Annotated in this window: 44 protein-coding genes, 1 tRNA gene and 1 pseudogene (1 of these 46 running past the window's edge); 15 read left to right on the top strand and 31 right to left on the bottom strand. The window is 70.3% G+C overall.

Annotation, left to right across the window (positions count from 1 at the left end):
- The 3 genes in view from ACFYOP_RS25575 to ACFYOP_RS25565 are tightly spaced (at most 22 nt apart) and all read right to left on the bottom strand, a layout consistent with a single transcriptional unit that may run on beyond the window.
- Positions 1 to 77, bottom strand: the 5' end (the start) of a protein-coding gene (locus ACFYOP_RS25575) for a cytochrome P450 (RefSeq protein ID WP_356894274.1). The gene continues 1,201 nt to the left of window position 1, outside the view; only the first 77 of its 1,278 coding nucleotides appear in the window; it begins with the start codon at positions 75 to 77; its stop codon lies off the left edge, out of view.
- Positions 74 to 1,060 (bottom strand): nucleoside triphosphate pyrophosphohydrolase, encoded by a 987-nt coding sequence (locus ACFYOP_RS25570; RefSeq protein WP_356894276.1) that lies wholly within the window; start codon positions 1,058 to 1,060, stop codon positions 74 to 76. Before ACFYOP_RS25570 ends, ACFYOP_RS25575 begins: the two co-directional genes overlap by 4 nt.
- Before the next feature lie 22 nt (positions 1,061 to 1,082).
- Entirely contained in the window at positions 1,083 to 1,733 is a 651-nt protein-coding gene (locus ACFYOP_RS25565; protein WP_356894278.1) for a SurA N-terminal domain-containing protein, read from the bottom strand.
- Positions 1,734 to 2,174: 441 nt separating this feature from the next.
- Here ACFYOP_RS25565 and ACFYOP_RS25560 point away from each other — a divergent pair, with 441 nt between their 5' ends.
- Positions 2,175 to 3,125 carry a glycosyltransferase family 2 protein gene (locus ACFYOP_RS25560; RefSeq protein ID WP_356894280.1) on the top strand — a complete coding sequence of 317 codons (951 nt, stop codon included), beginning with the start codon at positions 2,175 to 2,177 and terminating at the stop codon, positions 3,123 to 3,125.
- Entirely contained in the window at positions 3,122 to 4,432 is a 1,311-nt protein-coding gene (locus tag ACFYOP_RS25555; protein ID WP_356894282.1) for a polysialyltransferase family glycosyltransferase, read from the top strand. The genes ACFYOP_RS25560 and ACFYOP_RS25555 overlap by 4 nt, the downstream gene beginning before the upstream one ends.
- 34 nt (positions 4,433 to 4,466) lie before the next feature.
- Here the strand turns inward: ACFYOP_RS25555 and ACFYOP_RS25550 are convergent, their stop codons facing one another.
- Positions 4,467 to 4,895 carry a GtrA family protein gene (locus tag ACFYOP_RS25550; RefSeq protein WP_356894284.1) on the bottom strand — a complete coding sequence of 143 codons (429 nt, stop codon included), beginning with the start codon at positions 4,893 to 4,895 and terminating at the stop codon, positions 4,467 to 4,469.
- Positions 4,896 to 5,227: 332 nt separating this feature from the next.
- On the opposite strand from ACFYOP_RS25550, the pseudogene ACFYOP_RS25545 reads away from it, so the two are divergent.
- A pseudogene (locus ACFYOP_RS25545) lies at positions 5,228 to 5,716 on the top strand (class I SAM-dependent methyltransferase); the annotation flags it as partial.
- A 21-nt stretch (positions 5,717 to 5,737) separates the two neighbouring features.
- Here the strand turns inward: ACFYOP_RS25545 and ACFYOP_RS25540 are convergent.
- The 3 genes from ACFYOP_RS25540 to ACFYOP_RS25530 form a co-directional block, all read right to left on the bottom strand.
- Positions 5,738 to 7,249, bottom strand: coding sequence for a serine/threonine-protein kinase (locus tag ACFYOP_RS25540; RefSeq protein WP_356894288.1), 1,512 nt, complete (start codon positions 7,247 to 7,249; stop codon positions 5,738 to 5,740).
- A complete protein-coding gene (locus ACFYOP_RS25535; RefSeq protein ID WP_356894290.1) occupies positions 7,246 to 7,917 on the bottom strand; it encodes a hypothetical protein in 672 nt (223 codons plus the stop codon). The genes ACFYOP_RS25540 and ACFYOP_RS25535 overlap by 4 nt, the downstream gene beginning before the upstream one ends.
- A 171-nt stretch (positions 7,918 to 8,088) precedes the next feature.
- Positions 8,089 to 10,137 carry an N-6 DNA methylase gene (locus tag ACFYOP_RS25530; protein ID WP_356894292.1) on the bottom strand — a complete coding sequence of 683 codons (2,049 nt, stop codon included), beginning with the start codon at positions 10,135 to 10,137 and terminating at the stop codon, positions 8,089 to 8,091.
- A 187-nt stretch (positions 10,138 to 10,324) separates the two neighbouring features.
- Between ACFYOP_RS25530 and ACFYOP_RS25525 the strand changes: the two genes are divergently transcribed.
- Positions 10,325 to 11,152: a DUF4190 domain-containing protein gene (locus ACFYOP_RS25525; protein WP_356894294.1), complete on the top strand. Its 828-nt coding sequence runs from the start codon at positions 10,325 to 10,327 to the stop codon at positions 11,150 to 11,152.
- An 88-nt stretch (positions 11,153 to 11,240) separates the two neighbouring features.
- Here the strand turns inward: ACFYOP_RS25525 and ACFYOP_RS25520 are convergent, their stop codons facing one another.
- The 7 genes from ACFYOP_RS25520 to ACFYOP_RS25490 form a co-directional block, all read right to left on the bottom strand.
- Positions 11,241 to 11,987: an N-acetyltransferase gene (locus ACFYOP_RS25520; protein WP_356894296.1), complete on the bottom strand. Its 747-nt coding sequence runs from the start codon at positions 11,985 to 11,987 to the stop codon at positions 11,241 to 11,243.
- Between the two features lie 98 nt (positions 11,988 to 12,085).
- Positions 12,086 to 13,270: an acyltransferase gene (locus ACFYOP_RS25515; protein ID WP_356894298.1), complete on the bottom strand. Its 1,185-nt coding sequence runs from the start codon at positions 13,268 to 13,270 to the stop codon at positions 12,086 to 12,088.
- Positions 13,271 to 13,477: 207 nt separating this feature from the next.
- Positions 13,478 to 14,242, bottom strand: a complete 765-nt coding sequence (locus ACFYOP_RS25510) for an HNH endonuclease family protein (RefSeq protein WP_356894300.1) — start codon at positions 14,240 to 14,242, stop codon at positions 13,478 to 13,480.
- Between the two features lie 22 nt (positions 14,243 to 14,264).
- On the bottom strand, positions 14,265 to 14,408 hold the full coding sequence (locus tag ACFYOP_RS25505; RefSeq protein WP_356894373.1) for a hypothetical protein: 144 nt from the start codon (positions 14,406 to 14,408) through the stop codon (positions 14,265 to 14,267).
- Positions 14,369 to 17,902, bottom strand: coding sequence for a transcription-repair coupling factor (gene mfd, locus ACFYOP_RS25500; RefSeq protein WP_356894302.1), 3,534 nt, complete (start codon positions 17,900 to 17,902; stop codon positions 14,369 to 14,371). Before mfd ends, ACFYOP_RS25505 begins: the two co-directional genes overlap by 40 nt.
- A 319-nt stretch (positions 17,903 to 18,221) precedes the next feature.
- Entirely contained in the window at positions 18,222 to 20,798 is a 2,577-nt protein-coding gene (locus ACFYOP_RS25495) for an FtsX-like permease family protein (RefSeq protein ID WP_356894304.1), read from the bottom strand.
- Positions 20,795 to 21,613: an ABC transporter ATP-binding protein gene (locus tag ACFYOP_RS25490; RefSeq protein WP_356894306.1), complete on the bottom strand. Its 819-nt coding sequence runs from the start codon at positions 21,611 to 21,613 to the stop codon at positions 20,795 to 20,797. The genes ACFYOP_RS25495 and ACFYOP_RS25490 overlap by 4 nt, the downstream gene beginning before the upstream one ends.
- Before the next feature lie 434 nt (positions 21,614 to 22,047).
- On the opposite strand from ACFYOP_RS25490, the gene ACFYOP_RS25485 reads away from it, so the two are divergent.
- Positions 22,048 to 23,574, top strand: a complete 1,527-nt coding sequence (locus tag ACFYOP_RS25485; RefSeq protein ID WP_356894308.1) for an MFS transporter — start codon at positions 22,048 to 22,050, stop codon at positions 23,572 to 23,574.
- Positions 23,575 to 23,627: 53 nt separating this feature from the next.
- On the opposite strand, the gene ACFYOP_RS25480 is transcribed toward ACFYOP_RS25485, so the two are convergent.
- Positions 23,628 to 23,822 (bottom strand): DUF397 domain-containing protein, encoded by a 195-nt coding sequence (locus ACFYOP_RS25480; protein WP_356894310.1) that lies wholly within the window; start codon positions 23,820 to 23,822, stop codon positions 23,628 to 23,630.
- Between the two features lie 17 nt (positions 23,823 to 23,839).
- Positions 23,840 to 24,250, bottom strand: coding sequence for a RidA family protein (locus ACFYOP_RS25475; protein ID WP_356894312.1), 411 nt, complete (start codon positions 24,248 to 24,250; stop codon positions 23,840 to 23,842).
- A gap of 376 nt (positions 24,251 to 24,626) precedes the next feature.
- On the opposite strand from ACFYOP_RS25475, the gene ACFYOP_RS25470 reads away from it, so the two are divergent.
- A complete protein-coding gene (locus tag ACFYOP_RS25470; RefSeq protein WP_356894314.1) occupies positions 24,627 to 25,100 on the top strand; it encodes a DUF485 domain-containing protein in 474 nt (157 codons plus the stop codon).
- Positions 25,097 to 26,698: a cation acetate symporter gene (locus tag ACFYOP_RS25465; RefSeq protein WP_356894316.1), complete on the top strand. Its 1,602-nt coding sequence runs from the start codon at positions 25,097 to 25,099 to the stop codon at positions 26,696 to 26,698. Before ACFYOP_RS25470 ends, ACFYOP_RS25465 begins: the two co-directional genes overlap by 4 nt.
- 57 nt (positions 26,699 to 26,755) lie before the next feature.
- On the opposite strand, the gene ACFYOP_RS25460 is transcribed toward ACFYOP_RS25465, so the two are convergent.
- From ACFYOP_RS25460 to ACFYOP_RS25425, 8 genes are all read right to left on the bottom strand, one after another.
- On the bottom strand, positions 26,756 to 27,397 hold the full coding sequence (locus ACFYOP_RS25460; protein ID WP_356894318.1) for a contact-dependent growth inhibition system immunity protein: 642 nt from the start codon (positions 27,395 to 27,397) through the stop codon (positions 26,756 to 26,758).
- 11 nt (positions 27,398 to 27,408) lie between these two features.
- A complete protein-coding gene (locus ACFYOP_RS25455; RefSeq protein ID WP_356894320.1) occupies positions 27,409 to 27,723 on the bottom strand; it encodes an RNase A-like domain-containing protein in 315 nt (104 codons plus the stop codon).
- Positions 27,720 to 28,373, bottom strand: coding sequence for a hypothetical protein (locus ACFYOP_RS25450; RefSeq protein ID WP_356894322.1), 654 nt, complete (start codon positions 28,371 to 28,373; stop codon positions 27,720 to 27,722). The genes ACFYOP_RS25455 and ACFYOP_RS25450 overlap by 4 nt, the downstream gene beginning before the upstream one ends.
- 14 nt (positions 28,374 to 28,387) lie before the next feature.
- Positions 28,388 to 30,109: an RNase A-like domain-containing protein gene (locus tag ACFYOP_RS25445; protein ID WP_356894324.1), complete on the bottom strand. Its 1,722-nt coding sequence runs from the start codon at positions 30,107 to 30,109 to the stop codon at positions 28,388 to 28,390.
- Complete coding sequence (locus ACFYOP_RS25440; protein WP_356894326.1) at positions 30,109 to 30,408, bottom strand: WXG100 family type VII secretion target; 300 nt, start codon at positions 30,406 to 30,408, stop codon at positions 30,109 to 30,111. Before ACFYOP_RS25440 ends, ACFYOP_RS25445 begins: the two co-directional genes overlap by 1 nt.
- A 27-nt stretch (positions 30,409 to 30,435) precedes the next feature.
- Complete coding sequence (locus ACFYOP_RS25435) at positions 30,436 to 30,825, bottom strand: WXG100 family type VII secretion target (RefSeq protein ID WP_356894328.1); 390 nt, start codon at positions 30,823 to 30,825, stop codon at positions 30,436 to 30,438.
- A gap of 156 nt (positions 30,826 to 30,981) precedes the next feature.
- Positions 30,982 to 33,837: an SUKH-4 family immunity protein gene (locus ACFYOP_RS25430; protein ID WP_356894330.1), complete on the bottom strand. Its 2,856-nt coding sequence runs from the start codon at positions 33,835 to 33,837 to the stop codon at positions 30,982 to 30,984.
- A 7-nt stretch (positions 33,838 to 33,844) separates the two neighbouring features.
- Positions 33,845 to 34,858 carry an SMI1/KNR4 family protein gene (locus ACFYOP_RS25425; RefSeq protein WP_356894332.1) on the bottom strand — a complete coding sequence of 338 codons (1,014 nt, stop codon included), beginning with the start codon at positions 34,856 to 34,858 and terminating at the stop codon, positions 33,845 to 33,847.
- 230 nt (positions 34,859 to 35,088) lie between these two features.
- On the opposite strand from ACFYOP_RS25425, the gene ACFYOP_RS25420 reads away from it, so the two are divergent.
- Positions 35,089 to 35,589: a YwqJ-related putative deaminase gene (locus ACFYOP_RS25420; RefSeq protein ID WP_356894334.1), complete on the top strand. Its 501-nt coding sequence runs from the start codon at positions 35,089 to 35,091 to the stop codon at positions 35,587 to 35,589.
- 10 nt (positions 35,590 to 35,599) lie between these two features.
- Positions 35,600 to 36,094 carry an SUKH-3 domain-containing protein gene (locus tag ACFYOP_RS25415; protein WP_356894336.1) on the top strand — a complete coding sequence of 165 codons (495 nt, stop codon included), beginning with the start codon at positions 35,600 to 35,602 and terminating at the stop codon, positions 36,092 to 36,094.
- 153 nt (positions 36,095 to 36,247) lie between these two features.
- Here the strand turns inward: ACFYOP_RS25415 and ACFYOP_RS25410 are convergent, their stop codons facing one another.
- Positions 36,248 to 37,570 carry a histidine kinase gene (locus ACFYOP_RS25410; protein WP_356894338.1) on the bottom strand — a complete coding sequence of 441 codons (1,323 nt, stop codon included), beginning with the start codon at positions 37,568 to 37,570 and terminating at the stop codon, positions 36,248 to 36,250.
- A gap of 156 nt (positions 37,571 to 37,726) precedes the next feature.
- Here ACFYOP_RS25410 and ACFYOP_RS25405 point away from each other — a divergent pair, with 156 nt between their 5' ends.
- The 6 genes from ACFYOP_RS25405 (at position 37,727) to pth (ending at position 42,879) form a co-directional block, all read left to right on the top strand.
- Positions 37,727 to 38,575: a hypothetical protein gene (locus ACFYOP_RS25405; protein WP_356894339.1), complete on the top strand. Its 849-nt coding sequence runs from the start codon at positions 37,727 to 37,729 to the stop codon at positions 38,573 to 38,575.
- Between the two features lie 39 nt (positions 38,576 to 38,614).
- Positions 38,615 to 38,686, top strand: a tRNA-Gln gene (locus ACFYOP_RS25400).
- A 110-nt stretch (positions 38,687 to 38,796) separates the two neighbouring features.
- On the top strand, positions 38,797 to 40,245 hold the full coding sequence (gene glmU, locus ACFYOP_RS25395) for a bifunctional UDP-N-acetylglucosamine diphosphorylase/glucosamine-1-phosphate N-acetyltransferase GlmU (RefSeq protein WP_356894341.1): 1,449 nt from the start codon (positions 38,797 to 38,799) through the stop codon (positions 40,243 to 40,245).
- Positions 40,246 to 40,369: 124 nt separating this feature from the next.
- Entirely contained in the window at positions 40,370 to 41,347 is a 978-nt protein-coding gene (locus tag ACFYOP_RS25390; protein WP_356894343.1) for a ribose-phosphate diphosphokinase, read from the top strand.
- A 259-nt stretch (positions 41,348 to 41,606) separates the two neighbouring features.
- Positions 41,607 to 42,194, top strand: coding sequence for a 50S ribosomal protein L25/general stress protein Ctc (locus ACFYOP_RS25385; protein WP_356894345.1), 588 nt, complete (start codon positions 41,607 to 41,609; stop codon positions 42,192 to 42,194).
- A gap of 91 nt (positions 42,195 to 42,285) precedes the next feature.
- Complete coding sequence (gene pth, locus ACFYOP_RS25380; RefSeq protein ID WP_356894347.1) at positions 42,286 to 42,879, top strand: aminoacyl-tRNA hydrolase; 594 nt, start codon at positions 42,286 to 42,288, stop codon at positions 42,877 to 42,879.
- Positions 42,880 to 42,894: 15 nt separating this feature from the next.
- On the opposite strand, the gene ACFYOP_RS25375 is transcribed toward pth, so the two are convergent.
- The 6 genes from ACFYOP_RS25375 to ACFYOP_RS25350 all read right to left on the bottom strand — a co-directional run bounded on the left by ACFYOP_RS25375 (position 42,895) and on the right by ACFYOP_RS25350 (position 57,470).
- Positions 42,895 to 45,057, bottom strand: a complete 2,163-nt coding sequence (locus ACFYOP_RS25375; RefSeq protein WP_356894349.1) for a DEAD/DEAH box helicase — start codon at positions 45,055 to 45,057, stop codon at positions 42,895 to 42,897.
- Positions 45,054 to 46,367, bottom strand: a complete 1,314-nt coding sequence (gene brxD / locus ACFYOP_RS25370) for a BREX system ATP-binding protein BrxD (protein ID WP_356894351.1) — start codon at positions 46,365 to 46,367, stop codon at positions 45,054 to 45,056. Before brxD ends, ACFYOP_RS25375 begins: the two co-directional genes overlap by 4 nt.
- Entirely contained in the window at positions 46,364 to 49,324 is a 2,961-nt protein-coding gene (gene pglZ / locus ACFYOP_RS25365) for a BREX-2 system phosphatase PglZ (RefSeq protein WP_356894353.1), read from the bottom strand. The genes brxD and pglZ overlap by 4 nt, the downstream gene beginning before the upstream one ends.
- On the bottom strand, positions 49,321 to 53,217 hold the full coding sequence (locus ACFYOP_RS25360) for a phage resistance protein (RefSeq protein ID WP_356894355.1): 3,897 nt from the start codon (positions 53,215 to 53,217) through the stop codon (positions 49,321 to 49,323). The genes pglZ and ACFYOP_RS25360 overlap by 4 nt, the downstream gene beginning before the upstream one ends.
- A 225-nt stretch (positions 53,218 to 53,442) precedes the next feature.
- Positions 53,443 to 57,129 carry a BREX-2 system adenine-specific DNA-methyltransferase PglX gene (gene pglX, locus ACFYOP_RS25355; protein WP_356894357.1) on the bottom strand — a complete coding sequence of 1,229 codons (3,687 nt, stop codon included), beginning with the start codon at positions 57,127 to 57,129 and terminating at the stop codon, positions 53,443 to 53,445.
- A gap of 128 nt (positions 57,130 to 57,257) precedes the next feature.
- Positions 57,258 to 57,470: a DUF397 domain-containing protein gene (locus ACFYOP_RS25350; protein ID WP_356894359.1), complete on the bottom strand. Its 213-nt coding sequence runs from the start codon at positions 57,468 to 57,470 to the stop codon at positions 57,258 to 57,260.
- Positions 57,471 to 57,671 lie beyond the last annotated feature (201 nt).

Below are 57,671 nucleotides of genomic sequence, written 5' to 3'. Positions count from 1 at the left end.
AGCCAGGCGTAGGCGGGGTACGGGTCGGTGGCGAACTCCCAGGTGAAGAGCTCGGGCGCGGTGTTCGGGTCGTTCACCCCTCGACGTTACCGGGCCGGCCCTCCGCCGCCCGGATCGCGTCCCGGTAGGCCCGGGCCGCCGCCCGCAGCGCCGCCTCCGGGTCGACGCCGTCCGCCTCCGCGCGTACGGCCAGCGCCAGCAGCTCGTAGCCGATGCCCGCTCCGGCCGGGAGTTCCACGTCGAGGCCGGCCGTCCGGACCCGGGACGCGAGCTTCGCCGCCAGCGCGAGACCCGGCTGGCCGAGCGGCACGCCGTCGGTCACCGATTCGCGCTGCTTCTCGACCGCCTTGGTCCGCAACCAGTGCGCCTTGACCTCCTCGGGTGTCGAGGCGGTCTCCTCGCCGAAGACGTGCGGGTGCCGGTGGATCAGCTTCTCGACGATCGTGCCGGCGACGTCGTCCACCGAGAACGGCTCCTCCGCGTCCTCTTCCGCGATGCGCGCGTGGAAGACGACCTGGAGCAGTACGTCCCCCAGCTCCTCGCGCAGCTCGTCCCGGTCGCCTTCCTCGATGGCCTCGACGAGCTCGTACGCCTCCTCGATGCCGTACTTGGCCAGACCCTTGTGGGTCTGCTGCGAGGACCAGGGGCACTCGCGGCGGATCCGGTCCATGACCTCCACGAGATCCAGCAGCCGCGCGCCGGGCAGGTCGTACGCCCCGGGGAGCAGTTCCAGGTCCGGCATGGTCATCCGGCCGGAGCCGCCGAGGCGGGCCAGGCCGTCGGTCAGCGCGGTCTCGCCCTCGCCGGAGGCCAGCACGACGACGGTGCGGCCGCCGGCCGCGCAGTACTCCACCAGCTCCTCGGCGGCCGGCGCGGCGTGCTCGACGGTGACGCCGGCCTCCCGCAGATACGCCAGCTGCCGGTGCGCCGGGTCGGCGCACAGCACCCGGTCCGCGGCGTGCAGCGTCCGCCACGCCGGCCAGGACAGCAGCCCCGGCGCGACGCGGTGGCTGGCGGTGAGCAGGACGATACGGCCGGCGGTGGATGCTTCGGTGGTCACACCCCGAACCTACCGCCCGGCCCTACGCACCCGTCTCGACGGGCTCCTGGGCCCTGGACACCTCGGTGATCCAGGGCGCCCGGTACGTGCCGAGCTCGAGCTTCTTGTCGTCCCAGGTGCCGTAACGCGGGTTCACGTCGATGTCCAGGGACTTCGCCGCGGCGGAGAACGTCTCGTTCAGCTTCTGCTGGCCCTCGGGGCTGTTCGCCGCGCCGAGGGCCGTGGCGATCTTGCCGACGAGGACGTCGCGGCGCACGGCGTCGTCGACCTGGTCCGGGGCGACACCGCGCTGCTGCAGATACATGGCGACGAGCTGGTCCTCGCCCCCGGCCTGCCGTACGAGCGCCTCGCGCCCGTCCTGGATCTCCTTGCGGCTGACGCTCACCCCGGCGTCGTCGGCGGCGCGCTGCACGACCCGGTCGACGATCAGGTCGTACAGCTTGGCGCGGCCGAGCTGCCCCGTGTCCTTGATCATCTGCTCCGCCTGCGGCGAGTCCTGCTGCGCGTCGCGCACGTCCCGGACCTTCGCCTGGACTGCGGACACGTCGATCCGCTGCCCGCCGACCACGGCGGCGGCGCCGGGGTGTGACTGGTCGCCGCAGGCGGCGAGAAGCGGCACGCCGGCGACGAGCGCGGCGGAGAGAATGAGCGCGGTACGACGACGGCGGTGCAAAGGAGCCTCCCGTGGCGAGATTGTGCATCGGTGCACAAGCCTTGCGGTGATCGATGTTAGGCAGTCCACGTGGTGTGGGCCACTGATTCGCCAAACGATTCGCCAAGCGGTCGGGATGCGGCGCTCCGCCGGGGCGGCCCGGGACCCGGCCCCTGGCCTCATCCCGCTCTTCTCAGGTCCCTGACCAAACGGCACTTCTTCCAGAGAGTCGATCGCCATCGAGTCCAGCCGTGGCAACCAGGTCCAGCACGCTGCGGCGCTGAGCACCATGCGCGCCCAGGCGGAGGAACCCGCCTTCCGGGGGAAGCTCTGCCGAAGCCGGGCAAGCAGTCCCCTGCGGGGCGGTGGTGAGATCCACCGCCCCCGGCGCTCACCCCGCGTTCACCTTCCGCTCACGCCCACGTCCCGGAACGCTCCACCGGGCGCCCGTAGCCTCCCCCGGTGACCACGCTCTCTGTCATCGTCCCCTGCTACAACGTCTCGGCGTACATCGCCGACACCGTGGCAGGTCTGGCGAACAACGCAAGGGAGGACTTCGAGTTCGTCTTCGTCGAGGACCGCTCGACGGACGACACCTTCGAAGCCCTCACCGCACTCGGCGAACGCCTGCCCAACAGCGTCGTCGTACGCCACGAGGAGAACCGGGGCCTCGCCTCGGCGCGCAACACCGGCATCGACCGGGCCAAGGGGCGCTTCCTCACCTTTCTCGACGGCGACGACTGGCTCGGGCCGGGGCATCTCGCCGGGCTCGTCGACGCCGTCCAGCGGCTCGGCGTCGACTTCGTGCGGACCGACCACGTGCAGGTGACAGGGGTGCAGCGGACACTGCAGCGCGCGCCGGAAGGGCGCAGGGACGAACCGCTCGACCCCCGTTCGTCGATCCTGCCGGTCGGCGAGTCGAGCATGGTCGACTACCCGTACGCCTGGGCCGGCATCTACGACGCCACGCTCCTCGAGCGCGGCATGCTGCGGTTCACGGACGGGCTGCGGACGGCAGAGGACCGGCCGTGGATCTGGCAGCTGCACCGGGGCGCCGACTCGTACGCGGTCACCTCCCTGCACCGGATCTTCTACCGGCGGGGCCTGGCCGGCTCCCTCACCCAGATCGGAGACGCACGGCAGCTGGACTTCGTGAAGGCGTTCGACCAGGTCCTGGCCGAGCTCGCCGACGACCCGGAGCGCGACCGCCTGATGCCGAAGGCGATCCGCAGCTACTGCGTCGTCATCGCGCACCAGCTCCGCGACCGGCAGCGTTTCAGCCGCCCCGTCGCCCGGGAGCTCAGGTCCCTCACCACAGGGGCCCTGCGGCGGATGCCCGGCGCCGAACTGGAGGCGGTCCTCGCCGGCCTCGACACCGAACGGCGCACCATCATCCGAAAGGCCGCCGCATGACCACCCAGATCTTCTGCGCCGCCACCCAGTACGCGGCGGCCACGATCACCGCCGCGATCCGGGCCGGCCTGTTCGGACCGCGGTCGCAGCACCGCCGGATCCTGCTGGTCAGCGACACCTCCGCCGCCCCCGAGGTGCACGTGTCGCTGGACCGGATGTCCGGATTCGAGGCGCTGCGGGGGGAGTTCGACGAGGTCCGCTCCTGGAACGAGACGATCCGCCCGCACCACCCGGCCGGCTGGGCGCCCCGTGCACAGGACGTCGTGCTGTGGGAGAAGGCGCTCCGGCTCGCCTGGGACCTCGGCGACGAGAAGGTCGAGATCGCCTGCGAGTCGATCCAGGCCAACCCGTCCCGGGCCATCGCCGCGATCTTCGCCGACAGCCCGATCCATGTGTACGCCGACGGGCTGATGAGTTACGGGCCCACCCGCAATCACCTCGCGTTCCCGATGAGCAGCCGGATCCGCCGGCTGGTCCATCTCGACCTGGTGCCGGGCCTGCGGCCGATGCTGCTGTCCGAGCACGGGGTGGAACCGGTGGCCGTCCCGGACGACGAGTTCCGTGCCGTGCTCGGCGCGATCGGTGCGGCGGCCGACATCGGCGAGGAGCGCTCGACGGCGCTGCTGCTCGGCCAGTACCTCGCCGCCCTGGAGCTGATCAGCGGCGCCGAGGAGGAGGAGCTGCATCTGCGGATGCTGCGCGGAGCGGCGGCCCTCGGACACCGCGCGATCACCTTCAAGCCGCACCCGAGCGCCCCGGCGGACTCCACCCGCGCGCTGGAGGAGGAGGCCGCGGAGCTGGGGGTCGCGCTGCACGTACTGCGCGCGCCGGTACTGGCCGAGACGCTGTACGAGCGGGCGCGGCCGGAGCTGGTGGTCGGCTGCTTCTCCACGGCCATGATCACTGCGGCCGCGTTCTACGGGATCCCGGCCGCCCGGGTGGGCACCGAACTCCTGCTGGAGCGGATCACGCCCTACCAGAACAGCAACCGCATCCCGCTGACGGTCGTCGACGCGCTGGTGCCCGACGTGACCGACCAAGAACGTGCCGGCCGGCCGGCCGACCTGACGGCGGACATCGACGCCCTGGTGCGCGCGGTGGGCTACTGCATGCAGTCCGCGGCGCATCCGGAGCTGCGCGACCGTGCGGCGTCGCTGCTCGCCTCGATGCCTCAGGAGCGGCTCACGCGCTACTTCAAGCGGCGCAGGCTCGCCGGCCTCGGGCTGCCCGGCGCGCCCGCTCCGGCGCTCGGCCAGGCACTGCGGCGCAACCCGGTGGTGCGCGAGGTCGTCCGCCGGCTGCGCTGACGCGCGGCAGGAGACCGCCGGCCGGCACGGGCGGTCAGCGGACCGGTGTGCGCTCCGTCTCCGGAGCGCTCCCGGTCCGGTCGGGCCGCCGCCCGTCGGGGCGGAGCATGATCGTGCGGGAGACGACGAACGTGACCGGGATCGCGGCGGCCGCCGCGACGAGCGGTGCGTACGTGCTGTCGAAGCGGCCCACGCCCACCAGCAGATACACCCCGGCCGTGGTCACCACGAAGTTCGCCGCGTTGGTCAGCGGGAACAGCAGGAACTTCCGCAGCGTCGGCCGGGTCCGGTACGTGAAGTGCGAGGTCAGGAAGAACGATCCGACCATGCTCAGCAGAAAGGCGACCACGTGCGCCGCCACGTACGGCAGCAGGGTCAGCAACGCCAGGTAAAGGCCGTAGTACGTACCGGTGTTCACCACCCCGACCAGGGCGAATCTGAGGATCTGGCCGCGTACCGTCATCGCCCTGCCCGTCCCCCGCGCACCGGTTCCGCTCGTCGTCGTCCGCGACGACCGCCCGGAACAGGGTGACACACCCGGGGCCGTCCGCCCGTTCGGCAGGGCCACGAGGGCGGCAGAGCGGACACGGGGCCCGCAACGTCACGGTCACCGTTCCCGTCGCCGTCGCGACACCAGGACTTCATCTTCCCAGCGTTGTCGCTTGGTGGGCCGGCGGGTGGTTCACGCGTACGTTCCCGGGCATGGCCATTCTCCGCAACCGTCTGACCAAGCGCGCTCTGCGTCCCGCTCTCGGTGTGATCGAGCAGCGCGTCAGACGAGCTGTGCAGCCCGACCGGCCGGCCGGTTCGACGTCCAACAGCTACGGCAAACTCGCCACCGTTCCGCTGCTGTCCCCGCCGAACGGCGCCATCCTCGAGATCGGCACCCTGTACGGGCTGTTCGCCTCCGCGCTCGTGCGGATGGTGCACCGTGCGGGCATCGAGCCCGATCTGACGATCATCGACCCGCCGGCCGGCTCCCAGCTCCAGCCGGGCACGGCGCAGGCCGCCGACCCGACGGGCACACCGGTGCGGGAGGACGTCGTACGGGCCAACCTGGCGCTGGGCGGCAGCTCCGGGACGTACACCACGCGGATCCAGCAGGGCTTCTCCTGGGACCCCGAGGTGCGGGAAGCCGTCTCCGACCGGAAGTACGGCGTGATCATCGTCGACGGCGACCACTCGGAGGACGGGGTCCGCGCCGACCTGGAGTGGGTCGACGGCACGTCCCGGCTGCGGATGCTGGGACGGGTGTCCACCTCCGCCTTCCTGCGGGCGGACTGACCCGACGGCCTCGTTCGCCGGTCAGCCCGGGCGGAACTGCTGCTGGCGCTCCAGGGCGCGGCGCAGTTCCACCGGGAGCTGGTGACAGGGGCCGTACGCGCGCTCCGCGTCGTACAGCAGGGACCGGAACTGCTGGTGCGCCGCCGTGTGGTCGCCGACCGCGAGCAGCAGATGGCCGATGCGGTGGCGGACCTGGAGCGCGCGGTCGTGGTCGGAGCTCTCGTAGTACGGCAGGACCGCGCGGTACTCGGCGAGTGCCGCGGCGGGCCGGCCCAGCTGTTCCAGGCAGAGGGCCGCGTCGTGGCGGAACTGCAGCGACTGCGGGTCGGCCGGGCCGGCCTCCGCCGTGCGGTCGTCGGCGAGGCGGCGCAGTTCCGGCAGGGCGCGGCGGTACTGGCCGTCGTCCATCAGGGTCGCCGCGTACTGCTTGCGCAGGATGCGCACGACGGGCGAGTGCTCGCCGTGCTCGGACGCCGCGGCCGGGAGGATGCCGCCGAGGACGTCCACGGCCTGGGTGATGCTGCCCTCGGCGAGCAGGCGCTTGACCTCGTCGACGGCGCCGGCGACGTCCGGCGCGGGCGCCGTCGCGGGCGGCGGTGCGAGCGGCGGGGCCGGCGTGGTGGACACCCGGTCCGGCCACGGCGCGTGCGGACGCAGGAAGGGGCGCGTCGGGTCGAGCGGCCCCGTCGGCGCGCCGCGCGCGGGCAGCAGCGGCGCCAGCGCCTCGTACACCTCCTGCGCGCCGGACGGCCGGTGCTCCGGGTCCTTGGCGAGCAGCCGCAGGACGAGGGCCTCCAGCGGCTCGGGGACCTCGGGGCGCAGCTGTCGGACCGGCAGCGGCGGCTCGTAGAGGTGGCGGTGGAGAACACCGAGCGCGGTGGAGCCCGCGAAGGGGACGTTGCCGCTGAGGAGTTCGTGCAGCAGGACGCCGAGGGCGTACAGGTCCGTGTACGGGCCGACGGCGCCGCCCATCGCCTGCTCCGGGGCCATGTAGGCGGGGCTGCCGATGGGCGAACCGGTGTGGGTGAGCCGGGTGGTGTCCATGTCGATGACGGACGCGACGCCGAGGTCGAGGACGGTGACCGTGCCGTCGGGCTTGACCATCACGTTGCGCGGCTTGAGGTCGCGGTGGACGATCGGCACGGCGTGCACCGCGCCGAGCACCGCGCACAGCTGCGCGGCGACGCTGACGGCCCATTCCCACGGGTAGGGCTCGTGCTCCGCGAGGTGGTCGGCGAGGTCGGCGCCCTCGACGTACTGCATGACGAGATACAGGTCGTCGTCGTCGCTGCCCGCGTCGTGGACCGTGACCAGGCCGGGGTGGCACACCTGGGCGGTCACCCGGCACTCGCGTACGAAGCGGCGGCGCATCTCGTCCGCGGCGGTGGCGGCGGCCATGTGGTCGGGCCGCAGCAGCTTGACGGCGACGCGCCGGTCGAGACGCCCGTCGTACGCGGTCCAGACCTGGCCCATGCCGCCCTGGCCGATGAGCGCGGCCAGCTCGTAACGGTTCGCGATGACGCGGCCGTTCACTTGCCCTCTTCCTTGCGGAGCAGGTCGCTCAGCTCGTCGAGCTCGGCGCGGACCTGGTCGATCCGCCCGGTGGCGGGGGCGCCGGCCGGCCGCGTGGGCGGTGCGGGCGCGGGTATCGGCTGCGCCGGGGGCTGTACGGGCATGCCGTGGGCCGGGGGCGGGGGCTGTACGGGCGGGGCCGGGGCCTGCGCGGGCGGGTAGCCGTAGCCCGGCTGCTGCGGCATCCCGTAAGGACTTCCGGCCGGCGTCACCGGGCCGTACGGCGACCCCGTCGGCAGCGGCGGCGGCCAGCCCGCGGCCGGGCGCGCGTCCTGGTAGTGGCGGATGTCCGCGACCAGGTAGTGCGTCGGCACACCCAGCGCGAGCCCCAGCAGGGCCACCAGGCACACATAGTCCAGCGGCTCCGGCGGCGGCTCCTCCCCCGGCGTCTCACCGGCGGTGGAGAACTCCCCGATCGCGATGAGGCAGGCCAGGACGACCGCCAGCGAGAGCCAGAACAGCAGCCAGTCCGACCGCCGCCGCCTCATGATCGCGATGCGCAGCATCGTGCCCCAGGCGAGCAGTCCGAAGCTGAGCAGCGCGAGCGCCACGAAGACGACGCGCACGACGACGAGCAGCGCCGTGGAAGGGCGCCGGGGCTGCGGCGGCGCGAAGCCGTGGCCGTGCATTCCTGCTCCTGGGATGGCCTGGACGGGGAACGGGAGAAGAGGAGTCGAGCGGACTGAAGCGTATACACCGACACCGACAAGCGGTTGCCGGATGTACCGAACCGTTGCCCGGTACACCGCTTCGTAAGCGACTCGTGCACGCCTCGACGGACTTCGCCGGTGCCCTGCGGGTCACTCCGGCAGGAGGCTGCCGTCCGTGAGGCCGTCGTGCAGTCCCCGCACCAGCCGTTCGCCCAGCCTGCCGGCCAGCCGCAGCGCCTCCTCGAACTCGCCCAGCGCGCGGAAGCGGTCCCCGTAGCGCCGCTGTTCGGCGAGCGGCAGCCGGGGCAGCTGGAGGCGGCGGACGTCGAGCCGGGTCGCGGTCGACGCGTAGCTGCTGGCTTGCCGCTGGTTGGCGCTGCCGCGCAGGAAACCGGCGAGGAACCAGGGGTCGAGCGCGGCCGGGTCGGGCCGCAGCAGCTGGAGGTTGCGGCCGAGCGCGGCGCCGGCGAGTGCCTCGTCCGCTACGCGCACGATCGCGCCGGCCCCGAGGACGGGGACGACGACGTCGCCCGCCGCGATCAGCACCGGCTCCTCCTCGGCGCCTGCCGGGAGCGTGCCGGAGGGGCTCCGGCCGGCGAGGACGTCCTGTTCGGTGAGGACGGCGACGGGCCCGTCCGCCGGTGCGGAGCCGGCGCCGCCGGCGCGCAGGACAAGGGCGCCGGCGCGGGCGAGTTCGCCGACGGTCGTGGCGGGCCAGTGCGGAGGTGCGGCGGGCGCGGGGGGCAGCACGGGCGGCCGGGGGGTGAGTTCGGTGGTCCGGCCCAGCGTGTGCGTCAGCCGTTCGCGTACGCGGCCCAGTTCTGCGGCCCCGGCGCCCGCGGCGGGGGGCGGCAGATGGCGGGCGGGGGTCAGGTCGACGTCGTCGTCGAGGAGTTCGATGACCGGGACGCACCGGCTGACGCCGGGGGTCTCCGCCACGGTCCCGTGCCGCTCGAAGGGCTGCCAGGCGTCGAGCACCGCGGTGCGGATGGCCTGCCAGTCGAGTCTGTCGCGGCCCGCCGCGGCGTGCGCCGCCGTGGCGGTGTCGACGACGAGCAGTTCCGGCGACGGGCGTTCGGCGGCGGGCCTGCGCAGCACCCACAGATGGAGCGGGATGCCGTAGGGGGGCGCGGCGCCGGCGGGGAGGGCGACGACGGCCCGCAGCGCGCCGCGGCGCAGCAGGCCGGCGCGGACGCGCCGCCCGGAGCGGCGGGACGCGGCGGCGGGCGGCATCAGCAGCACGGCGGTGCCGCCGGGGCGCAGCCGGGCGAGCGCGTGCTGGACCCAGGCCAGCTCGGACTCGGTGCGGGCCGGGAAGCCGTACTCCCACCGGGGGTCGTAGGCCAGCTCCTCGTGGCCCCAGTCGCGCTCGTTGAACGGCGGGTGGCACAGGACGGCGTCGGCGGCGAGCGCGGGGAACGCGTCCGCGCGCAGGGCGTCGCCGGCCGCCGCCCGCACCTCGGCGTCGGCGTGCAGGGCGAGGCGCAGTGCGGTGAGCGCGGCCAGGTCGGGGTCGGCCTCCTGGGCGTGGAGCGCGGCGGGGCGGTCGACGGCGCGCAGCAGGGCGCCCGTTCCGGAGGCGGGGTCGAGCACGGTCCCGGCCGGTCCTACGAGGGCGGCCATCAGCGCGGCGGGCTCGGCCGGTGTGAGTGTGTACTGGCGCGGGCCGGCGTCGAGGTGGCGCCCGAGCAGGAACTCGAACGCCTGGCGGGCGCCGGTCTCCGCGGCGAGCGCGGCGGCCCCGCGCAGGAGCGGCACGGACGGCGCCAACTCGCCCTTGTGAGGCGTCCGTACGGCTCGGGGGGCGTCGAAGCGCAGGGTCAGCACCTCCTCGAGCGCGGCGGGCAGCAGCTCGGCCATGCGGGTGTCGGAGACGGCGCTCAGGGCGGGCCAGCCGGACGGCCGGTGGTGGACCAGGAGGAGTGCGCAGCCGGCGTGGAGGAGGGCGGTGGCGGCTCCGGCGGGGTGGCCGGCCAGTTGCTGCCAGACCCGTTCGCGCAGCGGCACCTCGGCCAGCTTCCCCTGGTCGCGCAGCCAGCGCTCGACCGCGGCGAGGGCGAAGGAGGGACTGGTCTCCGTGCCGCCGACGGGCTTGGGGAAGTCCCCGTGCCGACGCCGCCAGTTGCTCACGGCGGCACGGCCCACGCCCGCGAGGCGGGCGATCTCCGCAGCGGTCACTTCTGGTTCGTTGTCCGGCACTCGACTGTCCCCCGTCCGCTTCAAGTGATCGGCACTGTACTCGGGTTCACGGACCGTGAGCGATTCACAGGCGTGAAGCGATGCGTAACTCCCCTTCACGTTGACTCTGTTCACAACCTCTGCTCTGATTGACCCGGAGCAACACGGGTCACGACAGCGGGCCCGCCACAAACATTGGGGGGGACCCATGTCTCAGTACACACAGCCGCAGCCAGGCCCGCAGCAGCCCGGCGGAGCGCCCGGTCAGTTCACAGCGCCGGCCCCGGCGCGCAACGGCCTCGGCACGGCCGCCCTGGTGCTCGGCATCATCGGCATCCTCTTCGCCGTGATCCCGTTCCTCTTCTGGATCGGCACCGTCCTCGGGCTGCTCGCCCTGATCCTCGGCGTCGTCGGCCTGGGCCGCGCCAAGCGCGGCCAGGCCACCAACAAGGGCGTGGCGACGGCCGGCACGGTGCTGGGCGTGCTGGCGCTGATCGTGAGCGTCATCATCGGCATCGTCACGGTGATGGCGGTGGGCGAGGCGGTCGACGAGTTCAACAAGGCCGTCGAGAACACCGCGCCCAAGGACGCCTCCGCGGGTGGCGCCGACGGCTCGGGCGAGGGCGAGCCGGCCGCGGACAAGGGCAAGGCCCTCGGCGCGGACGAGACGTCCGTCTACGACGACGACGTGAAGGTCACCGTCTCCGCGCCCAAGCCGTACTCGCCCACCGAGTTCGCCATCGGCCACACCGAGGGCAACAAGGCCTACCAGGTCACGGTCACCATCGAGAACGGCGGCAAGGAGAAGTACGACGCGAACCTCGTCTCCTTCGAGGCGCGCGCCGGCAAGGACGGCGTGACCGCCGAGCAGATCTTCGACGGTGACACGGGCGGCGGCTTCGAGGGCACCATCCTGCCGGGCAAGAAGGCCACGGTCACGGTCGCCTTCGACGCCCCGGCCGACGCGAAGAACCTCACCGTGGAGGTCTCCCCCGGCTTCGACTACGACGCCTCGCAGTGGGAGCTGACGGTCTGACCTTCCGGCTCGGGCCGACCGGCCGGGGACGCCGCCGAACAGGGCGGCGTCCCCGGCCGCGTCCCGCGTACACCGGCCACACCCCGTGTCACAGCCGGTGGCGCACCCATACGTTCGGCTCGACGTAGACCGCGTAGCCCCGCTCCGCCTCGCAGTGCACCGGCACCAGCGCGCCCGGGACCTCGACCTCGCCCGTGGTGTCGAACGGCAGTCCGGTCCACGCGCGCCACTGCTCCAGCGAGCCGGAGACCGTCATCGAGGTGGGCGCCACCCTCTCGATGACACCGCCCGCCCGTACGTGCACCCGCAGCCACGGGTCGTGCGGGAGGCCGTCCGCCTCGCGGGTGCGGTACGCGTACTCGTCGATCAGCGTCCTCGGTTCGGCGCTCTTCGCGCTCGGCCGCACCGGTGCGACGAACCTGTCGAAGCCGAGGCGGCGGACGTTGTCCCGCATCGCGGCGAGCATCCGACCCGATATCCCCCGGCCCTGCCGGTCGGTCGCCACCGTGATCTCGATCGCGCTCACGGTGTCCGGCTTCCGGCCGTGCCGCAGGTCGGAGAAGGCCCACAGCATCACCTGGTCCCAGCCGCCGGCGGGCAGTTCCCGGCGTCCGTCCACGTCCATGGCCAGCGGGACGCTGAGCGCCCGGGCCACGACCTTCCCCTCGGGGTCCGTCGCCACCAGCACGTACTCGGGCAGCTCGCCGACGATCCGTCCGATGTACGCCCAGCCGACCGGGTCGTTGACGATGAACTCGTCCCAGGTGTCGAGCATCCGCCACATCGGGTCGTGCAGTTCGGGGCGCTCGGCGAGGCTGGTGATCTCAAGTTCCATGGCGGCAGGCTAACCAGGGCCATCATGGTCCCCCACCGGATTTCCACCGCTCCACCGGGCGGCTCCCACCCGCGCACGGCCCCGGCCCCTTCAGACCCTCAGGAACGCACGGAACCTCGCGCCGCCCTCGGGGCCGCCGCCGGCCGGGCCGCCTGCCTCTCCATGGCCCGGCGCATCCTCGGCCCGAAGGGCTTCTCCACGAGCCGGTGGATGAACCAGGCGAGCAGCAGCATCGAGGCCACCGCCGCCACCAGCGCCGGCCAGGCCCCCAGCCCGAACTTCCGGTGCAGCACGGCGATGGCGAACCAGCCCAGATGCTCGTGCACCAGGTAGAACGGGTAGGTCAGGGCTCCCGCGACGGTGAGCCAGCGCCAGTTCGCCCACCGCAGCCACCCGAGTGCCACGGCGGCGACCAGCCCGAAGGCGACGGTCACGATCGCGAGGATGACGTGCGGGCTGCGCTCCAGATAGACGTTCGTCGCGTCGGGGCTCCACAGCGCGGTGGTCGAATAGCGCTGGCCGAGCGCCCAGCTGACCGCGACGATGCCCCACAGCAGCAGATCGCTGCCGAACCGGTGGATCAGGTAGAGCGCGAGACCGCCGATGAAGAAGGGGGCGTGGTCCCGCATGACGATCTCGTCGGTGAGGGGTGTGTCGGCGACCCGTGCGAGCACCCCGGCGACCGTCCACAGGCAGCAGAAGACGACCACCCTCCGGTAGGTGACGCCCTTCCACACCACGAACAGCGCGAACAGCAGGTAGAACCGGGCCTCCACCCACAGTGTCCAGCACACGCCGAGCACCCGCTCCACGCCCATGGGCTGCTGGAGCATCGTCAGATTGACCAGTACTTCGTCGAGCCGCAGCGGCTCGATCACCGACGGAAGCGCCATGCACGCGGCCGTGGTCAGCACTATCGCCACCCAGTACGCGGGGTAGAGGCGCGAGACCCGGGAGCGGAAGAAGTGGCCGAGCGACTTGCCCCAGCTGCTCATGCAGATGACGAAGCCGCTGATGACGAAGAACAGCTGGACGCCGAGGGAGCCGTAGGTGGCCGCGGCGGACAGACCGGGAAAGAGCTCCTTGGGGGACTCGCCCCAGGCATGGCCCACCGACGACTTTCCCGCGTAGTGGAAGAGGCACACGGCCAGGGCCGCGAGGATACGCAGACCGTCGAGGGCCCGCATCCTGTTGTGGGAAGGCAGCGGCGCGATCTCCACCTTGGTCTGCCGTGCCTTGGGCGCCTTCGTCCTGGGCGCTTCGGCCACGGCACCACTGCTCATCGACGTGTCTCCTGATCGGTCCGGCGTCGATGCACCCTAGGCAGAGAAACGGCCGGATAGGCGGCCCCGGCAACCGCCTTCCGCCACTGTTCACTTCATGCTCATCCACCTGTCGACGAACCGGCACGCATCCGGGCACAACCCCGCCCAGCCGCCACGGACGACCGCGTCACAGCCACCCGGACGTCGCCTTCCGGGACAGAACGGCTAGCCGCCGCACTGGGCGAGCATGGTCCGCTTGTCGGCGGTCGTCACCGGCAGTTCGTACTTCACCGCGACCTGCGCGAAGCGCACCGCGTACGAGCAGCGGACCGCCTTGTTCGGCGGCAGCCACGACGCCGGGCCCGAGTCGCTCTTGGCGCCGTTGGCCCGGCCCTCGACCGGCAGCAGGTTCAGCGGGTCGTTGGCCAGTCGCCGGCGCTTGGCCTCGTTCCAGCGGGCCGCGCCCATCTGCCAGCTGTACGACAGCGGCACCACATGGTCTATCTGCACCTCGGCGGCCTTCTTCTTGCGCCACTCGATGGTCCTGCCGGTGTACGGGTCGTACACGGTCATCTCCACGACGACGCAGTCCGAGCCGGCCCGGTAGGCGAGGCCCCGGCCGTCGCGGGCGAGCATGTCGTTGCGGGTGTCGCAGCCGTTGCGCGCCAGCGGGACGCCGTCGGCCGTGTCCATCCAGGCGTAGCCGTACTCGTCCCGGTCGTAACCGGTCTTCGGGCCGCGGCCCTTGGTGGCCACCTTCGCTATCAGCGCGCGGGCGGCGGTCCGCTCCTGCTCGGTGGCGAGGGCGGCCAGACCCGGCCGCGTGCCCTGCGGGTTGGCGAGCGGGCTCGTGCCGCCGCCGGCCGGGGCGGCCCGCGACGGGCCCCCGTCACCGTCGCCGCCGTCGATGCCGACGCCGTCGCAACCGGTCACCAGCACCGCCGCGAGCAGCGCCGCCGCCCCTCCCCCGACCACCGCATGTCTGTTCACGGTCCGTACGGTACTGCCGGGCTCAGACCTTGCCGATACCCAGGGTGGTCCGGGCGGGCAGCGGACCGGAGCCGAGCACCGCGACCCAGTACGGGCCGAGCAGCTCGGACAGGCGGGCCGTGAGCCCTACGACCCCAGGATCGTCGTCAGGAACTCGCCCGTCCACGACAGCAGTTCACGGCCCACCACCGGCTTGCCGCCGATCTTGCCCGCCGTCGGGCGCGGGACCATGATCTGGTGGGCCGCCGGCTTGATGACCGTACGCGGGTACAGCCGCTTGAGCCGCAGCTCCTGCGACTCGCGCAACTCCACCGGCGCGAAGCGGATGTTCGGCCCCTGGAGCACGATCTCGCCCACGCCGCAGGCCCGCGCCAGCATCCGCAGGCCCGCCACCAGCAGCAGGTTCTCCACGGGCTCCGGCAGCTTGCCGTAGCGGTCGGTGAGCTCCTCGCGGACCGCCTTGATGTCCTCCTCCGTGTTGGCGGAGGCGATCGACCGGTACGCCTGGAGCCGCAGCCGCTCACCGGGGGCGTAGTCGTGCGGGACGTGCGCGTCGACGGGCAGCTCGATCTTGACCTCGAGCGGCGCCTCCTCCTCCACACCGCCCTCCAGCGACGCCCGGTAGTCGGCGACGGCCTCGCCCACCATGCGGACGTACAGGTCGAAGCCGACGCCCGCGATGTGGCCCGACTGCTCGCCGCCGAGAAGGTTGCCCGCGCCGCGGATCTCCAGGTCCTTCATGGCGACGTACATGCCCGCGCCCATCTCGGTGTGCTGGGCGATCGTGGCGAGGCGCTCGTGCGCGGTCTCGGTGAGGGGCTTCTCCGGCGGGTAGAGGAAGTACGCGTAACCGCGGTCCCGCCCGCGGCCGACCCGGCCACGCAACTGGTGCAGCTGCGAGAGGCCGAAGTTGTCGCCGCGCTCCACGATGAGCGTGTTGGCGTTGGAGATGTCGATGCCCGACTCGACGATCGTCGTGGAGACCAGCACGTCGAACTTCTTCTCCCAGAAGTCCACGACCACCTGCTCCAGGGCGCTCTCGCCCATCTGGCCGTGGGCCGTGGCGATCCGCGCCTCCGGCACGATCTCCCGCAGCCGCGCTGCCGCCCGGTCGATCGACTCGACGCGGTTGTGGATGTAGAAGACCTGGCCCTCGCGCAGCAGTTCACGCCGCACGGCCGCGCCGATCTGCTTCTCCTCGTACGGGCCGACGAAGGTCAGCACCGGATGGCGCTCCTCCGGCGGGGTGGTGATCGTCGACATCTCGCGGATGCCGGTCACCGCCATCTCCAGCGTCCTCGGAATGGGTGTCGCGGACATGGTGAGCACGTCCACGTTGGCCCGCAGCTTCTTCAGCTGCTCCTTGTGCTCGACACCGAAGCGCTGCTCCTCGTCGACGATGACCAGACCCAGGTCCTTGAACCTGGTCTCGGAGGAGAACAGCCGGTGGGTGCCGATCACGATGTCGACCGAGCCGTCCCGCAGCCCCTCCAGCGTCGCCTTCGCCTCGGTCTCCGACTGGAAGCGGGACAGGGCGCGGGTGACGACGGGGAACTGCGAGTACCGCTCGGTGAACGTGCCGAAGTGCTGCTGGACGAGGAGGGTCGTCGGGACGAGGACGGCGACCTGCTTGCCGTCCTGGACCGCCTTGAAGGCCGCCCGGACCGCGATCTCCGTCTTGCCGTAGCCGACGTCGCCGCAGATCAGCCGGTCCATCGGGACCGTCTTCTCCATGTCCTCCTTGACCTCGGCGATCGTGGACAGCTGGTCGGGCGTCTCGACGTACACGAACGCGTCCTCGAGCTCCCGCTGCCAGGGGGTGTCCGGGCCGAAGGCATGGCCGGGCGCGGCCATCCGGGCCGAGTACAGCTTGATCAGGTCCGCGGCGATCTCCTTGACCGCCTTCTTCGCGCGCGCCTTCGTCTTCGTCCAGTCCGCGCCGCCGAGCCGGTGCAGCGTCGGCGCCTCGCCGCCCACGTACTTGGTGACCTGCTCGAGCTGGTCGGTGGGGATGTACAGCCGGTCGCCGGGCTGGCCGCGCTTGGCGGGGGCGTACTCCACGAGCAGGTACTCGCGGGTCGCGCCCTGGACGGTGCGCTGCACCATCTCGACGTACCGTCCCACGCCGTGCTGCTCGTGGACGATGTAGTCGCCGGCCTCGAGGGTCAGCGGGTCGATGGTCTTGCGGCGCCGGGTCGGCATCCGCCGGCCGTCCTTGCCGGCCGCCTTCTGGCCGGTCAGGTCGGTCTCCGTGAGGACCGCCAGCTTGAGCGCCGGGTCGATGAAGCCGTAGTCGATCGAGCCGCAGGCGACATGGACGACGGACGGCGAGATCTCCGGGAGGTCCGCGTCCAGCCGCGCCGCGATGCCCTCGCCGCCGAGCACCTCGACCGTGCGGGCCGCGGGGCCGTGCGCCTCGGTCACGAACACGGTCCGCCAGCCGTCGGCCAGCCACCCCTTGGTGTCGGCGAGCGCCCGCGCGGTGTCGCCGCGGTACGTGTCCGGGGCGTGCATGCCCAGCTTCAGCGTGTCGTCCTCCGGGTCGGCCGCGTCCGACGCGAACGGGGACACCGACCACCACATCATGCCGAGCTCGCGCGCCCGGTCCCGTACGTCCGCGATGCCCCACAGCGACGCCGCGCCGACGTCGATCGGGGCCTCGCCTCCGCCCGCGGTCGCCGCCCAGGACGCCTGGAGGAACTCCTGGCTGGTGGCCACGAGGTCCGCCGCCCGCGTACGCACCCGCTCCGGGTCGCACACCACGGCCATCGCACCCTCGGGGAGCACGTCGAGCAGCAGCTCCATCTCGTCGACGAGGACGGGGGCCAGCGACTCCATGCCCTCGACGGCGATGCCCTCGGCGATCTTGCCGAGCAGTTCGCCCAGCTCGGGATGGGCCTCCGCGAGCGCGGCGGCCCGCCGGCGCACCTCGTCCGTCAGCAGCAGCTCACGGCACGGCGCCGCCCACAGCCCGTGCTCCGCGACCTCCAGGGAACGCTGGTCGGCGACCTTGAAGTAACGGATCTCCTCGACGTCGTCACCCCAGAACTCCACCCGAAGGGGGTGCTCCTCGGTGGGCGGGAAGACGTCCAGGATGCCGCCGCGCACCGCGAACTCGCCGCGCTTCTCGACCAGTTCCACCCGCGCGTAGGCGGCGGCCGCCAGCCCCGCCACGACCTCTCCGAGGTCGGCCTGCTGACCGGTGCGCAGCGCCACGGGCTCCAGGTCGCCGAGGCCCTTGACCTGCGGCTGGAGCACCGACCGCACGGGCGCGACCACGATCTGCACCGGGCCCGCGGACGGGTCGTCGGGCGACGGGTGCGTCAGGCGGCGCAGCACGGCGAGGCGGCGGCCGACCGTGTCGGAGCGGGGGGAGAGCCGCTCGTGCGGCAGCGTCTCCCACGACGGGTACTCGACGACGCCCTCGCCGGGCAGCAGCGACCGCAGCGCCGCGGCCAGGTCCTCGGCCTCCCGCCCGGTGGCGGTGACGGCAAGCACCGTGCGGCGCGCCTCGCGGGCCAGCGCCGCCACGGCGAAGGGCCGCGCGGCGGGCGGACCCACCAGGTCGACATGCGTCCGGCGGCCGTCGCCGGCCGCCCTGACGGCTTCGGCGAGCGCGGGGTCGCGTACGACGGCATCGAGCAGACCGTGCAGGCTCATGAAGGGCTTCCGTCCAGGAGGAGCGAGGGGGGTGGCACCGCGCCGCACCCGCCGGGCGGGACAACGCGAAGGACCCGACACGTCGAACGGGCCGGGGGTCTCCCAGCCTACGACGCGGGTGTGACAGCCGCGCCCCGATCCCCCACGCGCCCCGTACGTCCCGCCCCCCGCGTGCCCCGTCCCCACCGCCCCGGGCGCGCCCCGTCCCCGCCACCCGCGGACGCGCCGAGGCCCCGCGTGTCCGTGTCGGACACGCGGGGCCTCGGTGGCTGTGCCTGCGGGCGGGCCGGGACCCCCGTACCGGGCCCGCCGAGGCGGGCTACTCGGTGGCGATCGCGTTCAGGACGTTCATCCGGCCCGCCCGGAACGCCGGCACCAGGGCCGCGAACAGGCCCACGAACGCCGACCCGACGAAGACCGTGATGATCGTCGCCCACGGGATCTCCAGGACGCCCAGGCCCTCCAGCGCCAGCAGCTGCTGGGCCGAGGTGCCCCAGCCCATGCCCAGGCCGAGGCCGAGCAGCGCGCCGAAGAGGGCGATGACGACCGACTCCAGGCGGATCATGCGGCGCAGCTGGCGGCGCGAGAGGCCGATGGCGCGCATCAGACCGATCTCACGGGTCCGCTCGACCACCGACAGCGCGAGGGTGTTCACCACACCCAGGATGGCGACGATGATCGCGAGCGCCAGCAGACCGTAGACGATGTTGAGCAGCTGCCCGATCTGGTCCTTCAGGTCCTCCTTGAAGTCGGTCTGGTTCTGCACCTTGTACTGCGGGTACTCGGCGAGCGACTTCTTCAGCGCCGCGTACGCCTCCTTCTCCTGGCCGTCGACCGCCTTGGCGAACATGATCATGTTCTGGGGCATCTTCTCGGCCGGCAGGTACCGCTCGGCGGTCGTGATGTTCAGATACATCGCGCCCTTGTCGACGTTCGAGTCGTCGGAGGTGATCGCGGCGACCTTCAGCTCGGCCGGCCGGCCGTTCGTGAAGTCGACCTTGATCGTGTCGCCGACCTTCACGCCGTGCTTGTCCGCGTAGTCGCTGCCGACGGACATCGCGTCCTTGCCGTACGCGGCGGACAGCTCGCCCGCCACCGTCTCGCGGCGCAGGTCCTGCGCGTACGTCGGGTCCGCGGCGACCAGCTGCAGGTCCTCCTTCTTGCCGTTCGGAGCGGTGATCTTCGCGTCGACGCCCTTGTACTCGGTGACGTGCTCGATGCCCGGGGCCTTCGCCAGCGCCTCCTGGGCCTGCGGCACGATCGGGCGGCCGTCGTTGCTCGCGGACTGCACGATGAAGTCGGCGCCCACCGACTTGTCGAGCTCCTGCGTCGCGGAGGCCACCATCGAGGAGCCGACCACCGACAGGCAGGCCACCAGGGCGAGGCCGATCATCAGCGCGGCGCCGGTCGCTCCGGTACGGCGCGGGTTGCGCAGCGCGTTGCGCTCCGCCATCCGGCCGACCGGGCCGAACATCCGCAGCACCACGGCGCTGATCACCCGTACGACACCGCCGGCCAGCAGCGGGCCGATCACGACGAAGCCGATCAGGGACAGCACCACACCGAGGCCGAGGAACATCGACCCCTCACTCGCCTTGTCCGCCTGCGTGGCGAGCAGCAGGGCCGCCGCGCCGACGCCGGTGAGGACGAGGCCGATGCCGCCGCGGATCCAGCCGGCCTTTCCGTCGGCCGGCATGCCCGAGTCGCGCAGGGCCGCCATGGGCGACACCTTGCCGGCGCGGCGCGCCGGGACATACGCGGCGAGGACGGTGACGACGATGCCGAGCACCATGCCGACGACCGGGGTCGTCCACTTCACGGTCAGGTCGTCCGTGGAGAGGTTCATGCCGACCGCGGACATCATCTTCATCAGCCCGACGGCCAGCCCCACACCGGCGGCCACACCGGCGATCGAGCCGACCAGGCCGAGCAGCAGCGCCTCCACGAGCACGGACCGGTTGACCTGCTTGCGGCTCGACCCGATGGCGCGCATCAGGCCGATCTCCCGGGTGCGCTGGGCGACGAGCATCGAAAAGGTGTTGACGATCAGGAAGATGCCGACGAGGAAGGCGATCCCGGCGAAGCCGAGCATCGCGTACTTCATCACGTCGAGGAACGAGCCGATCTCCTCACGGCCCGAGTCCGCCGACTCCTTCGCGGTCTGCAGCTTGTACGGCTGCTCCAGCGCGGCGGCCAGGTTCTTCTTCAGCGCCTCGTCGCTGACACCCTCGTCGGCGGCCACCAGGACCTGGGTGAACACACCTTCCCTGCCGAGCAGTTCACGCTGGGCGGTGGCGGTGTCGTAGTAGACGACGGTCGCCCCGGGGTTGGTGACCTTGAAGGCGGCGATGCCGGAGATCTTCGCGGTGAAGTCACCGGTGACCGCGATGGTCCGCAGCTCGTCGCCCAGCTTCAGGCCGTGCTTGTCGGCCGTGTCGCCGTCGACCATGACCTCGGTCGGGCCGCGCGGGGCGTGACCCGACGCGATCTCCATGGACTTGAGTTCGTTCTTCGTCCAGTTGGCCGCGATCGTCGGGGCTCCGGAGGTGGAGCCCATGTTCTTGTTCTCGGAGTCGACGACGGTGACGCTCATGCTGAACACGGCGCCCTCGGCGGACTCCACGCCCTCGACCTTGCCGACCTGGTCGACGACGGAGGCGGGCAGCGTCTCCGGCCGGCCGGTCGCCGGGGCCTCGGTGTCCGTGGCCCCCTCGGGGCTGACGCTCACGTCCGCGGAGGAGGTGGCGAACAGTTTGTCGAACGTGGCGTTCATGGTGTCGGTGAACACGAGCGTGCCCGACACGAACGCCACCGACAGCAGCACCGCGACGGCCGAGAGGGCCATTCGGCCCTTGTGCGCGAAGAAGTTGCGCAGCGATGTCTTGAGCATGGTCATGACGTCCGCCCGCGCGCGTCGAAGTCGGGGGTCTGGGGGCGTCCCCCAGAAAGGCACAGCATGCGGTCGAGGACGGCCTCCGCGGTCGGCTGGAGCATCTCGTCGACGATGCGTCCGTCGGCCAAGTACAGGACACGGTCCGCGTAGGAGGCGGCGACGGGGTCGTGCGTGACCATGACGATGGTCTGGCCCAGCTCGTCCACCGACGTGCGCAGGAAGCCGAGCACTTCGGCGCCCGCCCGCGAGTCCAGGTTCCCGGTCGGCTCGTCACCGAAGATGATCTCCGGACGGGCGGCGAGGGCACGCGCCACGGCCACCCGCTGCTGCTGACCGCCGGAGAGCTGGGTCGGCCGGTGCTTCAGGCGGTCCGCGAGGCCGACCGTCTCGACGACCCGGTTCAGCCACGCGGCGTCCGGCCTGCGGCCGGCGATGTCCATGGGGAGCGTGATGTTCTCCAGGGCGTTCAGCGTGGGCAGCAGGTTGAACGCCTGGAAGATGAAGCCGATCCGGTCCCGGCGCAGCTGCGTGAGCTTCTTGTCCTTCAGGCCCGTGATCTCCGTGTCGTCGAGGAATATCTGCCCCGAGGTGACGGTGTCCAGGCCGGCCAGACAGTGCATCAGGGTCGACTTGCCGGAGCCGGACGGCCCCATGATCGCGGTGAACTGCCCGCGGGCGATGTCCACGTCGACGTGATCGAGTGCGACGACACGCGTCTCACCGGTGCCGTACGCCTTGACGACCTGCCGCCCCCGTGCGGCGACGGCCGTGCGCCCTCCGGTCTCCCCGAATGCGGGGGTGGTTACAGCCGTAGTCACGGTAGGTCTCCTAGCTCTGGGAATCTGTGGGAACAGCTGGTCCGGGGCGGTGCTCCGGGACCAGTGCGTATGCGTCGCCGCGGGTACAGGTCGAGTCTCGCGGCGGAAGCCGTCCGGCGCGCTGGTGCGCAGCGCAGTCTTGGTGCGGGGGTTTTCCCCACCCCCGTCCGGTGCCGCCGTGACCTCCGTCCGGTGCTGCTGGTGTCCGGGGGGCCTCGGCTGCGGCCGTAAGTACAAGCTAAGGAACGCCACCCGTCCTTCTCGTCGTCCGCCGGGACGAACGTCCCCTGGACATAAGTAAGGAGGAGCCCCTAGGGGACTCCACCCGAAGGTGGACGTGCCAGGGTCGAGACTGCACCCTCCCCCTGCGTCAACCTCAAGTGAGAAGGTGTCCCCCGGAATTAGATGCATGACGAACGGACCTGGGGGACGCCATGGGAAGCACCGGCCGCACCACACGCCTGCCCGGCTCCGCCGCGCATCCGGCGGCGCCCCGCGGCCGGGGCCCGGTCGTCGCCGCGCTCATGCTCGGCATGGCGCTCGCCGCGCTCGACGGGACCATCGTCTCGACCGCCGTGCCGCAGATCGTCGGCGACCTGGGCGGCTTCGCCGTCTTCTCCTGGCTGTTCTCGGGCTATCTGCTCGCCGTGACCGTCACCCTCCCCGTGTACGGCAAGCTGTCCGACACCTTCGGCCGCAAGCCCGTACTCGTCGCCGGGATCATCCTGTTCCTGGTCGGCTCCCTGCTGTGCGCACTCGCCTGGAACATGGCCGCGCTCATCGCGTTCCGCGTCGTCCAGGGCCTCGGCGGCGGGGCGCTCCAGGGCACGGTGCAGACCATCGCCGCCGACCTCTACCCCCTGGCCGAGCGCCCCCGCATCCAGGCCAGGCTCTCCACCGTGTGGGCGACTTCGGCGGTCGCCGGCCCCGCGGTCGGCGGACTGCTCGCCGGATACGCGGACTGGCGCTGGATCTTCCTCATCAACCTGCCCGTCGGCGCGGTCGCGCTCTTCCTCGTCCTGCGCTACTTCACCGAACCGGCCCGCCCGGCACGCACCACCCGGCCGCGCGTCGACTGGGCCGGCGCCCTGTGCGTCTTCGCCGCCGGCACGCTGCTGCTGACCGCCCTCGTCCAGGGCGGCATCGCCTGGCCGTGGCTGTCGGCCCCGTCGCTGGCCCTGCTGGGCGGCAGCGCGGTCCTCGTCGCCGTCACGGTCGTCGTCGAACGCCGCGCCGCCGAGCCGATCATCCCCGGCTGGGTCTGGCGCCGCCGCACCATCGCGGCGGTCAACCTGGCCCTGGGCGCGCTGGGCCTGCTGATGGTCGCCCCGACCGTCTTCCTGCCCACCTACGCCCAGTCCGTCCTCGGCCTCGGCCCGATCGCCGCGGGCTTCGTCCTCTCCGTGATGACCCTGAGCTGGCCGGTCAGCGCCGCCCTGTCCGACCACGTCTACACCCGCATCGGCTTCCGTCGGTGCGCGATGCTCGGCGCGGGCCTCGCGATGCTGATCCTGCTGGCCTTCCCACTGCTGCCGTTCCCCGGCGCACCGTGGCAGCCGGCCCTGATCATGCTGCTGCTCGGCGCGGCGCTCGGCCTCTTCCAACTCCCCCTGATCGTCGGTGTGCAGTCCACCGTCGGCTGGTCGGAACGCGGCACCACCACGGCCTCCGTCCTCTTCTGCCGCCAGGTCGGCCAGTCCCTGGGCGCGGCCCTCTTCGGCGCTGTCGCCAACGCCGTCCTGCTCTCCCGCCTCGGCGGCGGCAGCCTCGACTCGGTGTCCCACGCCCTGGAGAACCCGGCCACGCTGACGGCCTCCGCCACCGACGGCCTGCGCCGCGCGGTCGACGCGGCCGTCGACCACGTCTACGTGGGCGCGGCGGCCGCGGCGGGCCTGGCGCTGCTGGTGCTGCTCTTCGTGGCGCCGAAGCGGTTCCCGGTCCGGACGGATCCGACGGACTGACGTGTCGCACCACTTCCGGGTCCGGACGGCGCCGATGGGCCGACCCGCCCGCGTCAGGAGGTCTCGAACCGCCCGTCGGCGGCCGCGCGTATGAAGCGGTCCAGCGCCTCAAGGCGCGCGGCCAGGAGGACATCCGGCACCTTGCTGTCGCGCAGGCGGACGGTGCCGCCGGGGGCGACGGCGACACAGACCCAGTTGGCAGCTTCTGCAAGCCGCTGGGGTGCGAACTCGATGCCGCACCCGGACAATCGCGCCGGGAAACGGCTCAGTCGGTCAACGCCACCGTGAGATCCACCTCGACGAGCTGCCCCGGAAACCCGAGCTGCGCGACACCAAGAAGCGTGCTCGCCGTGGTGAACGCCGGACCGAGTGCCGACTCCGTGAGCCGGCGCCACGCGATCCCCAGCGCTTCCCGGTCGTCGCTGCGCACGTAGATCACCGAGCGCACCACCTGCTGCGGCTCGGCGCCCACGGCCGTCAGGGCGGCGACGGAGTTCGCGACCACCTGGTCCACCTGCGCCTCGAGCGATTCCGACCCGACGAGCGAACCGCTGCGATCAAGAGGGCACTGCCCGGCCAAGTAGGCCGTACGACCCGCCTCCACCACCGTGATGTGGTGATAGCCGGGCGTCTCATGCAGTTGTTCGGGGTTGATACGAGTGATCTTCACAGTCATGACCCCGCGTCTGACCGGCAGACCGCCGACGCGCCTCGCCCTTTCTCCGCTGTGCCCCCGCCCGTTGCGGGGAGGCAGGAGGCCCCGGCGGGAGACAGGCACAGTCCGCCTGGGGCGGGAAGATCACTGCCATGCCGTCCATCGACTCGCAGCCGTAGCCGAGCCCGCCGCGCGCCGAGCGGTTCCCGCCCATCCGGGGCAAGAGCGACGTTTCACCCCCCGTTACCGCCGGTCCGTTCGCTCATGCACAGGATCGTCACCGAACCGACATACCAGTTGGTCGGGAAGCCCTTACGTCATCGCACTACCCGTGAGTAACGTACGCGGACCACCAGCGCCACCCGCACCCACCCTCGGGGCGGCAAGGAGCAAGACGATGTCGTACCACCACCAGCTCTTCCCCGATCCACCACGCCAGCCCAGCAACCCCGGACGGCACCGTCAGGAGACGGCCGACCCGGCGCGGGACTTCGGCCCGCAGCCCTGGGACCGGCCGCAGACCGCGCACCGGGACCAGGGCGACGACGGACACAGCCGCGAACTGCAAAGCCTCGGCTCGGCCTACCGGAGGCTGCGACGCGTCTCGACGCTCACCGCCCTCGGCTACTTCATCCTCTTCCTGCTCCTGTCCGCGTACGCCCCCGGATTCATGACCGGAGAGGTCAGCGGCGGTCTCACGACCGGGCTGGTGCTGGGGCTCGTCCAACTGCCCGTGGCGCTCGCCGCGATCGCCGTGTACGAGCGCATCGCGCAAAGGCGCGTCGACCCGCTCGTCGCTTCCGTCAGGGAGCGCATGGAGCGAACGGCCCCGTACGGCGGCCGGCAGCCGGCCGGAGGTGCGCGCGCGTGAACGGGTTCAGCTCCGAGGCACAGACCATGTCCCTCATGGCGTTCATCGCCGTCATCACCGTGACGCTGCTGCTGTGCGTGATGACCGGGCCGGACCGGGACGACCTCGGCGAGTTCTACACCGGCTACCGCTCCCTGTCCCCCATGCAGAGCGGCCTCGCCATCGCGGGCGACTACATCTCCGCCGGAACCGTCCTCGGCACCATCGGCATCATCGCGCTCCTCGGGTACGACGGGCTGACGCTCACCCTGAGCACCGTGCTGTCCCTGGTCCTCATGATGTTCCTGCTCGCCGAACCCCTGCGCAACGCGGGCCGGTTCACCATGGGCGACGTCTTCGGCCGCCGCGCCCACGGGCCCGCCGTACGGATCACCGCGGCGGCCGTCACGCTGACCGCGCTGCTGCCGCTGGTGATCTTCCAGCTGGCCGGCGCGGGCGACCTGCTCTCCGTCGTCCTCGGCTTCCACGCCGACGGATTCAAGACCGGCGCGATCATCTTCCTCGGACTGCTGATGATCACGTACGCGGCGATCGGCGGCATGAAGGGCACCGCCTTCATCCAGATCGTCAAGACCGTCGTACTGCTCGGCGCTGCCACCGCCATCGCCGTACTGATCCTCGACCGCTTCGACTTCAGCGCGCCCACGCTGATCGACGCCGCCAAGGCCGGCAGCGGACTGGGAGACACATACCTCACTCCCGGACTGCAGTTCGCCGGCGACGAACTCGACATGATCAGCACCCAGTTGACCGTCGTACTCGGCGCCGCGGTGCTGCCTCACATCACCATGCGCATGTTCACCGCCCGCAACGCGAAGGCCGTGCGGCGCTCGATGTCCTGGGCCGTGTCGATCGTCGTCGTCACCTGCCTGCTCCTCGCCGTGATCGGCTTCGGCGCCGCCGCCCTCGTCGGTCACCAGGAACTCGCCGCGGGCGACCCGCAGGGCAAGACCGCGTTCCTCATGGTCAGCCAGGCCGTCATGGGCCCCGACCCGAACACCGTCGAGACGCTGCTGTTCACCACCGTGGCGACCGCGATCTTCCTCACCCTGCTCGCCTCGGTCGCCGGGATCACCCTGGCCTGCGCCAACACCCTGGCCCACGACCTGATCGCGCACGGCGTCCGCGAAGCCAGGCTCACCGACCGCGCCGAGATGGCCATCGCCAGGGGCGCGGCCGCGGGCGTCGGCCTCGTCGCCATCGCGATCGCCGCCGGCGCCAGACACCTGAACCTCCAGGCGCTGCTGACCCTGTCCTTCTGCGTCGGCGCGTCCGCCGTCGCACCCGCCCTCGTCTACACCCTCTTCTGGCGGCGCTACACCCGTACGGGACTGCTCGCCACGCTCATCGTGGGCAGCGTCTCCGCACTCGTCCTGACGGCCGGCAGCAACCTGGTGTCGGGCTCCCCGCAGTCGATCTTCCCCGGCCAGGACTTCAACTGGTTCCCGTACACCACGGCCGGCCTCGTCTCCATCCCCCTCGGCTTCCTCGCCGGCTGGCTCGCGTCCGTCCTGTTCGACAACGACCGGGCGGTCCAGCGTCGCGACTACGAGGACCTGGAACCCACCATCCTCGCCGGCGCACCGACGAACTCCTGAAACGACGAAGGGCGCCCGGTCCGCGATCACGGACCGGGCGCCCTCGTCCGTCCCGCGTCAGACGGTGCGCAGCCGCGCGGCCAGAGCCACGAGCCAGGCGCCGGGCGTGTACGGCGCGGGCGGATCGACCTCCATGCCGAGTTCGGCCACGGCGAGCGCTTGGTCGGACTCGCTCAGGGGCAGGGTGAGCAGGTCGTGCAGCTCGCCGGTGAGCTGGGCGACCAGACCGCTGTCGGAGGTGTCCAGATAGTCCTGCACCGCGGCATCGTGGTCCTCGAACTCGTCCGGCATGTCCTGGGAGAACCAGCCTCCGAGGAACTGCCCCAGTTCCGGGAAGCGGGCGTGCCATTCCCAGTGCGTCTGCGGGGTCGCCGGAGGCGGTGCCTGGCCTGTCTCCACGCTTTCCTTGAGGCGGTCGGCCAGCCGCACCAGCCACGCCTGGATCTCGGAGTCCGGCAGACCGACGTCCGGTACGGGATAGAACTCACCAAGGCGCCGCCGGAGCCGGCCGGGCGGATTGTCGGCGTAGGCGCGCAACTGCTCCTCGGCGATCGGGATGGCCCAGGGACGGGTACGCCAGGTGTGCCGGAGGTAGGCGGTGAGGGGCTCGTCGTCGTCGGCCCTCTGGCCGAGGTAGGCGCGGACGACATGGTCGAGCTCGCCGTACTTGCGGTCGTGTTCGCGTGGCTTCAGGGACACGGGTGCGGCCTTCAGAGGTAGATCGGGAAGGTGGCGTGGACGGTGAAGCCGTGCGGGCTGCTCTCGTCGCGCTTGAGGACCACGCGAGCCGCGCGGACGTCGACCGGGTCACGGCCGGCGAGCATCATCGCCTGGATCAGAACGCGCCCGACCGGCTCGGGACGGGACGGCCAGGCGGCCTCGATGGTCAGCCTCTGCCGGGTCGACTGCGCGAGCCAGCGGTGGATTGCCTGCTCGTTGGCCGTGACGACATGTTGAGTCGCCCACTGGGCGGTCTCGCGGTCGGGATAGGTGGCGGCGCGGTTCTGAGTGACGTCGGCGGTCATGAGTGCTCTCGTTGCATGTGATCGTTGACGGTGTCGATGAGCTCACGGAGCCGGTCACGGTCGGCCCAGGAGAGGCGCGGCCTGAGTGCGTCCGGCCCGGGGAAAAGAGAGAGGGCCCGCTGCGCCTCGGTCGAGTAGGCGGCCGCACGCTCGTGGCAGTACGGGTGCTCGTTGGTCAGCATCGACCGGACGATTTCGGTAAAGGGCCTGTCACCCTCGTCCATGAGGATGGCGTCGAAACCGAAAAGGTAGGGAAACGTCTGCAGGAACTCCTGGCCGCCCATGGGAAGTTCCGAGTATTCCGGAATCCCTTGGCGCTCGAGGATCCGCACCAGTTCGGCCAGTGTGCGCAGATAATCGGCAGGCTCCATGTCACCCGCCGCCCGCGCGGCCACTTCCCGGAACCGCGGCGGGAACGGGGCGAGTCCGCCCGCCCGATCGACCGACTCCGCGGCGAATTCGAGCACTCCCGCCGCCGCATGGACCGAGCAGTTCCAAGTGGCGATCCAGTCGCTGCGGACGAGACGGACGTAGCGCTGAAGCTCCTCGTCCAGCGAGAGCTGCCCGCCCGACTCCTGTGCCGCGACGGCGATGTCGAGGAGCCGCACGGCCGGACCGTCGGAAAGCAGCGACATGGGCGACGGCTGCATGGGATGCACCTCTCTCACGGGCCTTTGTGCGGCATCGCGGTGAGCACGATGAAGGGCGGCTCCAGCCCTTCCTTGTAGATCAGACGCACCTGGGCCCAGCTCTTGTCCTCGACCTTGGCATTCATGCCGTCCGCAGCATAGTCGTCGCGCGAGACACTGCGGCCGGTGGTCTCACCTGGGAATTCCATGTAAAGGGGCGGTTGGATCTCGGACTTGTTCGGATCGTAGTTCGGGTTGTTCTGGATCTTCCTCTCCACGCTGTCGATCCAGTCCGCGATCCGGTTCTCGTTCGCGTCGTTCTGCAGTGTTGCCTGGGTGAAGCGCTGCGCCGACGCCAGGTCCGGGAAGGAGGACGCGGCCGGAGCGCCTGCCTGGTCCCGCAGCCGCATCCTGAGCTGGTCGTCGTCCAGGCCGACATGCTTGTCGATGGGATGGCTGCCGTACAGCCCTTCCTGGTTCGCCAGGTCCATGGGGTAGTAGATGTTGTCGGGGTCCTCCCCGGGGACCGTGAAGTGATGCTGCGGTTTGAACTCGTTGAGGGCGCGGGCGCCGAATGCCTGCGCACGGGCGTCCTCCGACTTGAAGGTGGGCGCACTGCGGAATGCCTCGTGCAGCGGCTCCATCAGAGCGTTCAGCTTCGGCACCAGGCCGTTCACCCGCGTGTTGTACGCCTCGACCACCCGGTTGATCGCCGCGGTGTCGATGTTCAGGGTGATTTCCACACTGAGCTCGGCCGCACCTTTCGCGAGGCCCTTGAGAAAGCGCCCGGCGGCCTTGGCGCCCTCCTTGACGTCGCCGAGATCCACGCCGTCGCTCAGGTCGATCTTGCCGACCGCCTCGCGCACGGCCTCCATGTAGATGTCCCAGACCTTGCCGTTGAGGTCCACTGCGGCTTCGGCGAACTCGTACAGCAGGTCGCTGACCTTCATGGCCGTGTCGAAGAGCACGGTCATCACGGGGTGGGTGGCGCCGGTGGTCGCCGATGCCGAGTCGTGCTTCCACTCGTAACCGGCCGTGGACGTGCCCCAGGCCGTCGTGCCCCACAACGAGCTGCAGAACTGCCGCATCGCGTCGTGCCACTCGCTGTCGGTCTGCTGGGTGATGCTGCTGACTTGCCCTGTCAAGGCGCTCTCGGTGATCGAGAGCGTCATCGTCATGTTCCGCCAGGCCTTGGACAGGTCGTTGAGGTAGTGCTGCTGGGGGTACGGGTAGACGTCGGCGACCTTGCCCCAGCGGAAGGCGTGCTTGAGGACCGGTCGGAAGGCGTCGCGAATGACCTCGGGAATGCACTCAAGGATGCTGCGCAGCCAACCGTCACCACCGTCGTCGTCCCCCCACTTCAGATTGGGGACGGTCCCGTAGACGGGAACGGTGTCGATCACCTGTGGGGGCGGCTGGACCACCGGCTTCTTCTTGCCGGTCGGGTCTGCCGATGCTTCGGCCCTGGAGTAGTTGTTGGCCGTGGTCGTGAATCCGACCGCAGCGCCGCCGATGCTGACGACACTCTTCGCCCAGACTTCGAGGAAGCGGTTGCCGACCTTGACGTAGGCGGAGGCGAACGCCTGCGCGGCGGTGCCGTAGCCGCCCGCGTCGGGGTGCTTCTGAAGCTCGGTCAGCAGGTTCTTGGCCGCCTGGTTGTACATCGGCTGCTGGCCCGCGAAGCCCCCTGAGACACGGAACAGGTCCGACGGCTTGACATCAATCGTGCCGTTCTGAGGCGGCGGAGGCGTACCCATCAGGCGGCTCCCCAGCCGCGCAGCACCGCGCGGTGAGCCTCTGCGTAGTTGGCGTGCCCCGTGGTGACCACCTCGTGCAGCCATGCCTGGGCTGCCTGGAGATCGGCCATCTGCTTGTCCCACTGGTCGAGTTCTTCGACAAAGGCGTCGCGGGCGTCGCCCTGCCAGGTGAGAACGACTTTCTCGGTGCGGGTGTAGAGGTCTTCCAGGCGCAGGTTGAGCTGTTTGAGGATCTCTTCGAGTTCGCCGGCCGCTTCGCGCAGTGTGCTGAAGCTGACGCCTATGTAGTCGTCGGCCATGTGTGCTGCCCCCGTGAATGGTGTGTGTCAGACGTCGAGAATCCGGCTGGCCGGTGCGATGGGTGCGGTGCCCTCGGAGAGCCTGGACGCCTCGAGAGCGGCGTCGACACTGCTCTCCGCCTGGCGCATCCGGCGCAGGGTGTCCAGTTCCTGATCGGTGAAGCCGTCCCGGCTCATCCGCATCGCCTCTTCGAGGACCTTGAGGATCTCCCGGATCCGGACCGCGTCCTCTGCCGCACCCTGGTGGAGCGCCCGGTAGCCATTGGCTGCCTCGCCCTTCCAGCCTGCCTCGATCCCGTCGACAACCGCGTCCATCCGGCGGACCTGGTTGTCCAAATGGCGCTGCATCGCGTCGAGGTCACCGGCGAGTCTGGTCAAATCCTCGTCGGAGACGTCGAGATCTGCTTTGTCGACCATGATCCCCCTCCACGCGGTCGCTGGACGCCCTCGAACCGTAACAACACCTGCTGACAGCAAGGGCTTTGCAAAGGCACAGCCCGATGTGACGTCCGCGACACACGTGTGCCCCCGGCCCTGCGGGCCGGGGCACATCGCGAGGAAACGGGCGGCGGGCTACAGCAGGCCGTCCCACATCTGCTCGAGAAGGACCGACCACCAGCTCTCCGGTGACGCCAGTGCCGCCGGGTCCAGGGCCGTCAACTGGGCCTGGAAGTCGACCGTCCAGCGGCCCGCCTGCTCCGGGGTGAGGCCCAGGCGCAGGCGCCACATGCGGCCCAGCAGGGCCAGGCAGCGGACGAACTCGGGCAGGCCCGTGTTCACGAACTGCGGGGCCACGGGCTGGCCGCCCGGACCGGACTCGACCGGGACCGCGACGATGTGCGCCGTGCCGTACTGGACGCAGATCGCGCGGCCGAAGTCGCTGCCGATCACCAGGTACGAGCCGGCGTCCGACGCCGGCTGCACCTGGCGCTGGGCGGCGAGCTCCGCCAGCGTCGGCACCACCGGCTGAGCCGGCTGCGCCCAGAAGAACGGGTTGAAGTCGCCCGGCAGGCCCGCCCACACCAGGGTCGCCGCCACGACGTCCGGGACGCCCTGACGCGACACGGCCCGCTGGTCGAACCGGCACAGACCCTGCGGTCCGAACGCCGCCGCCAGCTCCTGCGCCACGCCCTCCGGCGGGATCGGCGGGACCGGCGGCACGTGCGGGAGCGGGGCGCGCACCGGCGCGGGGCGGGCGGGCCCGTCCGCGACCTGGTGCAACTCACCCTGGTGGGCCAGGAGTTGCTGCATGCCCTGCTGCCGCGAGGCGTGGTCCCTGCCGTACGGCGCGATCGACGTGATCCGCGCCTGCGGCCACGTCTCCCGGATCATCCGCGCGCAGTACGCACCCGGCAGCTCGCACGACTCCAGTTCCGTGTGCAGCTCCAGCACCTGCTGCGGCGGCACGTTCATCGCACGCAGCTCGTGCAGGATCTGCCACTCCGGATGCGGGGTGCCCGGGGCGGAGCGGCGGATCAGCTGGGCCTCGGAACCGTCGGCCGCGCGGTAGCGCAGCACGGCCTGGTAGCCGGGCCCGACCGTCGGCACACCGGTGGGCTGCTGCGGATACCCGTACGGCGGGCTTCCGCCGCCCATCGGAGGCTGCGGCGCGTTCGGCACCGGGCCGGGCGGACCGGGAGGGCCGGGCGGCTGCGGGGCCCCCGGACCCATCTGGGCCGGACCGGCCAGCATCGTCGCCGCATGATGCACACCGCCACCGGGCGGCGGCGTCGAACCAGGAGGCGCGGGCGGACCGGGCGGACCGGGGGGCTGCGGAGCCCCAGGGCCCATCTGCGCGGGACCGGCCAGCATCGTCGCCGCATGATGCACACCGCCACCGGGCGGAGGCGTCGAACCAGGAGGCGCGGGCGGACCGGGCGGACCGGGCGGACGCGGCGCGCCGGGAGGGCCGGGAGGGCCGGGCGGCTGCGGAGCCCCAGGGCCCATCTGGGCCGGACCGGCCAGCATCGTCGCCGCATGATGCACACCGCCACCGGGCGGAGGCGTCGAACCAGGAGGCGCGGGCGGACCCGGAGGCGGCGGCGTCGAACCAGGGGCCGGCGGCGGACCGGGCGGACCGGGCGGCTGCGGCCCCTCCGGGCCGAGTTGAGAAACCATTTGGGTGGGCAGGTAGCCGCCGGCCGGAGCACCAGGTGCCGCCGGCGGAGGCGTCGCCCCCGCGCCCGGACGGGCACCCGGTGCACCGGGAGCGCCGGGCGGCGGCGGAGGCGTCGCCCCCGTACCGCCGCGTGCGCCGCGCGGCGGCAGCACCGCCTTGCTCGTCGCCGCGTCCGCGATGTCGGCCGCACCGGCGCCCGGGCCGGACGGCGGGCCCGGCACGGACGGCGCGGAGGCATCCGGCCCCGGCTGCGACGGGGACTGCGGCGGCGACTGCTGTGAGCCGAGGCCCGGCACGATCGCGGTCCTCGGCAGCTGACTGCCGCCGGACATCAGCGCCGTGGGCGCGTCCGCGGACACCGGCGGCGGAGTGCGCTCGGCGTCAGCGGGGACCGGCGGCGCGAACACCGTGGCCGGCAGCGGCACGGACGCGTCGTCCCCGCCAGCGGAACTGGTGTCCGTCCAGCCGGTACCACCGGACGACGCGTCGGCGGGCACCCCGTCCGACGCCGTCGGCTCGTAGTCGGCCGCCCCCGCGCTCGGCCACGCGGACCCGCCCTGCGACGCGTCCGCGCCCGAACCGGACGACGACCCGGGCTCCGGCCACACGGAACCGGATCCCGACGAGCCCGGAGAACCGGACGACGAGCCCGCGTCCGACGCCGGAGCCGGCGAAGCGGACGAGGAAGAGGACGACGACGTGGACGACGAAGAAGGCGACGACAGCGACGCGTACGAAGAACTCCCCGTCGCCTGCGAGGCGTTGCCGCCGATCGAACCCGACGCGTCCGGCTCCCCCGCACCCGCCGACCGGTCGGCCCCCGCCGACGAAGCCGCAACCGGCGCACCCGAGCCCGCCGGCTCCGAGGACGACACGGCCCCCGACGACGACCCCGACGGCCCCGGCGACGACTCCGACGACGCCCGCCGGTCCGGAATACCCAGCCTGTCCGCCGCGTCCTGGAGCCACTCCGGCGGGCTCAACAGGAACGACGTCTGATTCAGGTCCACCCGCTGCGGCGCCTCCGCGACCGCCGCCGGCGCGGCGTCCGGGGCCCCGTACTCCTCCTCGTACCGGCGGATCACCTCGCCCACCGGCAACCCCGGCCACAGCGTCGCCTCACCGCTGTCCCTGGCGATCACCAGCCGCTGCCGGCCACCGTCCGAACGGGCGCCCTGCTCACGGTCCTCCGCCCACACGACGAACCCCAGATCGAACTCACGGACCCGCACCTCACGGTGCTGGTACGCGGGCACATCGCCGTTGACCCACTCCTCGGCGCGCTCCTGCGCCTGCGCGAAAGTCACCACCGGACCATCACCCCTCGCCCGAGACGGGGACCGCGCGCGCGAAGCCGCCGTCCACCATCAGATTCGCCACGGTCTCCAGCTCCGGCGGATTGCCCGCGAGCCGCTGCAGAAACGCGTCGAAGTCCTCGCCGCAGGGCAGCAGCAGCCTCTCCACACGCTCCTGCACAGTCCACCCGTCCTGGTCGCGGGCATCGTCGTACGCGCAGAACCACACCGAACCGATGTCCGACCCGCGCACCTTCAGCGCGAGAATCCCGCCCTGGACGAACGCCACACCCAGATAGTCCTTCGTCAGATGGTCCCGCAGGCACTTGTTCACATACACGAGGTCGTTGACCGCGGCCTCGTCCCGCACGGTGAAGAACGGCTGGTCCACCAGCAGACCCAGCTCCGCGTCCAGCGCCGCGCCGACCGGCGCCGCACCCCCCGCCGCCTTCAGGAACGAGCGGTACGCGCCCGGCAGCCGGTAGCCCAGGTCCTCCTCGACACCGAGCAACTGCTGCTCGGCCACCGACACCGCGCCCCTCGGCAGACCGAAATGAGCGGGCCGCGTCTCCTGCAACGGCCGCGTACCCCGCTTGACGTGGTCCACGGCCGCCGTCACCAGCCCGCCGTGATGCCGCAGCAACGCCTTGACCTCGACCGGTACGAGCTCCAGCCGCCGCGCATCACGCACGTGGTGCCAGGTCCAGCCGTGCGGCGTCGCCACCGGCGGAATCGTCTCCCACAGGGCGTGGCCGCTCGCGGCCAGCGCCGCGTTCGCCGAGACATAGTCCGTGAGCCGCAGCTCGTCCACCCCGAAGCCCTCCGGAGGCTCGGCGATCTCCGCGGCCGCACGCGCGTACGGCGAGAAGTCCGGGTAGCCGGCCTCGTCCATCCGCACCCCTCTGGGATGACGGGAGGCCCGGACCGGGTCCGGGAAGTGCACGACCTGCCCGGCGTAGGCCGCATTCGGTGGCGCCGTACCCGCGCCGGCCCCGGGGCCCGTAGCTGCCCCCAGGCCTTGCCGACCTGTCGTCATGCGTTTTGCCCCCTGCTGGCTTCTGGCTGGTTCAGCACAGCCTAAGCGGTGCGGCAAGAGTGGCCGCCGGGCCTCCGGTTCCGTAACGAAGAGTCACTTTCGAGTGACCCACAGACCAGCCGCGACACACCGGCGACACGTTTCAGCTACCCAGCTTCCTTACCGGCCACCCCATTTGGCAGGCTGTCTATCCGCACCACGGGGGAGTGCACGGGAGGGACGGCAGCACCATGCACGCAGCGCAACCAAGCACATCGGGTGATCCACGCCTCAACTGGAGCACCGACGAGTCCAGGCAGCCGCCCGCACTCCGGCACCGCCGCGACGGAATCCTGCCCGCGGTCGCCGCCGCACTCTCCGTACGCGGCGAAACCCTCACCTGCACCGCCGGCAAGGGCGACCGGCCGCCCTCCCTCCACCCGCTCGTACAGGATTTCCTCGACACCCTCACGAGTGGCCAACGCGAACGCTTCACCGGACGCTGCCCCGAAGCGATCCTGCTCTCCCGCCACCTCACCGCGGCCGAGACGCAGCGCTCCAAACGCGCCCAGCGCAAACCCCTCACCCACAGCGAGGCCCGCCGGTCGCTCAAACACTCCAAACTCACCGCACGCCGCATCCGCGAGGACGGCGACCCGCTACACGGCAGCTACGCCCCGCCGTGCCGGTCCTGCACCGCCCTGCTCGACCACTTCGGCGTACGCCCCGTCGCCCCCACCCAGAACGGCTGACCGACGACCGATGCCCGACCACCACCTCAGCACCACCCGGTTCCCCGTCGCCGTCGACGCCGCACTGCGCGACGCGGGCTGGCAGCCCGGCCGCTGGGACATCAAGCAGGCCGAACACTGGGCCGACACCCTCCGCGCCCACGTCTCCCCCGCCGGACACCGGCACACCGTCTTCCCGGCCGTCGTCGAAGCGTGGGCCGAATTCGGCGGGCTGACCGTCACCGCGCCCGGCCCCGGACGCCAGCACGCGCCCGCCCCGCTCCGCTTCGACCCGCTCGCCGGCCTCCACCACGCCCGCACCCTCGCCGACCTCGGCCGGGCGCTCGACACCGAGATCTCACCGCTCGGCATGGAAGGCGACCAGCAGGCCGTACTGGCCATGGACGCCGAAGGCCGCGTCTACAGCATCGACCACACCGGCGACTGGTACGTCGGACCCGACATCGACCAGGCCCTCACCACCCTCGTCACCGGCGTCCAGCCGACCCGCCTCACCGCCGACTGACCCCACGGGGCCGCCGCCGTACGGAGGCGGACGTCACCGGACCCGCCGTACGGAGGCCGACCCCACCGGACCCGCCGTACGGAGGCGGACGTCACCGCAGGCTCGCCGTACGGAGGCGGACGTCACCGCAGGCTCGCCGTACGGAGGCGGACGTCACCGCAGGCTCGCCTCCGCCCGGTCCGGCAGCACCGCCGACACCCGGAAACCCCCGACCTCCGTCGGCCCCGACACGAACACCCCGCCCAGCGCCGTCACCCGCTCCCGCATACCCACCAGACCGTTGCCACCACTCGGCAGCCCCGCGTCCGCCGCACCGCCGGCCGCGTCCGGAGCGCCGTTCTCCACCTGCATCGCGACCTCGTCCGCGCGATGCGCCAGCCGCACCATCACCTTCGCGCCCGCCGCATGCTTGTGGACGTTCGTCAACGCCTCCTGCACCACCCGGTACGCCGTCTGCTCCACCTCCGGCGGATACAGCCGCACATCACCCTGCACCGCGAGCTCCACCACCATGCCCGCCTGCCGCGACTGCCCCACCAGCACCTCGATGTCCGCGATGCACGGCCCGTCGTCCGCCGCCGCGGCCGCAGCGGCGGCAGCCGCCGCACCCACCGCCGCCAACGGCGGCCCCTCCACCCGCGCCGGCACCCGGTCCTCACCGGACCGCAGCACCCCGAGCATCTCCCGCAACTCCGTCAACGCCTGCCGGCCCATGTCCCCCACCAGCGCCGCGTTCTTCACCGCCTTCTGCGGATCCTTCAACGCCACCGCCTGCAACGCCGCCGCATGAACCACCATCAGGCTCACCCGGTGCGCCACCACGTCATGCATCTCCCGCGCGATCCGGGTCCGCTCCTCCTGCCGCGCCCACTGCGCCCGCTGCTCCGCCCGGTCCGCCAGCAGCGACAACTCCTGCTCCAGGCTGTCCGCCCGCTCCCGCAAGCTCTCCATCAGCCGCCGCCGCGCCCCGACGTACAGCCCCAGCAGCACCGGCGGAGCCGTCAGCCCCAGCGACATGAACACCGCCATCAGCGGCACGTACCAGGCGCTGTAGTCCCCGGCCTCCACGTCCTGCCGCACCCGGACGAACGTCACTATGAACGTCGCCGACAGGGCCATCCCCGCCAGCGTCGCCGTGATCCGCCGCGGCACGTCGCACGCAGCGAGCGAGTACAGCCCGATGATCCCCAGCAGATAGCCCATCTCGGCCGGCGTCGTCGCGACCGACACCAGCACCACGGCGATCGGCCACCGCCGTCTCAGCGCCAGCACCGACCCGACGGCCAGCCCGAACAGCACACCGAACGGCACCGGCAGCGCGGCCCGCTCCGCGAAGCCGATCCCCTCCAGCGCACACTCGAAAGCGGAGACGACGCCGAGCCCCACGTCCAGCACGGCACTGCGCCGCCGCCCCCACCACAGCAGGCCCCGGGCGGTCGGACCCGCGGCCTCCTCCAGCTCCCCCGTTGTGGTCATGCGTCCCAGCCTACGGGCGGGCGCGAGTCATTTTCACGGGAGCACGGCGGCGCCCCGCGCGCCCGTTCCGGGTCCGGAATGCTCCAGATCCGCTCGAACTGGTGAATCGACCAGAGTTTCGACCCGGACGTCCGCATTCCGGACGACGATCGCCGCATGACATCCAACGGCGGCAAGTACACCGACTTCGAGGGCCTGCGGGAACAGGCCGTGGCCCTGCGCCGCGAGGGCCTCAGCCTCCGCCAGATCCGCGACCGCCTCCGCGTCGACAACAACGACCTCCTCCACCGCCTGGTCGAGGGCGAACCCCCACCGGAGTGGACCAAGCGCCCCAGGGCCAAGGACGACCTGCGGGAGAAGGCGCGCGAGCTGCGCCTCCAGGGCATGACCTACGACCGGATCCAGGCGGAGCTGGGCTGCTCGAAGAGCTCGATCTCGCTGTGGGTGCGGGACCTGCCGAAGCCCACGGCCCGGTACACCGACGAGGAGCGGCAGGCCCTGATGCACGCCGGTCTCGCCCGCCGCAGGGCGGCCGGGGAACACGAACGGGAACACGCCAAGCAGGCGGCCCGCGACGAGATCGGCCGGCTCTCGGATCGCGAACTCTTCATCGCCGGAGTCGCGCTCTACTGGGCCGAGGGAGCCAAGGACAAGCCGTATCGCCGATGCGAGGTGCTCCAGTTCATCAACAGCGATCCGCAGGTGATCAGTCTGTATCTGCGATGGCTGGAGCTGTTGGGGGTGACACGCGACCGGATGCGCTTTCGCGTGAGCATCCACGAAAGCGCGGACGTCGCGACGGCGGAACGCTTCTGGGCCGCGCTCGCCGATGTCGATGTGTCGACCTTCCAGCGGGCCACGCTCAAACGCCACAACCCCAAGACCGTGCGCAGGAACACCGGAGACTCCTACCGCGGTTGCCTCGTCGTCTACGTCACCAAGAGCGCCGACCTCTACCGTCGCATGGAAGGGGCTTGGTACGGCATAGTGTTGGGTGCCCAGTAGGCGCCCGGGACCAAATGTCCGGTTCGGTCGCCTTTGTAGTCCCCTGTGGTGTAATTGGCAGCACTGAGGCTTTTGGTGCCTTATGTCCGGGTTCGAGTCCTGGCGGGGGAGCTGCCCGCTCCGGGTCCTGACCTGCACGGTCGGGACCCGCGCTCGTTTCCGGCCCGAAACCCCCCGGTATCCTTCGGTTGTCCCACCACCCGAAGCCGAAGGGCATATCCGTGAGCGCCACTCGCCCGGCAGCCGTCGTCGTTCTCGCAGCGGGTGAGGGCACCCGCATGAAGTCGAAGACCCCCAAGGTCCTGCACGAAATCGCCGGGCGGTCGCTCGTCGGACACGTCGTCTCCGCTGCCCGGGAGCTCGATCCCGAGCAGCTCGTGGTCGTCGTCGGACATGCGCGGGAACAGGTCGAGGGTCATCTCGGGGAGCGGTACGCCGGGACGCGGACCGCCTTCCAGGCCGAGCAGAACGGCACCGGGCACGCCGTGCGGATGGGCCTGGAGGAGCTCGGCGGGCGGCCGGAGGGGACCGTGGTCGTCGTGTGCGGCGACACCCCGCTGCTGTCGGGCGCGACGCTGTCCGAGCTGGCGCGGACACATGCCGGTGACGGCAACGCGGTGACCGTGCTGACGGCCGAGGTGCCGGACTCCACCGGGTACGGGCGGATCGTGCGGGACGAGGCGACGGGCGCGGTGACGGCGATCGTCGAGCACAAGGACGCGACCGCCGCGCAGCGCGCGATCCGTGAGATCAACTCGGGTGTGTTCGCGTTCGACGGGGCGCTGCTGGCCGACGCCCTGACGCAGGTGCGGACGGACAACAGCCAGGGTGAGGAGTACCTCACGGATGTGCTCGGCATTCTGCGCGAGGCGGGGCACCGGGTGGGTGCGGCGGTGGCGGGGGACCACCGGGAGATCCTCGGTATCAACAACCGGGTGCAGCTCGCGGAGGCCCGCAGGCTGATGAACGAGCGGCTGCTGGATCAGGCCATGATGGCGGGCGTCACGGTCGTGGACCCGGCGTCGGTGGTCGTGGACGTGACGGTGACGTTCGAGCCGGATTCGGTGGTGCATCCGGGTACGCAGCTGCTGGGGGCCACGCATCTCGCGGAGGGCGCGGAGGTGGGTCCGAACACGCGGTTGACGGACACGGTGGTGCGCGCGGGCGCCCGGGTGGACAACACGGTGGCGGAGGGCGCCACGGTGGGCGAGGGCGCGTCGGTGGGTCCGTTCGCTTATCTGCGGCCGGGTACGCGGTTGGGGGCGAAGGCGAAGGCGGGCACGTTCGTCGAGATGAAGAACTCGTCGATCGGTGAGGGTACGAAGGTTCCGCATCTGTCGTACGTGGGTGACGCGACGATCGGTCAGTACACGAACATCGGTGCGGCGAGTGTGTTCGTGAACTACGACGGCGAGTCGAAGCACCACACGACGGTCGGTTCGCACTGCAAGACGGGCTCGGACAACATGTTTGTGGCTCCTGTCACTGTCGGGGACGGCGCCTACACGGCCGCCGGGTCCGTGATCACGAAGGACGTGCCGGCGGGTTCGCTGGCCGTCGCCCGGGGCCAGCAGCGGAACATCGAGGGTTGGGTGGCTCGTAAGCGGCCCGGGAGCGCGGCCGCGCAGGCGGCCGCGGCGGCAACGGAACGGGTCGTCGAGGAGAACTGACCGGAAACAGGTGCGTCGAACTCGGCGTACCGTGATACGTGCACACAAATTCGGCTGGCTCGCGCCCGGGACCCTTGCCCCTTGGACCGTCGCGGCCAGAGAACACGTCTGAGGAGACAGTGCTGTGACCGGGATCAAGACGACCGGCGAGAAGAAGCTGATGCTCTTCTCCGGCCGCGCCCACCCCGAGCTGGCCGAGGAGGTTGCGCACCAGTTGGGTGTCGGCCTCGTCCCTACGAAGGCTTTCGACTTCGCCAACGGCGAGATCTACGTCCGGTTCCAGGAGTCCGCGCGTGGCGCCGACTGCTTCTTGATGCAGAGCCACACGGCTCCGATCAACAAGTGGATCATGGAGCAGCTGATCATGATCGACGCGCTGAAGCGGGCTTCCGCGCGGAGCATCACCGTGATCATCCCGTCGTACGGCTATGCCCGTCAGGACAAGAAGCACCGCGGCCGTGAGCCGATCTCGGCCCGGCTGATCGCGGACATGCTGAAGACGGCGGGTGCGCACCGCATCCTCACGGTCGATCTGCACACGGACCAGATCCAGGGCTTCTTCGACGGCCCGGTGGATCATCTGTCGGCGCTGCCGGTGCTGGCCGACTACGTGGGCGCCAAGGTCGACCGCGACAAGCTGACGATCGTCTCTCCGGACGCGGGCCGTGTGCGGGTGGCGGACCGCTGGTGCGACCGGCTGGACGCGCCGCTGGCGATCGTGCACAAGCGCCGTGACAAGGACGTCGCGAATCAGGTGACGGTGCACGAGGTCGTCGGTGAGGTCGAGGGCCGGGTGTGCGTCCTGGTCGACGACATGATCGACACGGGTGGCACGATCTGCGCGGCGGCGGACGCGCTGTTCGCGCACGGTGCGGAGGATGTGATCGTGACGGCGACGCACGGCATCCTCTCGGGTCCGGCCGCGGACCGTCTGAAGAATTCGAAGGTGAGCGAGTTCGTGCTGACGAACACGCTGCCGACGCCGGGCGAGCTGGAGCTCGACAAGATCAAGGTGCTGTCGATCGCGCCGACGATCGCCCGCGCGGTGCGTGAGGTGTTCGAGGACGGTTCGGTGACGAGCCTTTTCGAGGAGCAGGCGTAACGTTCCGGAAGGGCCGCCCCGCGTCGCGCGGGGCGGCCCTTCCGCGTGTCCGGCCCCGGGTGCCCGGCCCCGCGGCATGTCCGGCGTCGGATGATCCATTTGGGGCGGTGGGGCGGGCTGGGTAGACTGGGGAAGTTGCTCGGCGAGGGAGGCCGCATCCGGTGAGGTTGCGGCGGTCCGTTATCGACGCGCTCTTCGTAGCAGGCCTGTCGTGGCCGGGTGACCGCCACCAGTCTTCTGTTCCATACGAGGAGTGCACATGTCCGAGGTGAAGCTCGCCGCCGAGCGCCGTTCCGAGTTCGGCAAGGGCGCTGCCCGCCGTATCCGCCGCGACAACAAGGTTCCCGGCGTTCTGTACGGTCACGGTGCCGACCCGCTCCACCTGACGCTGCCGGGTCACGAGCTGCTGCTCGCCCTGCGTACGCCGAACGTCCTGATCGCGCTGGAGCTCGATGGCACCAACGAGCTGGCGATCCCGAAGGCCGTGCAGCGCGACCCGCTGAAGGGCTTCCTGGAGCACGTCGACCTGCTGCTCGTGAAGCGCGGCGAGAAGGTCAACGTCGACATCTTCGTGCACACCGAGGGCGACCTGGCCCCCGGCGCGTTCCTGGTCGAGCACGTGATGAACGCGCTGCCGGTCGAGGCGGAGGCCACCCACATCCCCGAGTCGGTCACGGTCTCCATCGAGGGCCTGGCGGCCGGTGACGCCGTCCTCGCGAAGGACATCACCCTGCCGGCCGGCACCACGCTGGCCGTCGAGGACGACGCCGTCGTGCTGCAGATCCTCTCCTCGCAGGCGGAGGAGCCGGCGGCCGAGGGCGCCGGCGAAGAGGCCGCTCAGGCCTGAGCCGTAAGCTCTGTGTGACCGGGGTGGCGGGCTGCGGCCCGCCACCCCGTTTCGTTCTGTCGGGGCCGGTTGACGAGGAGACGCGGCGCAGATGTCGGACGTGAATGCCCCCTGGCTGGTCGTGGGTCTCGGCAATCCGGGGCCGGGGTATGCGGCCAACCGCCACAACGTCGGTTTCATGGTGGCCGATCTGCTGGCGGAGCGGATCGGCGGTTCGTTCAAGCGGGCGCAGAAGGCGCAGGCGCAGGTGCTGGAGGGCCGGATCGGTTCGCCGGGGCCGTCGAGCCGGCGGGTGGTGCTGGCGAAGCCGATGTCGTACATGAATCTGTCGGGTGGCCCGGTGACGGCGCTGCGGGATTTCTACAAGGTGCCGACGGGGAACATCGTGGCCGTCCATGACGAGCTGGACATCGACTACGGGGTGCTGCGGCTGAAGCTGGGCGGCGGGGACAACGGGCACAACGGTCTGAAGTCGATGACGAAGGCGATGGGTCCGGACTATCACCGGGTGCGGTTCGGTATCGGCCGGCCGCCGGGGCAGATGCAGGTGGCGGACTTCGTGCTGAAGGATTTCTCGTCGGCGGAGCGCAAGGAGCTGGACTACTTCGTGGACCGGGCCGCGGACGCGGTGGAGGCTCTGGTCATCGAGGGGCTGGAGCGGGCGCAGAGCACGTACAACTCTTAGGTTGAGGGCGACGGCTCAGCGCTCGTCAAACGCCGCTGACATCCGGGTCGGTTCAACCAGCGCAGTCGATGCACCGTCGAGGTCTGCCAGCCGAGCGGCGAGCGTCGCCGAGGCCAGTCGCTCGGGCAGGGCAACACCGAACTTCAGGCCGCGCACGGCACGTGGATCGACTTCGGGAAGGGTGAGGGAGCTGCGGGCTTCGGCCTTGGCCTTCCGCCATTCTTCGGCAGTGAGGTCTTCTCGCAGTCTCACGTAGGCGTCGTTCGGTCTCTGCAGTGGATCGGAGGCCGAGCCGAGTGTGGCTGCGAGAGTGGCGTTCGCCCGCTGCCCTGCCCAGGTCCACCACCGCACATTCGTGTCGGGTCCACCTCGAAGGATGACGGTACCGCCAGGGTGTACGTGGTCTGCCCAGCGGTCGCGGACCTCCAGCAAACCGTCGGTCGCACGGCGGGTCAACGTCACCGGAGGAGTCCTTCCCAGGAGCACTTCGCGTGCGGCACGCATGAGTGCGAAGGATGCGCCACGGTCGAGGCCGGTGCCATTCCAGCGGGCCTTGCCGCCGCCGTCCACCGGCTCGACGAAGCATCGGCGACGCGACCAGTCGATGTACGTGACCTGCCAGCTGCGCCCGGCCAGCAGAAGCCGCCTGGGGCCTGCAACTCGCTCGGTGAGAAGAGCGGGATCGGTCGAGCCGATCTCTTTGCGCCCGAACAGGACAGTGAACTCGGGCGCCGCTGTAAACACCGCAGTCAGGTCCATGAAGTGCCGATAGCCGAAGCGCTGTTCGGCCTCTGGACCGATGAACAGCATGCCGCTGTCCCTGTCCAAGTATTTGTGCTCGACGAGGTGGCGGACGATCGGCTCAGCCGTGGCGCCGAACGGGCCGATGCCGCCCCACCACTCCTGCCACAGGTTCTCGCCCACTCGGTGTTCCTGCAGGCAGAGGGCCAGGATCTGCTGGGCGGCGATGTGACGAGGCTCAGGCGGCGGGAGGACGGGTTCCACCCACCTGCGTGACCACTGCAGCAGCAGAGCGGCGGCTGCCAGCAGCCCGTCCTCGTCAAGCGCGAGAAAGAGGCAGTTACGCACGGTGCCGGGACGGCGGCCAGTGCGGCCCAGTCGCTGCAGGAATGCGGCGACGGTTGCGGGGGCGTCGATCTGGATAACGCGGTCCAGATCTCCCACGTCGATGCCCAGTTCGAGGGTGCTGGTGGAGACGATGACGCAGTCACGTGCGTCGGCGAACGCCTCCTCGGCGCGAAGGCGCTCGTCGGCAGAGAGAGAGGCGTGCGATAGGAAGGTGGTGATGCCCTTGGCCCGTAGCTTTTCTCCGAGTTGTTCCACCTGGCGGCGGGATTCGCAGAAGACCAGACGCTTCTCGCCACGGTGGAGGGCTGCGATGACGGTCGCGGCATTGCCGAGGGAGCCGACGTGGTCGAGCTGGATGTCAGCAGATGGAGCATCGGCCGCCTTAGCTTCCAGCTCAGCGAGGTGTGGGGCGACGACGTGGGCTGGGCGACGGTCCGCTCCTGAGCCCTGGAGCCAGGTGAGGAGTTGCTCGGGGTTGCCGACCGTGGCGGAGAGCCCGATGCGCTGGAGGGGGCGCCCTGCAACACGCTGCAGGCGTTCGAGGACGGCGAGCAGGTGCCAGCCACGGTCGTCTCCTGCGAAGGCGTGCACCTCGTCGACGACGACGGTGCGCAGTCCGGAGAAGAACGAGCGGTGGTCGACGTGGGTACTGACCAGCATCGACTCCAGGGATTCTGGAGTGGTCAGCAGAATGTCGGGTCGCTCACGGAGAATCCTTCGGCGTCGGCTGGTCGCGATGTCGCCGTGCCAGAGGGCGGCGGTGCGACCCAGCCAGGAGCTGTAGGTCTCCAGTCGTGGCGCCAGGTTGTTGAGCAGTGCCTTCAGCGGGCAGATGTAGAGCACCGAAGTACCGGGCCAGGGAGTCTGTGCCATGACCGACAGCAGAGGGAACGCTGCGGCCTCGGTCTTGCCTCCAGCTGTGGGGGCAAGCAGGAGTGCGTCATCGCCGTCCATGAGCGGGGTGACGGCATCGCGTTGGAGCGGACGCAGGTCCGGCCAGTTCAGGGTGTTGGCGATGTGGTGGAGGACGACCGGGTGGAGCCTGTCCTCGGGGTCGGGTGGGCGCTCTGCGGTCGGCTCGGTGGTCACAGTTCAAGAGCGATGTCGTCGGCACGGTCTGCGGCGGCGTTGCGTTCAACATCGGTGAGTTCGGCGCTGCTGAGGGTCGGGGCGTAGTGAAGGCGGGGGTCGAAGTCCGGGAACTGGTCGACCCTGTCGAGCACGTCTGAGACAAGTTTCTTGAGGAAGAGGCGGGGTGCGATGCCCGTTTTCCCTCCGAGACTGCCGGCGACCGCGCGTGCGAGGTCTGCCAGGTACATGTCGTCGACCGCGCTGCGGATCCGGTCGGGGGCGGCACTGTCTGCGGCGTAGACGTCGCGTACTCGGCTGCCGAGTTCGGTGAGTGCGTCGAGAGTGAAACCGGGTAGCCGCAGTTGCACCGCGCGAGGATTGTCGAAGCGGCTGTCGGTGGTGAAGTCGGTGGCGAGGCGCTGGGCGAGGGGTGCGAGGCGCTGCACTCCCTGGGCGCCTTCGAAGAAGGCAGGGGTGCCGGTGATCAGCAGGTAGAGCCCGGGGAAGCGTCCGGAGTGGACTTCGTCGATGAGCTGGCGGAGTGCGTTGAGCGCCTTGTCCCGGGCGTCGGAGCGGACACGCTGGAGGGTTTCGACCTCGTCGAGGACGAGGAGCAGTCCGGGGTGTCCGGAGTCCCGCAGGACGGCGAGCAGCCCTTGAAGGAAGCCGAGAGCGCCGAAGTGGTCGAGGTCTCCGCGCACTCCTGCGGCACGCCGGGCCGAGGCGGCCACATGAGGCTGTCCGCCGAGCCAGGCGATGAGGGCGTCGGATGTGGCGTCGTCCGCGGCTTCCTGAGCGGCCCGATAGCCGCGGAGCGCGGCGGCGAACATGGGCGCCGTGCGGGAGACGTCGGCGAGTCGTGCGGCAAGGAGTTCTTCCGTGGCCCGCGTCAGGGTGTCATCGGTGGCGCCGGCGGCGAGGGCGTCCTCTTCCAGGGCGTAGAACCAGGCATCGACGATCGGACGGAAGGCGCTGGGCTGGAAGCTTGAGGTGGCGAGGCGTTCGGTGAGACGCCGGTAGACGGTCTCCAGCTTGTGCAGCGGGGTCTCGTTCTCGGAGACCTGCACTTCGGCGACGGCGAAGTTCCGACTCTTGGCCCGTTCGGCGAGCCAGCGGGTGAAGAACGTCTTGCCTGAGCCGTATTCGCCGCGGACGGCTTTGAAGACGGCAGATCCGGTGGCCGCGGCGTCGAGTTCGGCATCGACGGCGGCTTCGAACCGGCCGAGGCCGACGGCGAGGACGCCCAGGCCGGTGTCGGGCACGGCACCGCGGCGGAGAGCGTCGACGAGGCGTCGGCGGCGCTCCGGGCTGAGTGATCCAGAGTTCATGACGGCGACTCCTCGATACCGAACTGCCGCTTCAGAAGGGCAATGTCGAGGCGGAGCGATCGGCCGTTGTCGGTGAGGGTGAGGACGTCGGCCTGGTCGTAGTTGAGGGCGCGCTGGAGTGTGGCGGCGAATCCCGCGGCACGCGGCGCTCGTTTGCCCGCTCGTTCGGCGACGACGGTGACGGGCAGGACCCCGTGTGCTTCGACGAGGGCGTGGACGGCCGCCGCGATGGTGTCGAACTGTTCGCTGCGCGGCAGCGCGTCGATCTGCGCGGTCATGATGTCGGAGTCGCGCAGGGCCGCCACCAGCCGGTCGGCCCGCGACGGGGCAGCCGGTGGGTGCGTCGGGGCGGTGTCCGTGGGGTCGCCGGACGCTGTGGGCGCGTCCAGGGCGTCGAAGGGCAGCAGCGCTCCCTGGCCGGTCGCCTGTTCGGCCGCAACGCGCTTCTCGAGGGCCTGCCGGGCCACCCTCTCCGGGGTCTTCTTCACGGCCTTACCGGCAGCCGCGACGGGTGCCGCGTGCGACAGGCCGGTCATGGAAGCCGGGGCACCGGAGTCGTGGTCCCACCACAGCGGTCGCTGCGGGCCGAGCTCGCGCCAGCCCTTGGGCACGGGAGCGCCGTGGGCGACGAACGCGAGGACGGGGATGGCGGCTTCCGCGAGAGCGGCGCCACCGTGGTAGCCGGCCTGCCGGTTGCCGTAGCGCTGGGTGGTGTCCCACAGGGCGGTGATGCGCTGGCCTTCGGTCACGACACGGCGTCCGGTGAGGACCACTTCACCGGGGCCGGCGGGTGTGGTGCCGCTGCGGTGCCGGGCGGAGAGCGCGTCGGGGACGGACTGCTTGGCGGTTCCCCGGTCGAGGACGTGGCCGTGGTCGGAGGTGATGACGAGTGCGCGGCCGCCAATGCGGGCCTGGTTGAGGAGATCCCTCATGCCGAGGAGTTCCTCGAGCCGCCAGTGGGAGAAGGACCGGTCCTCGCCGAGCCGGTCGTCGACGGTGTTGACGACGACGGCGACGTGGACGTCCGGGTCGGCGAGCGCTTCGGCGAGTTCGCTGCCGAGCCCGTGTCCTGCTTCGCCCCGCAGGTCGGCCTTGTGGAAGAGGCGGACGTCGGCGCCGCGCCAGAAGCGGAGCGAGCTGAAACGCCTGCGTTCCTCCTGCTGGTCGATCTCGGTGAGCTCGCCGGCGAACAGGGAACCCCGGGACACTTTGGTGAGGGTGGGCAGGGCGGCCAGCATGCCCCGGCGGTGCTGGGGTTCGTCGGTGTCGGCGACCGGGTCGTACTCGGCCCAGGACCGGCGGCGGAGCTCCTCGGCCAGCCCTGCCGCCACGGCGGCGGAAGCGCCGTCCAGGACGACGAACAGCAGGGGTGGTCCAGGGGTCTTGGACCGGGACGTCTTGGCGACCGGTGCGAGGACGCGTTGGGCGAAGTCCTCCACGACCAGTGCCTTGTCCGGTGCGCCACCGGCGCGGGTCTCTTCGGCGAGCCGGTCGGCGAAGAGCGCGTCGATGGCATGCCGGCGGGCTCGTACGCAGTTGCCGAGCGCTTGGAGAGCAGCAGGAAGTTCGGGGTGGGCGTTGTCGCCGTCGTCGATCCAGCCGAGGGCGAGGTCGGCCCAGCCGTGGTCGGCGATGTGCTGCCGGACGGCTTCCGCGGTGGTGCCGTACGGGCCGGGCGCCGGACCTGCGAGCCAGCGCAGCAGGCGCCGGGCCATCCGGATACGGGTCAGGGTGTCCTTGTGGGCGTCCAGCGGAGCGAGGACGTGAGCCGAGAGGTCGTCGGCGGCGCGGGCCAGCTCCCTGACCCGGCGCGTGTCCGGTGCGGCGGCCGGGCTGCCGGGGACGCTGCGGCTGAGGGCTCGGGCCACGGCCGCGTAACGCGCCTGGAGGCCGGCTTCCAGCAGCGTGCTGCGGGCTGCGGCGTCCTCGGCGCCGAGCATGCCGACGAGGGTGTCGGCGCGGGCCAGCAGAGCACGAGGATCCGGCCCGGGGCGGACGGGTTCGTCCTCGGCGGCGGTACGGGAGCGGCCGGCGAGAAGGACACGGGTGTACGTCGCAGCCTCGGTACCGAAGGCTGTGAGAGTGTCGTCGTCGAGGCGGGCGTCGCCGAAGAGCAGCTCGGCCCGGCCTCTGGCCCGGTCTGCGCTCGCTGGCGCCTCCGGGCCCCACAGGGCAGCGCACACCAGGCCGACGGGGACCGCGTCGGCACCGTTTCCGCCGTCGAACAGGGCGAACAGCGCGGTGAGCGTCTGCGCCGCGCGTGGTCCGATGCGCTCGGGGTCGGTCAGCCAGCTGAGGATGCCCTGGCGTTCCTGCTCGCGCAGGGAGGTGAGCCGTTCGGCCGCGCCAGGGGCGAGGGACCATGTGAACAGTGCGTGGGCGTCAAGGCTGTCCGCGTCGAGCCGGTGATCGGTGGTCGACAGCCGAGCGGCGGTGAGCCGCGACAGGGCGGCGTCGCGGGTCAGCACGGTGCTGGGGTTCTTGGGCCAGTTCTCCTGTCCGGCAGCGTCGATGAGGGCTTCTGCCGCCCACCCTTCGACGGTGAGCCGTGGGTCGAGATCGCGGGCGCCGAAGATGCGGCGGACGACGGCCCAGGGCTCTATCGGGTAGACCCGGTTGCGATAGACGCGGGCGAGGATGCCCGGGCCGAGGTCGGCCGCCTCGGCGTCGGTTAGGACGGCGAGGATCTCCTCGTCGCCGCCGGCGGCCTTGGCCGTGCTGATCACATCGAGCAGCGCGAGCGGGGACACGGCAGCGGCGACACGTGCGGTCCTGCCTCTGCTGAGGTGCAGTTTTTCGGGTCCACTCCAGTGCGGCTCGGCCCGGACGAGGACGGTGCGCGGCTCGCCTTCGGTGAAGGAGCGGTCCTCCAGCACCTGGGCGACGGCAGCCGGGTGGGCGGGCCTGGGCCTGGCCCTTCTCTGGGTGTCGGTGCTGTCGGTGTCGTGCGTGCTCACGTGGGATCAACCATCTGCCAGGTCACCTGGACACGGGCGTCGGGGTCGCGCTGGGCGAGGGCGGAGAGTTCGTCGCGCAGCATGTCCGCGGCCGCGGCCGCGGTGGTCTGGTACCGGCCGGAGGCATCGGGCGCGCCGGGCGACGGCTCGCGCACCTGCACCCTGGTGGGGCGGCCGGAGCCACCGTTCGCCGGCGAGGCGGGTGCGGTCCCGGGGGCGGGCGCCATCGGCTGCTCCGGGGCAGACGTCCGGGCCGCGGTGGCCTGGCCGATGATGCGGGCGAGTTCTTCTTCCACCTTGGTCAGGGCGGGCGGCAGGGACGCCGTCAGCTCGTCGGCGTGTGCGACACCGCGGAGGGAGTCGAGCGCTGCCGCGGCCTGTGTGGCGTACGGTTCTCGGACCTGGCCGGCCATACCGACGATCTTCCAGGGGCCGGAGACGACTGCCGCGGCGACGTCCTGAGCCTTGGCGAGGGACTTGCCGATGCGCTCCTGCCCCGCCTGGTCGCCGACCTCGGCGGAGGCCAGGACCGCGACGACGGACAACGGGTCGTGACGGTCCGACTCGGCCAGGTCGCTCACCAGGTCGGCCGCCCGGCGGGCGGTGGCGAGGCGCCCTTCGTCGTCCGCGGTGTCGATACCGAGCCGGTCGGCGTGGCTTTGCAGGACGTCGACGAGTGTCTCCGCCTGTGTCCGCCACCGGCCCGCCTTGGCCCGTACGCGGTCGCTGAAGTCTCCGATGATCCGGGCACGGCGCAGCGGGGTCAGCGGCGCCTCGCCGAGGATCCGGCCTGCCCGTTCGACGGCCGTCTGCCAGTCCGCCTCGGTCGGCAGCTGCTGGGCCTTCAGCTCGTACGTGGTCTTGAGCGCCGTGGGGTCGGCCACGGGCACCGGCCCGCCGCGCAGGACCCAGATCCGGTCGGTGCGCTCGGCGTAGGCACACAGCACCAGATGGGCGACGGCCGGATCGAGGCCGTAGGCGACCGGCTCGTCGATCCATTCCAGGAGCTGACGTACGGGGATGTCCTTGCCCTCGTACGCGGTGCCGGCCTTCTGGTTGAAGTGGCTCTCCCAGTGGCCGCCGACCTGGAAGCGGGCCTCGTGCATGGTGCCGAGCTTGAGGCCCTGCTGCCCGGCCACGCGCCTCATCAGGTCGCGGTCCTTGGGCTTGATCTCGATGACGTCGGTGCCTTCGTCCGCGGCGGTGCGCAGATAGGCGAAGACGGTTTTGATGTCGGCGGTCTTGAGGGACAGTCCGTCGCGCTTCGGGTCGAAGTCGGGATGGGCGGGGTACTGGTGGGCCAGTACCCGGTCGGCGATGAGCCGCGCCGCGTCGTACATCGACATGTTGTACTGCGGCACGACCTGCGCCATGTCGGGCACGGTCAGCACATGGTCGTCGTCGGCGCCGACCACTGCGGCGTCCTTGGGGGCGAGGCCGTAGGCCTGCTTGAGCGCCTTGCGGATGGTCGAGGTCAGCGAGCGCTGCTGCGTCTGCAGGGCGCCCTTGGCGCGTTCGCGGTCATCGGGGTTGAGGTGGCCGGTGTAGGAGTCGAACCGCTGGCCGTTGAGGATGTGATCGATGATGACGAGCCGCTGGAACTTGGCGTACATGTCGCGCGTGAAGTGCGCGGGGATCCAGCAGACGGTGCGGATCTCGTCGTGCTCGGGCAGGCTCTTGAGCCGCATCACCCGGTCGCGGTCCTCGGCCGGGCCGTACACGTCGTCGAAGGGCATGTCGACGATGAGCCGCCAGCTGCCCTCCTGCTGGGGACGAAGCTTTTCGTCCTGCAGCGTGTTTTGGTCGGCGAGGTTGCCGAAGAGGACTTCGACGGAACGTGGGGAGCCGCGCCACACGAGGTTCAGCCGCTCGTCGAGCTGGCCGTCGACGACGGTCATCTCCTCACGGAGGAGTCGCTTCATCAGGCTTCGCCGGTTGGCCGGGCTGTTGTTGTTCTCGGCGCGCCGAATCACCGACTCGTAGTCCACACCCACGAGGTTGAGGGTGACGCCGGCGTCCGGGCCCTCGAGATATTCGATCTCGGGGAACTCGTCGCTCCACGTCTTGACCCGCTTGGCGACCTCCCTCGCCTCCATGCCGCTGACCCGGGAGGAGACGATGCCGTGGTTGAGGGCGGTGAGGCGCTTGACGGTCAGATTCTGGAACGCAGGCACGGACGGCACGACGGCGGACAGCAGCAGGGTGCCGATGAGCCGGTCGTCGGTGACGAACGCCTCGACCTTGCCACGCAGGCCGTCGTCGAGCGACGCGGGGGCGCGCCGGTACGCCTCGATGTCCGTCTCCGCCACCTCGTGCTGTCCCAGCAGATAGGGCCGCAGCTTGTTCTTGTACAGCTCGGTGGCGGAACGGAACTGGTCGGTGAGCGTGCGGGTGAAGGGTTCGCTGCCGCCCCGGTGCAGCACCTCGTACAGATCACCGAGCGGCACGAGCTGGCCCAGCTTCAGGGTGTCGCGCTGGTCGTACAGCATCTGCCCCATGAGCTTGAGGCCGGTACGGGAGCGGGACAGGGCCTCCGCGACACGCACGAGGGTGTCCATGAAGGCGGGCGAGAACGGGTATGCCTTGCGGAATACTTCCTCGTCGGCCGCCGTGATCTTCTTGCTGGAGCCGAGTAGCGCGTCCCACACGTCGGGTTTGACCCGCTTGATGTTGGCGAACGCCTGGTCGATGCGCGCCTCAGCGTCGGGAACTTCCTCGCGGGCCCTCAGCAGCCGCTGATGGGCGATGGTGGGCAGGTCGCTGTCGGGCAGCGGGATGGTACGGAAGCGGTCGTCGGCGAAGGAAAGCGTGTCCTGGATGGACACCTCGGCGGAGCCCTTGACGGCCTCCTCACCGACCAGCTCGCGCAGGTCGCGCTGGCGTGCGATGAAGGAGACGACCGGGATCGCCCGACGGGCGTCGCTGCCCTCCACGAAGTTGGTGATCTTCGCGGTCTCCTCAGAGACGAACTTCTCGTCCCTGATGTGGCTGGCCAGCCAGAGGATCAGCTCGTCCAGAAAGAGGACGAGTCCGTGGTAGCCGAGCGACTTGGCGTGCGCGGCGATGATGCCGAGGCCCCGGTCGAGGGAGACATAGCCGTGCCGGTCTTCGGCGGCGTCCTTGAACACTCCGCTGAACCAGCTGCTGAGCGCGTCGGAGACCAGTTTGGCGCGCAGACCGCCGGGGGTGACGGGCTCGCGGTGCCAGAGCGGGTCGTCGTCGTTGAGAACGTCCTCGTCGACCTGCTCGGCGGCAAGCGCGGTGTCCAGCTTTTCGCTGGTCCAGAAGACCGCGTCACCCCACTTGTCCGCGCTGTCACCGCCGGGCAGACCGTCGATGAACGCCTCGTCGCCGAGCCGCTCGCGGTGGCTGCGGATGTTCCCGAACAGTGCGTCCGTGCGGTAGACCTGCGGGATCGGGGCGTCGGAGTGCAACGTGCGGATCTGCTGGACGTAGCCGCCGAGGACCTTCTGCTCCAGGGACTTGCCGTCGAGCATGTGGAACGGCAGCAGCAGGAACTTGCGGTCCTGGAGCCAGCCGTGCTCGCGCATCAGCCCGGCGAAGTCCTCGAGGCCGCGGACCCTGAGGGATGCCTGCTCGTGGATGCCGAGCAGGGCGGCGAGCACCGCCATGAAGTGGGACTTGCCGGAACCGAAGGACCCGTGGAGGTAGGACGCCTTGGAGCTGCCGCTGTCCAGCGCGGACCGGATCACGGAGAGCGCATCGCCGTACGCCTCGACGAGGCCGGGCGTGAGGACATAGGCGTCCAGGGCTTTCCCGAGCTCCTCGTCACTGCCGAGGGCCTCGGTGAGCTTCAGGACGAAGCTCTCGTGGGTGACGTTCTCCGGGATGTCGATGACCTCACGCAGCAGCGGCTGAGTGGGGTATGCCATCGCGTATCTCCTCGTGTTCCCGGCGGGCGGCCGTACACGGACGGCACACCCGCTCTCCCCTGTGGCCGGAGTGCCACGCGGGACCCGTCCCGGCCCGTGTGTCCGCCCCGTATCACCCGAATGCCCCAGCGTAACGTGCCGGAGGCACGGGGTGGTGGCAGTCGCGGCGCGTCGCCGTGCCCGGCGGGTGAGCCGACCGGGCACGGCGGTGACGGGCAACGGCCCCTACGCGTCGAGGGCGGGCTGTTCGGCGGTCTTCTTGACCGACTTCTTGGCGACGGCCTTCTTCGCGGTCGCCTTGCGGGTGCGCTTGGCAGCCGTCGGACGCCAGGCACGCAGGTCGTCGTCGGTGACGCCGTACTCTTCCTCGCTCTGCCAGGCGGTGAGGACCTCCTCGAAGAATCCGGCGTCCTCGGGGTGCCACTGCCGCACCCAGGGCATGAGCTCCAGCAAGCCTGCCAGATAGGGAATGAAGTCCGGCTTGTCCCAGTTTCCTGACTCCCGTCGGGCTTCGATGGCAGCCGTCAGCGCGGTGGCCTGCTCGGCGTGGTCCCAGCCACCCCAACCAAGTACCTCGATGGCCGGGTTGAGGGTGCGGCTGTACGAGATGAACCGCTCACGCGGCACGTCGAGGGACCCGCGCTGGGCGGCGTAGGAGTCCTTGCGGAAGTCCTTGGTCGTGTACTTCGGTGGCACGGGCGTGGCGTCCCGGATCTGCATCGCCTTGAGGTGGTCCCCAGCCGCGGTGGCCGCGTCCTCGGCCCGCTGCTGCTCCCACACGTCTTCCCACACCTGGCGCTTCTTCTCCAGGATCGGCTCCTGGTAGCGCAGGGCAGCAAGGAAAGGCACGTGCTGGTCGTCGACGAGCTCCGGCACGATGTCGGACAGCTCCTTGCCCGGGGCGTAGAGCGCGGCGACGTCCGCGAACTCGGGGTCTTCGGAGAGCAGGTCGACCAGTTCCGCGATCGAGCGGGTGCGGGGATACTCGACGCCCTGGTAGTCGCGTTCGTACCAGAGTTCACGGCGCTCCATACGAGCCAGCAGCCACTCGCGCAGTGCGTCCTGTTGCTGGTCCTCCCACGTGTCGGTGAGCCAGCGGCGCTTGTACTCGGGGCGCTCGATGAGTCCAATCACGTTGGAGTTCTGCATGGCGTCGAGGCGGCGACGGACGGTGTCCTTGTAAGCCTCCGGCCACTCGGTCGGGGTCTCGTCGATCATGGTCGACCGGTGTCGCCGGAACCACTCGGTCTTGGCCTTGCCGGCCTTGACCCGCTTCCCGAGGTCGATCTCGAACGCGCGCTGTCCGAGCGCGAGCCCGTCGGGGGGTAGCGCGTCTTCGGGGGCGGTCAGGTCCTTGTGCAGCCCGTAAAGGGCGTACACCTCCCAGTCCAGCTCTTCTTGTACGGCAATCATCCGCGCGCGGGTGCGGTGCCACTCGTCGCGGGCCTCGGTGAGGGCGTCCGCGGTGGGCGGCTTCTCGGGATCAGCGGTGAGGGCGGCGGGGCTCACGGCGGAGAGCCGCTGGGCGAGGGCGTCGAGCTCGGTGGCACGGGCGAGAGGGTACGAGGCAGGAAGGGGAAATTCCTGGACGTTGGTGGAATTGAACTGGTAGAAGTCATCGAAGGGCGCCTTTGATTGCCGAGCCCCTTTCTTATCCACCGCACTGCCTTTATTGTGACACATTTGCTTGAGCCAGAAGCAGGCAATTGATGAATTAAGTGGACCAAGAAGCTTGAGATGATCCTCCTCGGTTGCACCTTCGGGCAGCTTGATCACGGGAGCGGTCTGCTTGAACACCTTACCGCCGCGATCCAGGGAGAAATGATTCTGCGTAGCAACCTCAGCAAATGTAATCGACAATGAGGTTTGCAGCTTCTTGCGCGTCAAACGTCCAAATTCATACCATTCCAACCCTCCTTCGGTCTTGGTTTTTTGCCCAAATAGTACATTGTTGGAAAGATTGGTCCTGGCGGGCCACATGTAGCGCAATTGGCGTCCATCCAGTTCCTTCACGGGTTCGAAATCCCACCGATAGGGGAACACTGCCACGTTCCGCGGAGATTCGGCCCAATTTCGCACCTCATCACCGAGAACAATAGTTCGCATTGCATTTGTGCTCAGCCCTCGCCGCTGCGCGCTTCGCCAAGGCATTACATAAAGATCATCCTCTAGGGTGAAGCTAACAATCCCTACGGAATCGACCAAATCTACTATCCGCCCGCTTGCGGCCCGCTCGACTTCCCTTAGGATCTCCACCGCCCCATCGGCCAAAATCCAAGGATGCCGACCGAAGTAGTACGCCCTATCAAGGTCATCCGCAGAGACCCATGAACCTGCGCTTCTGCCGGGAGCGTCGATACGATCAACAATATCTCTCCAGACAAAAGCTTGCGCTGGGTCCTTCGGGACCTCTGGTTCTCCCTGGATTCCGCGCACAGCCCTCACCTTCATCGAACCAGCGGCAGCTGGACGGTTCCGGCCCACAATAATAACAGAGGGGGTGCCATTTCCCGGAATATAGGCACCCGAAAGATCGATCACCTCAGTAAGGTCGATCGAATTTCTCATATACCATTCAACCAGCCGCTCGCCGAATTCTCGCTTCATGAAGGAATTCGACGTAATCTGGCCCACCCAACCACTTGCCCGGCCGTCTTGCCCGCTCACCGCCAGCTCAAAGAAGCGCTGCATAAACGGCACAGTAAGCACGTACTTTCCGTGGCAAACTTCCCTATAAAGGCGCCGATATGTCGCCCTCAGACGAGAATCCTTCACCGCAATGTAGGGAGGATTCCCGACAACTGCGTGGTAGCGGCCTGGTTGGAGAATATCGAGATGCTCCGAGATGTCTTCCGTCTCATAACACACCTCATACGCCTCAGACTCCTCTGCCCCTTCACCAGATTCGTCAAACAGTCGCCCTTGTTCAGATTTCAGCAGCGCGTCACCTGTCGCGATATGCAATGGCCACTCGTAGTGTCCGGCCTCGCGAATAGTTTGAATCCCGACTTCCCTGAGCGCCGCCACCAGAAGTCGGAAACGGGCGATCGCAACGGCAAACGGATTGACGTCGACGCCGTGGACAGCATCAAGCGCTGCTCGAACCCGTTCGTGAACATCAACACTAGGCGCCTCCTTCTCCCACTCTGCCAGGATCCTACGGAAAGCGCCCAATAGAAAGTGACCTGACCCGCACGTCGGGTCAATCACCTTAACAACATCATATCCAAACTCAGCAATCGCCGGCTTCAATGTTCGATCGAGGATAAAATCCTCCACAAAGTCTGGCGTCTGAAGAAGAGCGTATTTGTCTTTCGCCTCCTGGGATAGATCCTGGTAAAGATCTCCCAAGAAACGTGTACCCCACGACGGATCGGTGAAGTCGTGCACAATCCGTGTGCCATTGATACCCAATTCTTCGTGGCGTCGCCAAAAATCAATTAGCGATTTTGCGCCTTCATTGGATAGCCCGATCTGGTAGAGTGGATTATGTCTCTTATCGAAAAGAAGGCGACCAGCCGGAGTTGATCCGATCGCGTCAAATGCCTGCAGTAGCCACTCCCGATGGGTGCGCGCTGCGTTCTCACCCATGAACTGATCGTGACGCTCATGCGCGTGCGTCTGCCGCTGTTTCGTCGATCCTGCAATATATGGATGTCGAATCAGGAAGTTATCCTCGCAAAATCGAACAAAGACCGTGCCGAGTACCCAGGCGACGGCTGCCTGTGTCACGCGCTCCCCGAGCCAAGGCTGCGGCGCTGCCGAGGTCCTGCCAGCCTTAAATGCCCTCCGATGCTCGTTGCGCAACAGCTGGTCGACCTCTGGGAGCCTCTTGAGCTGAGCACTGAGGTCGGCCTCGACCTTCGTCACCTGCTTCTGCAGGTCCTTGAGCAGCCGCTCGCGATCAATCACTGAGTCCACCAACAGTTGAGTTGTTGTGCCACGGAAGGCGCGCGACGGCACACCTTCCCCTATTGGACCACGCAAAAGCCTCGCCCCTCAGGTGAGTGACGAGGCCAGTACAGGTTGTGCTGCGAGTGTCAGCCCTGCCCGAGCGTCCCGCCCTTCACAGCGTCCACGAAGGCTCCCCACCTGCGATTAGAGACCAGCAACACCGGACCGTCCGGAAATTTGCTGTCCCGGACCGGGGTCACGCCAGCGCTGGCGGTGACCTCGAGACAGGCTCCGCCATCGCCGTTGCTGTACGACGACTTGCGCCATAGAGCGGTAGTCAGATCAGGTGCGAGGATCATGTTTCGCGTAGTCCTTCGCCACCGATTCGATCAAGTCGAGGGACGCTTCCGGCGGCAACGAAGCGGCCCTGGTCAGATCGTAGGCCCTCTCGTACTGGGCAACTAGCCTCGCCGTTTCGCTTGGTGTGGGACCGGTTTCTGTGCGGCAACACGAAAGTGCCTTCTGAGCTGGGACGATGAACCTTGTCGAGGGGTTCTGTC

It is taken from the genome of Streptomyces sp. NPDC006294 (assembly GCF_042870895.1).
Lineage (GTDB): Bacteria > Actinomycetota > Actinomycetes > Streptomycetales > Streptomycetaceae > Streptomyces.
The sequence above is the reverse complement of the archived record's forward strand: the minus strand, read 5'-3'. Positions and strand labels throughout refer to the sequence as shown.

What these genes read in the sequence shown, in the direction of transcription:
- ACFYOP_RS25520 (WP_356894296.1), bottom strand. Translation starts at nt 11,987, where the DNA reads ATGGAACTTGAGATCACCAGCCTCGCCGAGCGCCCCGAACTGCACGAC.
- ACFYOP_RS25445 (WP_356894324.1), bottom strand. Translation starts at nt 30,109, where the DNA reads ATGGGTACGCCTCCGCCGCCTCAGAACGGCACGATTGATGTCAAGCCG.
- ACFYOP_RS25415 (WP_356894336.1), top strand. Translation starts at nt 35,600, where the DNA reads ATGCCCGACCACCACCTCAGCACCACCCGGTTCCCCGTCGCCGTCGAC.
- ACFYOP_RS25535 (WP_356894290.1), bottom strand. Translation starts at nt 7,917, where the DNA reads ATGCACGGCCACGGCTTCGCGCCGCCGCAGCCCCGGCGCCCTTCCACG.
- ACFYOP_RS25410 (WP_356894338.1), bottom strand. Translation starts at nt 37,570, where the DNA reads ATGACCACAACGGGGGAGCTGGAGGAGGCCGCGGGTCCGACCGCCCGG.
- ACFYOP_RS25455 (WP_356894320.1), bottom strand. Translation starts at nt 27,723, where the DNA reads ATGACCGCCGACGTCACTCAGAACCGCGCCGCCACCTATCCCGACCGC.
- brxD (WP_356894351.1), bottom strand. Translation starts at nt 46,367, where the DNA reads ATGAACTCTGGATCACTCAGCCCGGAGCGCCGCCGACGCCTCGTCGAC.
- ACFYOP_RS25420 (WP_356894334.1), top strand. Translation starts at nt 35,089, where the DNA reads ATGCACGCAGCGCAACCAAGCACATCGGGTGATCCACGCCTCAACTGG.
- ACFYOP_RS25350 (WP_356894359.1), bottom strand. Translation starts at nt 57,470, where the DNA reads ATGATCCTCGCACCTGATCTGACTACCGCTCTATGGCGCAAGTCGTCG.
- ACFYOP_RS25470 (WP_356894314.1), top strand. Translation starts at nt 24,627, where the DNA reads ATGTCGTACCACCACCAGCTCTTCCCCGATCCACCACGCCAGCCCAGC.
- ACFYOP_RS25405 (WP_356894339.1), top strand. Translation starts at nt 37,727, where the DNA reads ATGACATCCAACGGCGGCAAGTACACCGACTTCGAGGGCCTGCGGGAA.
- ACFYOP_RS25525 (WP_356894294.1), top strand. Translation starts at nt 10,325, where the DNA reads ATGTCTCAGTACACACAGCCGCAGCCAGGCCCGCAGCAGCCCGGCGGA.
- ACFYOP_RS25435 (WP_356894328.1), bottom strand. Translation starts at nt 30,825, where the DNA reads ATGGTCGACAAAGCAGATCTCGACGTCTCCGACGAGGATTTGACCAGA.
- mfd (WP_356894302.1), bottom strand. Translation starts at nt 17,902, where the DNA reads ATGAGCCTGCACGGTCTGCTCGATGCCGTCGTACGCGACCCCGCGCTC.
- ACFYOP_RS25550 (WP_356894284.1), bottom strand. Translation starts at nt 4,895, where the DNA reads ATGACGGTACGCGGCCAGATCCTCAGATTCGCCCTGGTCGGGGTGGTG.
- ACFYOP_RS25360 (WP_356894355.1), bottom strand. Translation starts at nt 53,217, where the DNA reads ATGGCATACCCCACTCAGCCGCTGCTGCGTGAGGTCATCGACATCCCG.
- ACFYOP_RS25495 (WP_356894304.1), bottom strand. Translation starts at nt 20,798, where the DNA reads ATGACCATGCTCAAGACATCGCTGCGCAACTTCTTCGCGCACAAGGGC.
- ACFYOP_RS25440 (WP_356894326.1), bottom strand. Translation starts at nt 30,408, where the DNA reads ATGGCCGACGACTACATAGGCGTCAGCTTCAGCACACTGCGCGAAGCG.
- ACFYOP_RS25385 (WP_356894345.1), top strand. Translation starts at nt 41,607, where the DNA reads ATGTCCGAGGTGAAGCTCGCCGCCGAGCGCCGTTCCGAGTTCGGCAAG.
- ACFYOP_RS25555 (WP_356894282.1), top strand. Translation starts at nt 3,122, where the DNA reads ATGACCACCCAGATCTTCTGCGCCGCCACCCAGTACGCGGCGGCCACG.
- ACFYOP_RS25485 (WP_356894308.1), top strand. Translation starts at nt 22,048, where the DNA reads ATGGGAAGCACCGGCCGCACCACACGCCTGCCCGGCTCCGCCGCGCAT.
- pth (WP_356894347.1), top strand. Translation starts at nt 42,286, where the DNA reads ATGTCGGACGTGAATGCCCCCTGGCTGGTCGTGGGTCTCGGCAATCCG.
- ACFYOP_RS25515 (WP_356894298.1), bottom strand. Translation starts at nt 13,270, where the DNA reads ATGAGCAGTGGTGCCGTGGCCGAAGCGCCCAGGACGAAGGCGCCCAAG.
- ACFYOP_RS25450 (WP_356894322.1), bottom strand. Translation starts at nt 28,373, where the DNA reads ATGCAGCCGTCGCCCATGTCGCTGCTTTCCGACGGTCCGGCCGTGCGG.
- ACFYOP_RS25475 (WP_356894312.1), bottom strand. Translation starts at nt 24,250, where the DNA reads ATGACTGTGAAGATCACTCGTATCAACCCCGAACAACTGCATGAGACG.
- ACFYOP_RS25425 (WP_356894332.1), bottom strand. Translation starts at nt 34,858, where the DNA reads ATGACGACAGGTCGGCAAGGCCTGGGGGCAGCTACGGGCCCCGGGGCC.